Source organism: Pseudomonas sp. 14P5.3.2 (genome assembly GCF_057799175.1).
This window is the reverse complement of record NZ_JBYOKU010000020.1, coordinates 1-57671: the sequence shown is the minus strand read 5'-3', so window position 1 is coordinate 57671 and position 57671 is coordinate 1. Positions and strand designations below refer to the sequence as shown.

Annotated in this window: 50 protein-coding genes and 2 pseudogenes (1 of these 52 running past the window's edge); 31 read left to right on the top strand and 21 right to left on the bottom strand. The window is 62.2% G+C overall.

Annotated elements, in window-relative coordinates; all coding sequences use genetic code 11:
- Window positions 1-418, top strand: partial view of an acyl-CoA dehydrogenase gene (locus AC27VU_RS17415; protein WP_488724533.1) — the 3' portion only. Its footprint begins 1385 nt before the window's first position; only the last 418 of its 1803 coding nucleotides appear in the window; its start codon lies off the left edge, out of view; its stop codon occupies window positions 416-418.
- A 142-nt stretch (window positions 419-560) separates the two neighbouring features.
- Here the strand turns inward: AC27VU_RS17415 and AC27VU_RS17410 are convergent, their stop codons facing one another.
- The 4 genes and pseudogenes from AC27VU_RS17410 to AC27VU_RS17395 all read right to left on the bottom strand — a co-directional run bounded on the left by AC27VU_RS17410 (window position 561) and on the right by AC27VU_RS17395 (window position 3127).
- A complete protein-coding gene (locus tag AC27VU_RS17410; protein ID WP_420066382.1) occupies window positions 561-1292 on the bottom strand; it encodes a methyl-accepting chemotaxis protein in 732 nt (243 codons plus the stop codon).
- A gap of 135 nt (window positions 1293-1427) precedes the next feature.
- Window positions 1428-2453 (bottom strand): annotated as a pseudogene (locus tag AC27VU_RS17405) (cache domain-containing protein); the annotation flags it as partial.
- 144 nt (window positions 2454-2597) lie between these two features.
- Window positions 2598-2900, bottom strand: coding sequence for a cell division protein ZapA (locus AC27VU_RS17400; protein ID WP_003220971.1), 303 nt, complete (start codon window positions 2898-2900; stop codon window positions 2598-2600).
- On the bottom strand, window positions 2897-3127 hold the full coding sequence (locus AC27VU_RS17395) for a hypothetical protein (protein WP_003220969.1): 231 nt from the start codon (window positions 3125-3127) through the stop codon (window positions 2897-2899). The genes AC27VU_RS17400 and AC27VU_RS17395 overlap by 4 nt, the downstream gene beginning before the upstream one ends.
- Window positions 3128-3375: 248 nt before the next feature.
- Between AC27VU_RS17395 and AC27VU_RS17390 the strand changes: the two are divergent.
- The 5 genes and pseudogenes from AC27VU_RS17390 to selO all read left to right on the top strand — a co-directional run.
- Window positions 3376-4128, top strand: a pseudogene (locus tag AC27VU_RS17390) (MCP four helix bundle domain-containing protein); the annotation flags it as partial.
- Between the two features lie 30 nt (window positions 4129-4158).
- Complete coding sequence (locus tag AC27VU_RS17385) at window positions 4159-5031, top strand: methyl-accepting chemotaxis protein (RefSeq protein WP_371917813.1); 873 nt, start codon at window positions 4159-4161, stop codon at window positions 5029-5031.
- Between the two features lie 322 nt (window positions 5032-5353).
- A complete protein-coding gene (locus AC27VU_RS17380) occupies window positions 5354-7096 on the top strand; it encodes a potassium/proton antiporter (protein ID WP_003220963.1) in 1743 nt (580 codons plus the stop codon).
- Window positions 7097-7130: 34 nt separating this feature from the next.
- Window positions 7131-10484, top strand: coding sequence for a mechanosensitive channel MscK (gene mscK / locus AC27VU_RS17375; protein WP_103485565.1), 3354 nt, complete (start codon window positions 7131-7133; stop codon window positions 10482-10484).
- A 48-nt stretch (window positions 10485-10532) separates the two neighbouring features.
- Complete coding sequence (selO, locus tag AC27VU_RS17370) at window positions 10533-11996, top strand: protein adenylyltransferase SelO (protein WP_262141287.1); 1464 nt, start codon at window positions 10533-10535, stop codon at window positions 11994-11996.
- 6 nt (window positions 11997-12002) lie between these two features.
- Here the strand turns inward: selO and AC27VU_RS17365 are convergent, their stop codons facing one another.
- Complete coding sequence (locus AC27VU_RS17365) at window positions 12003-12395, bottom strand: helix-turn-helix domain-containing protein (RefSeq protein ID WP_488724548.1); 393 nt, start codon at window positions 12393-12395, stop codon at window positions 12003-12005.
- 329 nt (window positions 12396-12724) lie between these two features.
- Here AC27VU_RS17365 and trxC point away from each other — a divergent pair, with 329 nt between their 5' ends.
- Window positions 12725-13159: a thioredoxin TrxC gene (gene trxC, locus AC27VU_RS17360; protein ID WP_166495976.1), complete on the top strand. Its 435-nt coding sequence runs from the start codon at window positions 12725-12727 to the stop codon at window positions 13157-13159.
- A gap of 113 nt (window positions 13160-13272) precedes the next feature.
- On the opposite strand, the gene AC27VU_RS17355 is transcribed toward trxC, so the two are convergent.
- Entirely contained in the window at window positions 13273-14043 is a 771-nt protein-coding gene (locus AC27VU_RS17355) for a ParA family protein (RefSeq protein ID WP_003220955.1), read from the bottom strand.
- 351 nt (window positions 14044-14394) lie between these two features.
- On the opposite strand from AC27VU_RS17355, the gene AC27VU_RS17350 reads away from it, so the two are divergent.
- From AC27VU_RS17350 to AC27VU_RS17245, 22 genes are all read left to right on the top strand, one after another.
- Window positions 14395-15123, top strand: coding sequence for a beta-ketoacyl synthase chain length factor (locus AC27VU_RS17350; RefSeq protein ID WP_488724532.1), 729 nt, complete (start codon window positions 14395-14397; stop codon window positions 15121-15123).
- Window positions 15099-15905: a lysophospholipid acyltransferase family protein gene (locus AC27VU_RS17345; RefSeq protein WP_103521131.1), complete on the top strand. Its 807-nt coding sequence runs from the start codon at window positions 15099-15101 to the stop codon at window positions 15903-15905. The genes AC27VU_RS17350 and AC27VU_RS17345 overlap by 25 nt, the downstream gene beginning before the upstream one ends.
- Window positions 15889-16164 (top strand): phosphopantetheine-binding protein, encoded by a 276-nt coding sequence (locus AC27VU_RS17340; protein ID WP_003220949.1) that lies wholly within the window; start codon window positions 15889-15891, stop codon window positions 16162-16164. Before AC27VU_RS17345 ends, AC27VU_RS17340 begins: the two co-directional genes overlap by 17 nt.
- Before the next feature lie 9 nt (window positions 16165-16173).
- Complete coding sequence (locus tag AC27VU_RS17335) at window positions 16174-16428, top strand: acyl carrier protein (protein ID WP_003220947.1); 255 nt, start codon at window positions 16174-16176, stop codon at window positions 16426-16428.
- Window positions 16425-16970, top strand: a complete 546-nt coding sequence (locus AC27VU_RS17330; protein ID WP_007967286.1) for a COG4648 family protein — start codon at window positions 16425-16427, stop codon at window positions 16968-16970. The genes AC27VU_RS17335 and AC27VU_RS17330 overlap by 4 nt, the downstream gene beginning before the upstream one ends.
- Entirely contained in the window at window positions 16967-18646 is a 1680-nt protein-coding gene (locus AC27VU_RS17325; protein ID WP_488724531.1) for an ApeI family dehydratase, read from the top strand. The genes AC27VU_RS17330 and AC27VU_RS17325 overlap by 4 nt, the downstream gene beginning before the upstream one ends.
- Before the next feature lie 128 nt (window positions 18647-18774).
- Window positions 18775-19509: a glycosyltransferase family 2 protein gene (locus tag AC27VU_RS17320; protein ID WP_488724530.1), complete on the top strand. Its 735-nt coding sequence runs from the start codon at window positions 18775-18777 to the stop codon at window positions 19507-19509.
- The gene (locus AC27VU_RS17315; RefSeq protein ID WP_488724529.1) at window positions 19506-20453 is read left to right on the top strand and encodes a lysophospholipid acyltransferase family protein; all 948 of its coding nucleotides are present in this window, start codon (window positions 19506-19508) and stop codon (window positions 20451-20453) included. Before AC27VU_RS17320 ends, AC27VU_RS17315 begins: the two co-directional genes overlap by 4 nt.
- Complete coding sequence (locus tag AC27VU_RS17310) at window positions 20434-21984, top strand: HAL/PAL/TAL family ammonia-lyase (protein ID WP_488724528.1); 1551 nt, start codon at window positions 20434-20436, stop codon at window positions 21982-21984. The genes AC27VU_RS17315 and AC27VU_RS17310 overlap by 20 nt, the downstream gene beginning before the upstream one ends.
- Window positions 21977-22402 carry an acyl-CoA thioesterase gene (locus tag AC27VU_RS17305; protein ID WP_027611337.1) on the top strand — a complete coding sequence of 142 codons (426 nt, stop codon included), beginning with the start codon at window positions 21977-21979 and terminating at the stop codon, window positions 22400-22402. Before AC27VU_RS17310 ends, AC27VU_RS17305 begins: the two co-directional genes overlap by 8 nt.
- A complete protein-coding gene (locus AC27VU_RS17300; protein WP_488724527.1) occupies window positions 22399-23001 on the top strand; it encodes an outer membrane lipoprotein carrier protein LolA in 603 nt (200 codons plus the stop codon). Before AC27VU_RS17305 ends, AC27VU_RS17300 begins: the two co-directional genes overlap by 4 nt.
- A complete protein-coding gene (locus AC27VU_RS17295) occupies window positions 22985-25324 on the top strand; it encodes an MMPL family transporter (protein WP_488724526.1) in 2340 nt (779 codons plus the stop codon). The genes AC27VU_RS17300 and AC27VU_RS17295 overlap by 17 nt, the downstream gene beginning before the upstream one ends.
- Complete coding sequence (locus AC27VU_RS17290; protein ID WP_488724525.1) at window positions 25321-26484, top strand: cation:proton antiporter; 1164 nt, start codon at window positions 25321-25323, stop codon at window positions 26482-26484. The genes AC27VU_RS17295 and AC27VU_RS17290 overlap by 4 nt, the downstream gene beginning before the upstream one ends.
- A complete protein-coding gene (locus AC27VU_RS17285; RefSeq protein ID WP_488724524.1) occupies window positions 26471-27718 on the top strand; it encodes an NAD(P)/FAD-dependent oxidoreductase in 1248 nt (415 codons plus the stop codon). The genes AC27VU_RS17290 and AC27VU_RS17285 overlap by 14 nt, the downstream gene beginning before the upstream one ends.
- Entirely contained in the window at window positions 27715-28440 is a 726-nt protein-coding gene (locus tag AC27VU_RS17280; RefSeq protein ID WP_103485580.1) for a class I SAM-dependent methyltransferase, read from the top strand. Before AC27VU_RS17285 ends, AC27VU_RS17280 begins: the two co-directional genes overlap by 4 nt.
- On the top strand, window positions 28440-29030 hold the full coding sequence (locus tag AC27VU_RS17275) for a hypothetical protein (protein ID WP_488724523.1): 591 nt from the start codon (window positions 28440-28442) through the stop codon (window positions 29028-29030). The genes AC27VU_RS17280 and AC27VU_RS17275 overlap by 1 nt, the downstream gene beginning before the upstream one ends.
- The gene (locus tag AC27VU_RS17270; RefSeq protein WP_488724522.1) at window positions 29027-30223 is read left to right on the top strand and encodes a beta-ketoacyl-[acyl-carrier-protein] synthase family protein; all 1197 of its coding nucleotides are present in this window, start codon (window positions 29027-29029) and stop codon (window positions 30221-30223) included. Before AC27VU_RS17275 ends, AC27VU_RS17270 begins: the two co-directional genes overlap by 4 nt.
- Complete coding sequence (locus AC27VU_RS17265; RefSeq protein ID WP_338800604.1) at window positions 30220-30684, top strand: hotdog family protein; 465 nt, start codon at window positions 30220-30222, stop codon at window positions 30682-30684. Before AC27VU_RS17270 ends, AC27VU_RS17265 begins: the two co-directional genes overlap by 4 nt.
- Complete coding sequence (gene fabG, locus AC27VU_RS17260) at window positions 30677-31405, top strand: 3-oxoacyl-ACP reductase FabG (protein ID WP_003220919.1); 729 nt, start codon at window positions 30677-30679, stop codon at window positions 31403-31405. Before AC27VU_RS17265 ends, fabG begins: the two co-directional genes overlap by 8 nt.
- The gene (locus tag AC27VU_RS17255; RefSeq protein ID WP_473018639.1) at window positions 31405-32631 is read left to right on the top strand and encodes a beta-ketoacyl-ACP synthase; all 1227 of its coding nucleotides are present in this window, start codon (window positions 31405-31407) and stop codon (window positions 32629-32631) included. Before fabG ends, AC27VU_RS17255 begins: the two co-directional genes overlap by 1 nt.
- A gap of 29 nt (window positions 32632-32660) precedes the next feature.
- Window positions 32661-33104, top strand: coding sequence for an excinuclease (locus AC27VU_RS17250; RefSeq protein WP_103485585.1), 444 nt, complete (start codon window positions 32661-32663; stop codon window positions 33102-33104).
- A 149-nt stretch (window positions 33105-33253) separates the two neighbouring features.
- The gene (locus AC27VU_RS17245) at window positions 33254-33691 is read left to right on the top strand and encodes an excinuclease (protein ID WP_210556773.1); all 438 of its coding nucleotides are present in this window, start codon (window positions 33254-33256) and stop codon (window positions 33689-33691) included.
- Between the two features lie 104 nt (window positions 33692-33795).
- On the opposite strand, the gene AC27VU_RS17240 is transcribed toward AC27VU_RS17245, so the two are convergent.
- Window positions 33796-34698, bottom strand: coding sequence for a LysR family transcriptional regulator (locus AC27VU_RS17240; protein ID WP_488724521.1), 903 nt, complete (start codon window positions 34696-34698; stop codon window positions 33796-33798).
- 139 nt (window positions 34699-34837) lie between these two features.
- Here AC27VU_RS17240 and AC27VU_RS17235 point away from each other — a divergent pair, with 139 nt between their 5' ends.
- The gene (locus AC27VU_RS17235) at window positions 34838-36091 is read left to right on the top strand and encodes an MFS transporter (protein WP_473020103.1); all 1254 of its coding nucleotides are present in this window, start codon (window positions 34838-34840) and stop codon (window positions 36089-36091) included.
- A 176-nt stretch (window positions 36092-36267) separates the two neighbouring features.
- Here the strand turns inward: AC27VU_RS17235 and hemE are convergent, their stop codons facing one another.
- From hemE to AC27VU_RS17180, 11 genes are all read right to left on the bottom strand, one after another.
- Window positions 36268-37335 (bottom strand): uroporphyrinogen decarboxylase, encoded by a 1068-nt coding sequence (gene hemE / locus AC27VU_RS17230; protein WP_103485588.1) that lies wholly within the window; start codon window positions 37333-37335, stop codon window positions 36268-36270.
- Between the two features lie 242 nt (window positions 37336-37577).
- A complete protein-coding gene (locus AC27VU_RS17225) occupies window positions 37578-38996 on the bottom strand; it encodes an FAD-dependent oxidoreductase (protein ID WP_003220910.1) in 1419 nt (472 codons plus the stop codon).
- A 33-nt stretch (window positions 38997-39029) separates the two neighbouring features.
- Window positions 39030-43475, bottom strand: coding sequence for a glutamate synthase large subunit (gene gltB / locus AC27VU_RS17220; RefSeq protein ID WP_003220908.1), 4446 nt, complete (start codon window positions 43473-43475; stop codon window positions 39030-39032).
- A gap of 349 nt (window positions 43476-43824) precedes the next feature.
- Window positions 43825-45414, bottom strand: coding sequence for an AAA family ATPase (locus AC27VU_RS17215; protein WP_488724520.1), 1590 nt, complete (start codon window positions 45412-45414; stop codon window positions 43825-43827).
- A 10-nt stretch (window positions 45415-45424) separates the two neighbouring features.
- Window positions 45425-46525: a 3-dehydroquinate synthase gene (gene aroB, locus AC27VU_RS17210; protein WP_488724519.1), complete on the bottom strand. Its 1101-nt coding sequence runs from the start codon at window positions 46523-46525 to the stop codon at window positions 45425-45427.
- A gap of 151 nt (window positions 46526-46676) precedes the next feature.
- Window positions 46677-47195 (bottom strand): shikimate kinase AroK, encoded by a 519-nt coding sequence (aroK, locus tag AC27VU_RS17205; protein ID WP_045122260.1) that lies wholly within the window; start codon window positions 47193-47195, stop codon window positions 46677-46679.
- Between the two features lie 4 nt (window positions 47196-47199).
- Window positions 47200-49272, bottom strand: a complete 2073-nt coding sequence (locus AC27VU_RS17200) for a type IV pilus secretin PilQ (RefSeq protein ID WP_488724518.1) — start codon at window positions 49270-49272, stop codon at window positions 47200-47202.
- Window positions 49273-49285: 13 nt separating this feature from the next.
- The gene (locus AC27VU_RS17195; RefSeq protein ID WP_103485590.1) at window positions 49286-49813 is read right to left on the bottom strand and encodes a pilus assembly protein PilP; all 528 of its coding nucleotides are present in this window, start codon (window positions 49811-49813) and stop codon (window positions 49286-49288) included.
- Window positions 49810-50433 (bottom strand): type 4a pilus biogenesis protein PilO, encoded by a 624-nt coding sequence (gene pilO, locus AC27VU_RS17190; RefSeq protein WP_226499849.1) that lies wholly within the window; start codon window positions 50431-50433, stop codon window positions 49810-49812. Before pilO ends, AC27VU_RS17195 begins: the two co-directional genes overlap by 4 nt.
- The gene (locus AC27VU_RS17185; RefSeq protein WP_488724517.1) at window positions 50430-50996 is read right to left on the bottom strand and encodes a PilN domain-containing protein; all 567 of its coding nucleotides are present in this window, start codon (window positions 50994-50996) and stop codon (window positions 50430-50432) included. The genes pilO and AC27VU_RS17185 overlap by 4 nt, the downstream gene beginning before the upstream one ends.
- Window positions 50996-52060, bottom strand: coding sequence for a pilus assembly protein PilM (locus AC27VU_RS17180; protein ID WP_003220893.1), 1065 nt, complete (start codon window positions 52058-52060; stop codon window positions 50996-50998). The genes AC27VU_RS17185 and AC27VU_RS17180 overlap by 1 nt, the downstream gene beginning before the upstream one ends.
- A gap of 219 nt (window positions 52061-52279) precedes the next feature.
- Here AC27VU_RS17180 and AC27VU_RS17175 point away from each other — a divergent pair, with 219 nt between their 5' ends.
- Window positions 52280-54724 carry a penicillin-binding protein 1A gene (locus AC27VU_RS17175; protein WP_410017538.1) on the top strand — a complete coding sequence of 815 codons (2445 nt, stop codon included), beginning with the start codon at window positions 52280-52282 and terminating at the stop codon, window positions 54722-54724.
- 262 nt (window positions 54725-54986) lie between these two features.
- Here AC27VU_RS17175 and AC27VU_RS17170 read toward each other — a convergent pair whose 3' ends face one another.
- The 3 genes from AC27VU_RS17170 to rpmE form a co-directional block, all read right to left on the bottom strand.
- Window positions 54987-56255, bottom strand: a complete 1269-nt coding sequence (locus AC27VU_RS17170; protein WP_003220889.1) for a malic enzyme-like NAD(P)-binding protein — start codon at window positions 56253-56255, stop codon at window positions 54987-54989.
- 183 nt (window positions 56256-56438) lie between these two features.
- A complete protein-coding gene (locus AC27VU_RS17165) occupies window positions 56439-57221 on the bottom strand; it encodes a thermonuclease family protein (RefSeq protein WP_488724516.1) in 783 nt (260 codons plus the stop codon).
- A gap of 41 nt (window positions 57222-57262) precedes the next feature.
- Window positions 57263-57481 carry a 50S ribosomal protein L31 gene (gene rpmE / locus AC27VU_RS17160; RefSeq protein ID WP_003220885.1) on the bottom strand — a complete coding sequence of 73 codons (219 nt, stop codon included), beginning with the start codon at window positions 57479-57481 and terminating at the stop codon, window positions 57263-57265.
- Window positions 57482-57671 lie beyond the last annotated feature (190 nt).

Here is a 57671-nt window from a genome sequence, read left to right as displayed (position 1 = left end):
CGCTGGGCTCAAGCAACTGATCCGCCTGATCGCCAACACTGCCGAGCGCGCGACCGCGTACGAATCGTTGACCGCACTGCGTGAGCCACTGGAGCAATTGGTGGCTCGCCTGCAAACAGTCACCATCGGCCTGCTGGCCGATCTGGCGCAGGGCAAGGTCAACAGCAGCCTGGCGAATTCGGCGCTGTACCTGAAAGTGTTCGGGCACACGGTGATTGGCTGGCGCTGGCTGGAGCAGGCGATTCGCGCGGAGGAAGGCTTGGCCAAGGGCAATGCGGCGGATGCCGACTTCTATAAGGGCAAGTTGCAGGCGGCGCGGTACTTCCTGACATGGGAAGTGCCGGGTTGTCAGCATGAGCTGGCGTTGCTGGAGGTGCGGGATGATACGTGTCTGGCGATGCAGGATGCGTGGTTCTGATCCGGATTTTTTGTCGCTGCTGATGCCGTCTTCGCGGGCAAGCCCGCTCCCACAGGGTCCTGTGGCGTTCACATATTAAGTGACCTGTCACAAGACCTGTGGGAGCGGGCTTGCCCGCGAAGAGGCCCGAACTGACAACACATCAGCTCAGCTTGAACCCACCCATCTGCCGCGCCAGATCATCCGCCAGCTTCTGCAACATCTGACAATCCTCGCGACACGCTCGAACCTCACCCGCCGTGGCCCGGGCCAGATCGGAAATCCCCTGCACATTGCGGTTGATCTCCTCGGTCACTGCCGACTGCTCTTCCGTGGCCGTGGCCACTTGATGGTTCATGTCGCTGATACGCTCGACCTGCCCGGTAATCGCGGTCAACGACGCGCCGGTACGCTGGCTCGACGCAACCCCGGTGCCGGTCGCCGCCTGCCCGGTGCGCATTGATGACACTGCGTTCTCCGCGCCTTGCTTGAGGCTGCCGATCATCTGCTGGATCTCGTCGGTGGACGCCTGCGTCCTGCGCGCCAAGGTGCGCACTTCATCCGCTACCACGGCGAACCCACGGCCCATGTCTCCAGCCCGCGCCGCTTCAATCGCCGCGTTGAGCGCCAGCAAGTTGGTCTGCTCGGACACCCCGCGAATCACCGCCAGCACCGAATCGATCGACGCCACCTGATGCGCCAGCTCACCCACCGCGCCCGCCGCCAGGCCGATCTCGTCGGACATGCTTTCGATATGGCGGATTGAGCCGCCGACCACTTCCCGCGCCTGCAGCGCTTCATCCCGCGCGGTTTGCGAGGCGAGCGCGGCGTTGCCGGCGTTCTGCGCGATTTCCTGCACGGTCAGGCCCATCTCATGCACGGCCGTGGCGACCATGTCGGTCATTTCTTGCTGTCGGCCGGAGCGTTCGGCGGTGTTCTCCACCACTTTCGCCACTTGGCCGACCGCGGTGCGCAGACGTTCGCTGGTGGTCAGCACTTCGCCGATCATCCCGCGCTGGCTGTCGAGAAAGCGGTTGAAGCCGCGCGCGAGATCACCCAGTTCATCGGCGCGGCTGGAATCTAACCGATGGGTCAAATCTCCACCGCCGCTACCGATTGCTACCAGCGCGGCTGTTACCTGACGAATCGGTCGCACCAGCCCTTGGGCCAGCCACACCACCAGCGCCAGGCACACCAGTGCCACCGCCAGACCGATGCCGCCGCTCATCCACATCGCCTTGCGGGCTGCGGCGTAGATCTGCGCCTGCGGCACTTCGGCCACCAGCGTCCAGCCCAGATCGCGCAGCGGCAGGCTGAAGGCGAGGAAGTCTTCGCCATCGCGCTGGAAGGAACTGTTAGCGGCGACTTTTTGACCCATGACCGCTTGCGCCGCCGACGCACCAATCTGCTCCGTGAGGGTGCGCTTGCCACTGAATTGCGCCTCGGGATGGACCTGGATCAAACCGTCGGAACGCACGAGATAGACCTTGCCGCGCTCGCCAAAGCTGAAGTTGTGGATCAGCTCCGACAGCTCTTTCATGCTCAGGCCCAGCCCCGCGACGCCGACCACTTTGCCGGCCTGCTCGACCTTCAAGTCGATGAACAGTGCCAATTCTCCGGTGGCGCCATCGTTGTCGATGTTCAGAGTGCGCGGCTGATTGCTGTCGAGGAAGGCATAGAACCAGGCATCGGCCGGTTTGGCCCGACTGAGGGTGCGATCCAGGCCTTTTTCGGTGATGTAGTGGTTGGAGTCGGTGCCGATGATCAACGCGGTGAAGGCTTTATGTTCGGCGCGGATGCCTTCCAGATACTGCGCGAAGGCCGCCGTTTTGCTGCTGTCTTCACCCGAGGCCAGCCAGTCGCGCACCATGCTGTTGCTGGCGATGTCTTTGGCGGCGGTCAGGGGCTGGACGAGGATGCGTTCGATGTCGTTGCGCGTCGCTTCGATGCTCGACGGCAGCGCTTGTTCGACCAGATAGCTCTGGGCGAGGCGGTTGACCACCAGGGTATAAATGCCAACCACGATCAGGATACTGACCAGCAGGGCGGTGCCCATGCTGAGAATCAGCTGCCATTGAATACTGCGTCGCCACAACTGCATGGAGCACCCCCAAAGAATAAGTGGCCGAAACAATGCAACAGCCGTGCCGATTGTATACAACCCGATCGACAATCTATTCTTTGGTTGTGCGCAACCCCATCAACCCTGATTGATGGTCTTGGCGATGGTTTCGACCGTGGCGCTGACTTGCTCTTGGTAACGGTCGAGTTCTTCCTGATGCTGCTTCTTCATTTCGATCTGCTGCGAGCACAGGTTCATCGCGGCCAGCACCAGCAAGCGGTCACCGATCAGCGTTGGGTATTTGCGTTTGGTGTCGGCCAGTGCAGCCTTGAGCATCAGTGCGGCATCCAGCAGGGTCTGTTCTTCCCCGGCCGGTGCCTTGATCGAATAGTCCTCCCCGAGAATGGAGATGACTTTTACCCCTGCGGTGCCGTGGTTCATGCGCTGACAGGACCTGCGTTGACGCGATCAACCAAGGCCTGGATGCGCGCTGCGGTGGCGCCGTGCTTCTCTTCCTGTTCCATCAGGCTCAGTTGCAGGCTTTCGTTTTCATCCTTGGCCTGGGCCAGTTCCGTGGACAGGGTCTGGTTGGTTTGCGTGAGGGTCTGGTTCTGTTGCACCAGGTCGCTGACGAGCTGTTCCAATTGGCTGAGGGATGCTTCCAACATTTTGATCTTCCAAGCGTTTTTCAAAGGGCGCGTACGATAAAGAAAAGTCACTGCGGATGCCAGGGTTATACCGGCGCAAGGCCTTGATTTTCCTGGTGGCCGACCGTTCTCGCGAGTTTAAAAGACTGTGATCTGCCGATCTGGTTCCTGCACTTCGTCGCTCAGCCCCATATGCGACAAATACGCACAGTGCCTCAAGACTTTAGTCGTATGACCGATAAGTCATCCATACAGCAGTCTCAGCCCGCATGGATGCGGCCCTTTTTGGTATCCGCGCCATGTCCCTTCGCAACATGAATATCGCCCCCCGGGCGTTTACCGGCTTCGCCCTGATCGGCGGCCTGATGCTGATTCTCGGCGTGTTCGCCCTGAACCAGATGAGCAAAATCCGCGGCGCCGCCGAGGACATCACCAACAGCAGTGTGCCGAGCATCAAGAACCTCGACGAGTTCACCCAACTGACCTTGCGCCTGCGAGTGCTGTCCTACCGCTTGCTGGTCAACCGCGAGCCGGACGTGCAACAGAAGACCATGGAACTGCTGGACACCCGCAACCAGCAGATCCGCGCCGCCCAATCGGCCTATGAACCGTTGATCAGCGGCCCGCAGGAACGCGCGGCCTACGATCAATATGTGCAGCTGCTGGGCCAGTACCGGCAGATCGAAGACCGGATGAAAACCCTGTCGCGCAACAATCAGGTGGATGAGCTGCGCAACCTGCTCAACACCGAGTTGCTGAACAACTCCGAAGCGATGAACACCGTGCTCAACCGCCTGATGCAGATCAACGGCGAGCAGATCAGCCAGACCAATCAAGAGGCGGTCGACCAGTATTCCTCGGCGTTCAATCTGGTGGTCACCCTGCTGGTCATCGCCACCGGTCTGACCTTCCTGTTCGCCTGGCTGCTGACCGTCAGCATCACCAAGCCGATCTCCAAAGCGCTGGACGCGGCGGAAACCATCGCCGAAGGCAACCTGACCCAGCCGATCCACGTCGACGGCACCGACGAAGCCGGACGTCTGTTGGCGGCCATGGCCAAGATGCAATCGAAGTTGCGCGACACCCTGCAGCGCATCTCCGGCTCGGCCACGCAACTGGCTTCCGCTGCCGAAGAGTTGAACAGCGTCACCGACGAAAGCGCCCGTGGCCTGACCCAGCAGAACAACGAAATCGAGCAGGCCGCCACCGCCGTCAACGAGATGACCAGCGCCGTGGAAGAAGTCGCGCGCAATGCGGTGAGCACTTCGGAAGCCTCGAAGAACGCCACCACCTCGGCCGGCGATGGCCGTGACCTGGTACAGGAAACCGTCAGCGCCATCGAACGCATGAGCGCCGACGTGCAGAGCACCGCGACCCTGATCGGCGATCTGGCGAATGAATCCCGCGACATCGGCAAGGTGCTGGACGTGATCCGTGGTCTGGCGGATCAGACCAACCTGCTGGCCCTGAACGCGGCGATTGAAGCGGCGCGTGCCGGTGAAGCCGGGCGTGGTTTTGCCGTGGTGGCGGACGAGGTTCGTGCCCTGGCGCATCGCACCCAGCAGTCGACCAGCGAAATCGAACGCATGATCGGCAGCATCCAGAGCGGCACCGAACACGCCGTGGACTCGATGCGCAACAGCACCGAGCGCGCCGAGTCGACGCTGAATATTGCCCGTGGTGCCGGGATGTCGCTGGACACCATCAACACCGCGATCGTCGAGATCAACGAGCGCAACCTGGTGATCGCCAGCGCCGCCGAAGAGCAGGCACAAGTGGCCCGCGAAGTGGATCGCAACCTGGTGAACATCCGCGACCTCTCGGTGCAATCGGCCACCGGCGCGAATCAGACCAGTGCGGCGAGCAACGAGCTGTCGCGCCTGGCGCTGGATCTGAACAACATGGTCGGGCGTTTCAGCCTGTAAATTTTCAGATCAAGGTCAAAAGCCCCTCACCCCAGCCCTCTCCCAGAGGGAGAGGGGGAAAGGGAGCACATTGGGGGCTTTGCAGATTTTGAGTTCGGCTCGATATTGCAGGTCGGTGTAACTTGAACAAACCCCGCGGTCGGTCCCCTCTCCCTCCGGGAGAGGGCTAGGGTGAGGGTAGCGATCCCCAGCCGAACCCATACCTCAAATCCCATAGCGTAAAAAGCTTTTTGACAGCATCACATTTCAACAGGTTAGAATCGCTGGCACGCAGACTGCATGGTCAGTTTGTGCCCGTCTTTACGCTTCTGGAGTACTGCCTTTGAATGCGACGACCATCAACAGCCTGTTCTTGATCGGCGCGTTGCTGGTAGGTGCGAGCATTCTTGTCAGCTCACTTTCCTCCCGTCTCGGCATCCCCATTCTGGTGATCATCCTCGCGGTCGGCATGACCGCCGGGGTCGATGGCGGCGGGATCATTTTCGATAACTACCCGACGGCCTATCTGGTCGGCAACCTCGCACTGGCGGTGATCCTGCTCGACGGTGGCTTGCGTACCCGGGTTTCGAGTTTCCGTGTGGCCTTGTGGCCGGCGCTGTCGCTGGCGACGGTCGGGGTGTTGATCACCACCGGGCTGACCGGCATGGCCGCCGCGTGGCTGTTCGACCTGAACCTGATTCAGGGCCTGCTGATCGGCGCCATCGTCGGCTCCACGGACGCCGCCGCGGTGTTCTCGCTGCTCGGCGGCAAGGGCCTCAACGAACGGGTGACCGCCAGCCTGGAAATCGAATCCGGCAGCAACGACCCGATGGCGGTGTTCCTCACCGTGACCCTGATCGACATGCTCGCCAGCGGCCAGACCGGCCTGCACTGGAGCCTGCTCGGGCATCTGGTGCGCGAGTTCGGCATCGGTGGCGTGATCGGGCTGGGCGGCGGCTGGCTGATGCTGCAACTGGTCAACCGGATCAACCTCGCCACCGGCCTGTACCCGATTCTGGTGATCGCCGGCGGTCTGGTGGTGTTCGCCCTGACCAACGCCCTGCACGGCAGCGGTTTCCTCGCGGTGTACCTGTGCGGTCTGGTGATCGGCAACCGCCCGGTGCGCAGCCGTCACGGCATTCTGCACATGCTCGACGGCATGGCATGGCTGGCGCAGATCGGCATGTTCCTCGTGCTGGGGCTGCTGGTCACCCCGCATGACTTGCTGCCCATCGCCCTGCCCGCGCTGGGTCTGGCGCTGTGGATGATTCTGTTCGCCCGGCCGCTGTCAGTGCTGGTCGGCCTGCTGCCGTTCAAGGCGTTCCACGGTCGCGAGAAAGCGTTTATTTCCTGGGTCGGTCTGCGCGGCGCGGTACCGATCATTCTCGCGGTGTTCCCGTTGATGGCCGGGCTGCCGAATGCGCAGCTGTACTTCAACCTCGCGTTCTTCATCGTGCTGGTGTCGCTGCTGGTGCAGGGCACGAGCCTGCCGTGGGTGGCCAAACTGCTCAAGGTGACGGTACCGCCGGAGCCTGCGCCGATCTCCCGTTCAGCGCTGGAAGTGCACATCACCAGCGAGTGGGAGCTGTTCGTTTACAAGCTCGGCGCCGAGAAATGGTGCATCGGTTCGCCCCTGCGTGAACTGAAAATGCCCGAAGGTACGCGCATCGCGGCCCTGTTTCGTGGTCAGCAACTGCTCCATCCGTCGGGTAGTACGGTGCTGGAAGTCGATGATTTGCTGTGTGTGATCGGCCATGAACACAACCTTCCGGCCCTCGGCAAACTGTTCAGCCAGGCGCCGCAACGCGGTCTGGATCTGCGCTTCTTCGGTGACTTCGTACTCGAAGGAGACGCCCAGCTTAAAGCGGTTGCAGCGCTTTACGGGTTGCCGGCCGAGGGCATCGATCCGGACATGACACTGGGTGCGTTCATTGCCCAGAAGGTCGGTGGTGCACCGATCGTTGGCGACCAGGTGGAGTGGAACAACACCCACTGGACGGTTGCGGTCATGGACGGGAACAAGATCGGCAAAGTGGGCGTCAGATTCCCCGAAGGAAGTCGCCCGGGCCCCGGTCTCTTCCTCTAAACTGCGTCCACTATCACTTGCTTGACCGGTCTCTATGCCTACCCTGCGCTCTTTCTTTTTCGCGGCCCTGCTGGGCCTGAGTCTTTCCGTCGGCCCGCTGTATGCCGCCGAACCACCGTCCAGCGAAGCCGTGCAGGCCAGCCTGGACAAACTGGCCGACAGCAAACTGCCGGATGCCGATAAAAAGACCCTGCAGACGGTTCTGCAAAACACCCTCAATCAGCTCAACAACCGGCGTGACTACGACCAGAAGCTGATCGACCTCAAGCAACAACTGGCCTCCGCCCCTCGGCAGACCATCGAGAACACCCGCGAACTGGCACGCCTCAAGGCCACGGCGGTGGTGCCGATGGCGCAGCGTTTCCCCAGGGAGTCGATCCCGCAGCTGGAGCAGATCCTCACGGATCGCTCGACCCAGCAAAGCGATCTGCAAAAAGCGCTGGCCGATGCCAACAGCCTGATCATCACCGCCCAGACCCGTCCCGAGCGCGCCCAGGCGGAAATCTCCGCCAGCCAGACGCGCATCCAGCAGATCAACACCATCCTCAAGTCCGGCAAGGACAGCGGCAAGACCGTCAGCGCCGAACAACGCGACCAGTTGAACGCCGAACTGGCCGCGCTGAACGCGCTGATCCCGCTGCGCCGTCAGGAACTGGCGGGCAACAGCCAGTTGCAGGATCTGGGCAACAGCCAGCACGATTTGCTCTCGGAGAAATCCGACCGTCTCGACCGCGAGATCCAGGAACTGCAGACCCTGATCAACCAGAAACGTCTGGCGCAGTCGCAGGAAACCGTGACCCAGCAATCGATCGAGGCGCAGAAGGCCGGCGGCAGCAGCCTGCTCGCCAGCGAAAGCGCGGCCAACCTCAAGCTTTCGGACTACTTGCTCAAAAGCACTGACCGCCTCAACGAAGTCACCCAGCAAAACCTGCAGACCAAACAGCAACTCGACAGCCTGACCCAGAGCGACTCGGCCCTCGACGAGCAGATCAACGTGCTCAAGGGCAGCCTGTTGCTGTCGAAGATTCTCTACAAGCAGAAACAGGCGTTGCCACGACTCAAGGTCGACCGCGATCTGGCGGACCAGATCGCCGACATTCGCCTGTATCAGTTCGAAGTCAGCCAGCAGCGCGAACTGCTGAGCAACCCGGCGACCTACGTCGACAATCTGCTCTCCACCCAGCCGCCGGAGCAAGTCACCCCGCAGCTGCGCAGGAGCCTGCTGGATCTGGCCAATACCCGCGCCGATCTGCTGGAGCGCCTGAACCGCGAACTGAGCGCGGTGCTCAACGAATCGATCACCCTGCAGCTCAATCAGAAACAACTGCTGAGCACCGCGCAAAGCCTGCGCGCGACCCTTGACGAGCAGATGTTCTGGATTCCCAGCAACAAGCCGCTGGACGCCGAATGGCTGCGCGGCGTGCCGGAGCGTCTGCAACGTCAGGTAGACACCCTGCCGTGGGCCTCAAGCCTGAGCGAACTGACCGACGGTCTGACCCAGCGTCCACTGCTGTTCCTGCCCCTGGCCTTGCTGATCGGTGCTCTGCTGTGGCGGCGCAAACATCTGTATGCGCGGCTGAACAAGGTTCACCAGGACATCGGTCACTTCAAGCGCGACAGCCAGTGGCACACGCCGCAGGCGATCCTGATCAACATTCTGCTGGCGATGCCGGTAGCCCTGGGTCTGGGCCTGTGCGGTCTGGCCCTGCAAATCGACGCCCGCGGGCAAAACGCCAACATGGGCGCGGCGCTGCTGCAAATGGGCCAGGCGTGGCTGGTGTTCTACACCGCCTACCGGATTCTCGCGCCGGGCGGCGTGGCCGAGTTGCACTTTCGCTGGGAAAAACCGCAGGTCGAATTCCTTCAAGGCTGGGTACGTCGCCTGGGTCTGGTGGTCATGGCACTGGTGGCCGTCGTGGCCGTCGCCGAGCTGCAACCGGCGGCGCTGGCAGACGACGTACTGGGCATGCCGGTGGTGCTGACCTGCTATGCGCTGATGGCATGGCTACTCAGCCGCCTGTTGATCAGCAGTCCGGCCCATGAGAACGCTTCGCTGTTCCGCAAGGCCGTGGGCATCATGTTCACCCTGCTGCCGATCGCCCTGTTCGTCGCGGTGTGCTTCGGCTACTACTACACCGCGCTGAAACTCAGCGACCGACTGATCAACACGCTGTACTTGCTGATGTTCTGGCTGGTGATCGAAGCCACGTTCGTGCGTGGTCTGGCGGTTGCCGCACGCCGTCTGGCTTACCAGCGCGCCCTGGCCAAACGCCAGGCCGCGAAAGAGGCCGGCGACGGCGAAGCGGTGATCGAAGAGCCGACCCTGGACATCGAAAAGGTCAACGAACAGTCGCTGCGTCTGATCCGTCTGGCGCTGCTCGGCGGCTTCATCGCCGCGCTGTACTGGGTCTGGGCCGACCTGATCTCGGTGTTCTCGTACCTCGACAACATCACCCTCTACGAATACACCAGCGGCACCGGCGCCAATATGAGCATGGTGCCGATCAGCATCGGCGACATGCTCGGTGCGCTGATCATCATCGGCATCACCTTCGCGCTGGCGCGCAACTTGCCGGGTCTGCTCGAAGTATTAGTGCTGTCGAAACTCAATCTGGCGCAGGGCAGCGCCTATGCGACCACGACGCTGCTGTCTTACGTGATCGCCGGCGTCGGTTTTGTCTCCACGCTGTCGACCCTCGGCGTCAGTTGGGACAAGTTGCAGTGGCTGGTGGCGGCGCTGTCGGTCGGCCTCGGTTTCGGTATGCAGGAGATCTTCGCGAACTTCATCTCCGGCATCATGATCCTGTTCGAACGCCCGGTGCGGATCGGCGACACCATTACCATCGGCAACCTGTCCGGCACGGTGAGCAAGATCCGCATCCGCGCCACGACCATCACCGACTTCGACCGCAAGGACATCATTGTCCCGAACAAGACGTTCATCACCGGGCAACTGATCAACTGGTCGCTGACCGACACCATCACCCGGGTCACCCTGAAACTCGGCGTGGACTACGGCTCCGATCTGGATCTGGTCAAGGAACTGCTGCTCAAGGCCGCTCGGGAAAACCCGCGCGTCCTCAAGGAACCCGAGCCGCACGTGTACTTCCTCAACTTCGGCGAAAGCACCCTCGACCACGAATTGCGCATGCACGTGCGCGACCTCGGTGACCGCAACCCGGTGATCGACGAAGTGAACCGCTTCATCAACCGCGAGTTCAAGAAGCAGCACATCAACATCTCGTTCCGCCAGATGGAGGTGTACCTGAAGAACCTTCACGGCCAGGAATACAAGTTGGTGCCGGTCGAGGACGACAGCAAAACCATCGTGCCGATCAGCGGCGAGCAAAAGCCGCTGCAAGAGCCGCCGCCGGCCAAACTCGACTAACCGGTCTAATCCCAGCAGAATGCTCGGACATTCTGCTGGAGCCGGCCCTTGAAAGCCCTCGACGAACTGACCTTCGACAATCGCTTCGCTCGCCTGGGCGACGCGTTCTCCGCCCACGTGCTGCCCGAACCGATCGACAACCCGCGTCTGGTCGTCGCCAGCCCGGCGGCCCTGGCCTTGCTCGATCTCGAGCCGACGACGGCTGACACTCAGGAATTCGCCGAACTGTTCGGCGGCCACAAGTTATGGGCGGATGCCGAGCCACGAGCGATGGTCTATTCCGGGCACCAGTTCGGTGGCTACACGCCGCAACTGGGCGATGGTCGCGGCTTACTGCTGGGCGAGGTTTACAACAACGCTGGCGAGCACTGGGACCTGCATTTGAAGGGCGCCGGGCAGACGCCGTTTTCGCGCATGGGCGATGGCCGCGCGGTATTGCGTTCGTCGATCCGCGAATTCCTTGCCTCCGAGGCGCTGCACGCGCTGAACATACCGTCTTCGCGTGCGGCCTGCGTGATTGGCTCCGATACTCCGGTGTGGCGTGAAAAGCAGGAGCGCGCGGCGATGGTGCTGCGTCTCGCGCCGAGCCATGTGCGCTTCGGCCACTTCGAATACTTCTACTACACCAAGCGTCCCGAGCAGCAGAAACAGCTCGGTGAGCACGTACTGGCGATGCACTATCCCGAATGCCTGGAGCAGCCGGAGCCGTATCTGGCGATGTTCCGCGAGATCGTCGAGCGCAATGCCGAACTGATCGCCAAGTGGCAGGCCTACGGCTTCTGTCACGGCGTGATGAACACCGACAACATGTCGATCCTCGGCATCACCTTCGACTTCGGCCCGTTCGCCTTCCTCGACGATTTCGACGCCAACTTCATCTGCAACCACTCCGATGATCAGGGCCGCTACTCGTTCAGCAATCAGGTGCCGATCGGCCAGTGGAACCTCAGCGCCCTGGCCCAGGCCCTGACGCCGTTCATCAGCGTCGAAGCCCTGCGCGAAACCCTCGGTTTGTACCTGCCGTTGTTCCAGGCGCACTACCTCGACCTGATGCGCCGTCGCCTCGGCTTCACCAGCGCCGAGGACGACGACCAGAAACTGCTCGAAGACCTGTTGCAACTGATGCAGAACAGCGGCGTCGACTACACCTTGTTTTTCCGCCGCCTCGGCGACCAGTCCGCAGAGCAAGCCGTCGCCCGCCTGCGCGATGACTTCGTCGACATCAAAGGCTTCGATGCCTGGGGCGAGCGCTACGTGGCCCGGGTTGCCCGCGATGGCGACAGCAATCAGGAGCAACGCCGCACACGGATGCACGCGGTCAATCCGCTGTACATCCTGCGCAACTATCTGGCACAAAAAGCCATCGACGCCGCCGAACAAGGCGACTACTCCGAGGTGCGCCGGCTGCATGCGGTGCTGAGCAAACCGTTCGACGAACAGCCGGGGATGGAGGGTTATGCCGAGCGGCCGCCGGAGTGGGGCAAGCATCTGGAGATCAGTTGTTCTTCCTGAGACGTCTTAGACAAATACGTCTACAGGAAGCTTGAAAAACTCGGCCAGCCAGCGAACCTGCCGCAAGTTTAACTGCCGCTTGCCGCTCAGGACTTCCGAGACAACTGACTGAGTACCGACCCCGGGCAAATCGCTCTGGGTCAAACCATGTTCACGCATCAAATATCCCAACACTTCATGACCTGGTGGTTTGGGCGCCGGATGATGCGTGCGATCCCACTCCTCAATCCAGTCACTGATGATGTCCAGCAGGCTCGCGAGTGGGTGCGAGCCATCATCACCGGTTATCTGAAGGATCTCGTCGACGGCCTGAACCAAGGCGTCGTAATCCTCTTCATTTTCTGGCCGACGCAGCGGACGAGGAAAGAAATCCGGATTTTGGTCAGCACCGGAATCCAGCCAAACATTCTCGAAACCAACAAAGTCCCCGGCAAGCGAGTAAATCGCGCGGGCATTTAAGTCTTTAACAAACTCAGATCCTTCTAAAAGCTGTGAGAGCGAAAGACGTTTACCCGTTGTGAAGGCCATAGGGATGGGAGTCCAAGCGTTATTTGGTTCAGGTCTGCTCAAGATTACCAATTGGATCAAATACAGATAATCAGATTCAGCACCGACGCGCGTAGGTCCTTTCCTTAAGTGACGATGGTAATGACCTACAGACCGATTCCTTGATAATCGCGACTTTGCCTCCAGATCAGTCTTATAGACTTCCTGCCCGAGAGCCCATCATGTCTGAACCACTCCTTATCCCCTGCCCCGCCTGCAACGGCCTCAACCGCATCCCCGCCGAACGCCTGGGCGATCAGCCGAAGTGCGGGCGCTGCAAATCCGCGGTGCTGCTGAGCAAGCCGTTCGAACTCAAGCAAGGCGACTACGCCAGCCAGATCAAAGGTGATCTGCCGTTGTTGGTGGATGTGTGGGCGGACTGGTGTGGGCCGTGCAAGTCGTTTGCACCGGTGTTCGAGCAGGCGGCGGCGCAGTTGGCGGGCAAGTGCCGGTTGGCCAAGCTCGACAGCGAGGCCAATCAACAGTTGTCGGCGCAGTTGGGGATTCGTTCGATTCCGAGCCTGATTCTGTTCAAGAACGGTCGGGAAGTGGCACGCCAGAGCGGTGCATTTCCGTTGCCGCAGTTGATGGCGTGGCTGCGTAGCCAGGGCATCTGACCCTCCAGAGGACCCAATGTGGGAGCGAGCCTGCTCGCGAATGCGCCCGTTCAGTCAACAGAGATGTTGAATGTGCTGGCCTCTTCGCGAGCAGGCTCGCTCTCACAGGAAAATCAGTGGTCTTCGAGCAGATTGTGCAGTTCAACGAACTGCTGCGTCAGTTTGTGCCGTGGGTCGAGGTGGATCAGCGGGGTGCTGGCCTGGTGCGACTCGCGCATGCGCACCGAGCTGTTCAGGTACACCGGCAGCACCGGCAAGCCCTCGGCAATCAATTCATCAAGAATCTGCTGCGGCAGGCTGGCCCGGGCCTGGAACTGATTGACCACGATGCCTTCGACTTCCAGCCCTTCGTTGTGGTCTTCCTTCAACTCTTCGATTTCCGCCAGCAGGCCGTACAGCGCCTGACGCGAGAAGCTGTCGCAATCGAAGGGAATCAGCACACGATCAGCGGCAATCAGTGCCGATACCGCGTAAAAGTTCAGCGCGGGAGGGGTGTCGAGATAAATCCGGTCGTATTCGCCATCCAGTTCATCCAGCAACTTACGCAGCTTGTTGATCTTGTGCTTGGCCTCAAGCTTGGGCTGCAGATCGGCCAGTTCAGCGGTGGCGGTGATGATGTGCAGGTTGTCGAACGGGGTTTCGTAGATGTCGGCCTGGTTTTTCTTCGAGAACGGCCCGGAAGACAGGGTCTGCTTGAAGAAGTCGGCAATGCCCATCGGTATGTCATTCCCGGTGAGCCCCGTCAGATACTGAGTGGAGTTGGCCTGGGCATCGAGGTCGACCAATAGCGTGCGATAGCCCTCGCTGGCACTCACCGCCGCCAGATTGCAGGCAATGCTGGATTTGCCCACGCCACCTTTCTGATTGAACACCACGCGCCGCATGACAAAACCTCCGTGTATCAAAGAATGACCGAGTGTAGTTGCCTGTGCGTGCGCTTCGCTACCTTCAACGACGCGGACTACAGAGTCAGGCGCAAAAATCAGCGGGAACAGAGGGCAAAAACCTCCCCTGTGCGCTGATTTGCCCGACAGACAAATCGCTCACGATCTGGATAATGGCCAAGTGACAGTTTTTCCGCGAACCACTCAGTACATTTCGTTGAGCAAAACGTAACCAACATTTGCTACACACTCGTCGCACCGGGATAATGCGCGCCACCCGGCGCCAAGCGCCACGTCAGGTCAGCCGCGGCTTTGGCGACTCAAAGCGTCATAAAAGCCCGCAGGGGCGGGATGAACTCCGTGATCAACTTCAACATCGCCCAATGGCGCGCGTGGGCCCCGGGGCTCGACAGCGTGGACGCGTGGCAGGCCTGGAGCCGACAACCGGTCGTGCTCCCGGGCAGCGATGTCGCGCCCGATGTGTCGTTTCTGCCGGCGATGCAGCGCCGTCGGCTCAGCCGCCTGGCGCGCATGGCGTTCAGTGTCGGCTGGCCGCTGGCCGACGGACGGGCGAACCTGCCACTGGTGTTTGTTTCGCGACACGGCGAAACCCCGCGTACCTTCGAGATCCTCAGTGATCTGGCCAAGGACGAGCCGTTGTCGCCGACCCAGTTCAGCCTGTCGGTGCACAACGCAATCATCGGTCTGTGGTCGATCATGCGCGGCGAAACCAGCGAAATGACCGCCCTCGCGGCGGCGGGCGATGGCCTGGAACACGGCATCCTCGAAGCCGCTGCCCTGCTCGACGAAGGCGCTCCGGCGGTGCTGCTGATCATCACCGAAGAGCAGCCGCCCCAGGCCTATTCGCAGTGGATCGACGACGTCCCGTTCCCTTATGCGCTGGGCCTGCTGCTCACTCCCGGTACCGACTGGCGGCTGACCCTGAACAGCGGCCCGGAGGCACTGTCCAAAGCGCAATGGCCCCACGCGCTCAATCTGTTGCGCACCCTGCTCGGCCAGCAATCCCATTGCCAACATGCCTGGAAAAATCGTGTATGGACCTGGCAACGCAACCCGTGACCGCGAAGAACCGCGACGCCTATTACTGGCGCTTGCTGGCCACCGCCGCCAGTTTCGCTCTGTTCGGGCTGGGCGGGCTGTGCCTGCGCCTGCTGGTGTTCCCGTTGCTCGGCTATTTGCCGGGAGACGCGCTCAAGCATCGCCAGCGCGCGCGGCAAACCGTCAGTCGGCTGTTCTGGTTTTTCGTGCGGTTCATGGCCCGCACCGGGGTCCTGACCTACGACATTCAAGGGGCGGAACGCCTCGGCCGGCCAGGGCAGATGATCATCGCCAACCACCCGTCGCTGATCGACGTGGTGTTCCTGATCGGCCTGGTGCGTCAGGCCAATTGCGTGGTGAAGAAAAGCCTGTGGGAAAACCCCTTCACCCGCGGCCCGCTGCGCAGCACCGAATACATCAGCAATGACGGCAGCATGGACATGCTCGATGCCGCGGCCGAATCCCTGCAAAACGGCCAGACCCTGATCATTTTCCCCGAGGGCACGCGCACTCAGCCGGGGCAGGCACCGGCCTTTCATCGGGGGGCGGCGGCGATTGCCCTGCGCGGTGCGAAAATCCTTACGCCAGTGGTCATCAAGGTCAATCCGACCACCCTGACCAAGGCCGAACCGTGGTATCGCATCCCTCACCGCCGCGTGCACTTCAGTTTTCGTATCGGGGCCGATATAGATCCACAGACTTTCGCCACGCAAGGCCCTGCACCGCAGGCCTCGCGCAAGCTCAATGATTATTTGCACTCTTACTACATTAAGGAGCTCGCCGAAGATGAGCGATCTGAATAACCCTGGCCTGGTGCGCGACATCAAACTGCTGATCATCGATGCCCTGGGCCTCGAAGACATCAGCGTCGACGACATCGGTGACGAACAGACGCTGTTCGGCGAAGGCTTGGGCCTGGATTCCGTCGACGCACTGGAACTGGGTCTGGCGATCCAGAAAAAGTACGGCATCAAGATCGACGCCGACGCCAAAGACACCCGTAACCACTTCACCAACGTGGCGAGCCTTGCGGCATTCGTCACGGCAAAAAAGGCAGCTTGAGACCGGACCATGCAAACTCGTGACGACATTTTCAACACCCTGCGCGATGCCTTGGTCGAGCTGTTCGAACTGGATCCGGCGCGGATCAGCCTGGAGTCCAACCTGTATCAGGATCTGGAAATCGACAGCATCGACGCGGTCGACCTGATCGATCACATCAAACGCCAGACCGGCAAGAAAATCGCCGCCGAAGAATTCAAATCGGTGCGCACTGTCGGTGACGTGGTCGAGGCGGTCTACCGTCTGGTTCAACCGGCCGCATGAGCCGATTGATCGGCCTCGGCCTGCTGTTGGCGGGGCTGCTGTACCCCTTTGCGGTGTATTTCGGCATGGAGCACTTCGCCCCGTGGCAGTTCGGACTGCTGCTGGGCGGCCTGTGGCTGGCGCGCGCGCTGACCGGCGAGCGCAAGCCCGGCAGCCGCTGGATGGCCTGCGTGGCGATCGTGTTCTGCCTGCTGCTGGCGCTGTTCGACAGTCCGCTGTTACTGCGCTGGTATCCGGTGCTGATCAGCGGCTTCATGCTGGTGCTGTTCAGCCTGAGCCTGAAATACGGGCCGCCGATGGTCGAGCGTCTGGCGCGACTGCGCGAGCCACACCTGCCGCCCGAGGCGATCCGCTACACCCGCCAGGTCACCGTGGCCTGGAGCGTGTTTTTCTTCTGCAACGGTTTGTGCGCCGCGCTCCTGACCCTGTGGGCGCCGCTGCATTGGTGGATGTTGTACACCGGCCTGATCTCCTACGGATTGATCGGCCTGATGTTTGCCATTGAATGGCTGATACGACAACGGGTAAGAGGCCGTAAATGAACTGGATAAAACTTGAGCAACTGTTGCTCAAGGCCCTGCCGGAGCGCGCGATCAGCGCCGCCCCGGCGCTCGACCACACACAACTGCGCGAGCAGGCGCTGAGCGTTGCCGCCGGCCTGCAGGCACGCGGCGTGCAGCGCATGGCGGTACATCTGGAAGATGCCGCCGACCTCGCCATCGCCCTGCTCGGAGCCTGGCGCGCCGGCGTCAGCGTCCTGCTGCCCTCCGATCTGCAAGCGCAGACCCGCCAGCGCTGGTCGAGTGAAGTCGATCTGTGGCTGAGCGATCATGCCGATGACGCTCACTTGAACGATCTGCTGCAGCCTGCCTTGCCCGGCGCCGAACTCGATCTCGAGCAGTGCCGCCTGAGCCTGTGCACCTCCGGCTCCAGCGGTGAACCCAAGCGCATCGACAAGACCCTGCGCCAACTGGCCAACGAGGTCGAGGCACTGGAGCAACTGTGGGGCGCGGATCTCGGTGAAGCCTGGGTCATCGGCAGCGTCGCCACCCAGCACATCTACGGTTTGTTGTTCCGGGTGCTGTGGCCGCTGTGCGCCGGACGTCCGTTCGGGCGCAAGCAACTGGCATTCTCGGAAGACCTGCAGCGCGCCAGCCGCGAACACCCGGCCTTCGCCTGGGTCGCCAGCCCGGCGCTGCTCAAGCGCATGGGCGACAACCTCGACTGGCCGGCCCTGAGTGCCGTGCGCCGGGTGTTTTCCTCCGGCGGTGCGTTACCGGCAGACGCAGCACAGAGCCTGCAACAACGCCTGCAAAAATGGCCGACGGAAATCCTCGGCAGCTCGGAAACCGGTGGCATCGCCTGGCGTCAGGGCGCCAGCCTGTGGCGGCCCTTCGCCGGGGTTGAACTGAGTCAGGACAGCGACGGCGCCCTGCTGATCGCCTCGCCCTATCTGCCGGCCGGGCATGTCGAGCACACCGCCGATGCCGCGCGCATCGCTGCAGACGGGCGTTTCGAACTGCTCGGACGGCTGGACCGCATCGTCAAACTCGAAGAGAAGCGTATCTCCCTGCCGATGCTGGAACAGGCGCTGATCGCCCACGACTGGGTCGCCGAAGCACGCCTGGGCGTGGTTCAGGAAAACCGTGCGGTGCTGGGGGCCTTGCTGGTGCTCAGCGACGCGGGCCTGTTTGCCTTGCGTGAACAGGGCCGTCGCAGCCTGACCGAAGCCCTGCGCAAACACCTGAGCCAGCATTGCGAAGCCTTGGCCTTGCCCCGGCGCTGGCGTCTGGTGCGGCAACTGCCGCTGAACAGCCAGGGCAAGCTGCCGCAGGCCGACATCGAAGCGCTGCTGCTGGCGCCACGGCCGAAAGCTCCGGAAGTGCTGGAACAGCTCGAGACCGACGGCGAGTGGAGCCTGCAATTGAGTGTTCCGCCGGACCTGGCCTACTTCAGCGGTCACTTCCCCAAGGCCCCGGTGCTGCCCGGCGTGGTGCAAGTCGAATGGGCTCTGAAACTCGGTCAGCAACTGCTGAACCTGCCCGGCAAATTTGCCGGCATGGAAGTGCTGAAATTCCAGCAACTGGTGCGCCCGGGCGATGAAATCCAGCTACACCTGCGTTTCGATCCCGAACGCGGCAAGCTGTATTTCGCCTACCGCAACGACACCGCGACCTGCTCCAGCGGGCGAATCCTGCTAGGAGCCGCCGATGCATAACCTGTGGCGAGGGAGCTTGCTCCCGCTGGGCTGCGAAGCGGCCCCAAACTCGGTTCACGCAAAACTGCGAGCGAGTGCTGCGCACTCGAGCGGGAGCAAGCTCCCTCGCCACAGTGGGGATGTGGTCAATGCATAACCCTTGCGCCGTGATTCCGGTCTACAACCATGAAACCGCGATCGGCACCGTGGTCGATGCCCTGCTCGCCCAAGGCCTGCCGTGCATTCTGGTGGATGACGCCAGCACCCCGTCCTGCGCGCGAGTGCTGGATGCGCTGGCCGAACGCGACCACGTGCATCTGGTGCGCCTGACCCTCAATCAGGGCAAAGGCGGCGCGGTGATGACCGGCCTGCGCGAAGCGGCGCGGCTGGGCTTCACTCATGCCCTGCAGGTTGATGCCGATGGCCAGCACGACCTGCACGACGTCGCCCGTTTCGTCGCGGAATCCCGCGCCCACCCGGACGCGATGATCTGCGGTTATCCGCTGTTTGACGAGAGCGTGCCCAAGGGCCGTTTGTACGCGCGTTATCTGACCCACGTGATGGTCTGGATCAACACGCTGTCGCTGCAGATTCGCGATTCGATGTGCGGCTTTCGCGTCTATCCGCTGGCCCCGACGCTGGCGCTGATCGACTCGGCGCGAGTCGGCAAGCGCATGGATTTCGACTCCGACATCCTCGTGCGCCTGTCGTGGCGCAACCAGCCGATGCGCTGGTTGCAGACCAGCGTGCATTACCCGCTGGACGGCGTCTCGCACTTCCGCCTGTTCCACGACAACGCGCTGATTTCCAGCATGCACACCCGGTTGTTCTTCGGCATGCTGCTGCGCCTGCCCGTCATCCTCTGGCGCCGGTGGCGAGCATGAGCGTCGAGACCGACAAGAAGCACTGGGCCGACCGCGAAGAGCGCGGCAGCTTCCTGCTGATGAAATTCACCGCGTTCGCCGCCAAAGTGCTTGGCCGGCGCCTGCTCAGTCCGCTGCTGTACGGCATCGTCCTGTACTTCTTCCTGTTCGGCCGCACCGCGCGCCACAGTGCCTGGCAATACCAGCAACGGCTGGCTGACTGGAGCAACCGCGCCGAATTGCGCCCGAGTTACTGGAGCGTGTTCCGCCAGTTCATGGCGTTCGCCGATTCGCTGCTCGACAAGCTCGACGTGTGGAACGGCAAGATCCGTATCGAGCAGATCGAAATCATCGACCCGGCACTGCTGCGCAATCAGTTGCGCGGCAGTCGCGGGCAACTGCTGGTCGGCGCGCATCTGGGTAACCTCGAAGTGTGCCGGGCGCTGGCGGAGATCGGCGAAAAGGTCACCATGAACGTGCTGGTGCACACCAAGCACGCCGAGCAGTTCAACCGCTTGCTGGGCGAGGCCGGAGCGACCAATCTGCGCCTGATTCAGGTCAGCGAACTGGACCCGGTGATCATGCTGCAACTGCACGAACGCCTGGAGCGCGGCGAATGGCTGGCGATTGCCGGCGACCGCGTGCCGTTGCACGGCGGGCGCAGCGTCAGCGTGGACTTTCTCGGCCACCCGGCAGCGTTTCCGCAAGGCCCGTGGCTGCTGGCCGGCTTGCTCAAATGCCCGGTCAATCTGTTGATGTGCCTGAAACAGCCGGACGGCCACTATCGCCTGACTCTTGAACCGTTCGCCGACAGCGTGACGTGGACGCGCCGCGAGCGCGAGCAGGTCATTCATCAGTGGGCCACCCGCTACGCGCAGCGCCTGAGTCACTATTGCCTCGAAGCCCCGCACCAATGGTTCAACTTTTACCCTTTCTGGAAGACCGATGACGACGCCAACCCATGAGCCGGTAACCTTCGGCGAACGCCCTTTGCGCATCGAAGACGTGCTGGCCCTGGCCAACCGTCAGGCGCCCGTGCAGTTGCAGAGCGACGCCGCCTACCGCGAGCGTATCGCCAAAGGCGCGCGGTTTCTCGATTCGCTGCTGGACAAGGAAGGCGTGATCTATGGCGTGACCACCGGTTACGGCGACTCCTGCGTGGTCGCGGTGCCGCTGCATCATGTCGAGGCACTGCCGCGTCATCTCTACACCTTCCACGGCTGCGGCCTCGGCAAACTGCTCGACCCGCAAGCCACCCGCGCGGTGCTGGCGGCGCGCTTGCAGTCGCTGTGCCACGGCGTGTCCGGGGTGCGCATCGAACTGCTGGAGCGCCTGCACGCCTTCCTTGAACACGACATCCTGCCGCTGATCCCCGAAGAAGGTTCGGTCGGGGCCAGCGGCGATCTGACGCCGCTGTCCTACGTCGCCGCCACCCTGTCCGGCGAGCGCGAAGTGTTGTTCCGTGGCGAACGCCGGCAAGCGGCCGACGTGCATCGCGAACTGGGCTGGACGCCATTGGTGCTGCGTCCGAAAGAAGCGCTGGCCTTGATGAACGGCACGGCGGTGATGACCGGTCTCGCCTGCCTCGCCTTCGCCCGCGCCGACTATCTGCTGCAACTGGCCACGCGCATCACCGCGCTCAACGTGGTCGCGCTGCAAGGCAATCCGGAACACTTCGACGAGCGTCTGTTCGCCGCCAAGCCGCATCCGGGGCAGATGCAAGTCGCCGCGTGGCTGCGCAAGGATCTGGCGATCGACGCGCCGACCGCACCGCTGCATCGCCTACAGGATCGCTACTCGCTGCGCTGCGCCCCACACGTGCTCGGGGTGCTGGCCGACAGCCTGAACTGGCTGCGTGCGTTCATCGAGACCGAACTCAACAGCGCCAACGACAACCCGATCATCGACGCCGACGCCGAGCGCGTGCTGCACGGCGGGCACTTCTACGGCGGGCACATCGCGTTCGCCATGGACAGCCTGAAAAATCTGGTGGCCAACGTTGCCGACCTGCTCGACCGGCAGCTCGCGTTGCTGGTCGACGAGCGCTACAACCATGGTTTGCCAAGCAACCTGTCCGGCGCCCCGGCGGATCGCGCCATGATCAATCACGGCTTCAAGGCCGTGCAGATCGGCACCAGTGCCTGGACCGCTGAAGCGCTGAAAAACACCATGCCGGCCAGCGTGTTCTCACGCTCCACCGAGTGCCATAACCAGGACAAGGTGAGCATGGGCACCATCGCCGCCCGCGACGCGATCCGCGTACTGGAACTGACCGAACAGGTCGCCGCCGCCACGTTGCTCGCGGCCAATCAGGGCGTCTGGTTGCGCGGTCGCGATGCAGGCGCAGGCGCACGCGCGCTGCCACCTTCGCTGGCCGCCATGCACGAAGAGCTGGCCAAGGACTTCCCGCCAGTCATCGAAGACCGCGCGCTGGAAGGCGAACTGCGCCTGTGCCTGCAACGCATCGCCGAACAACACTGGAGGCTGCATGCGTAGCGCCGGAGTGCTGCACGCCGACACGGAAATCCTCGTGCCGTTCTTTGACGTCGACACGATGCACGTGGTCTGGCACGGGCACTACGTCAAATACCTGGAAGTGGCGCGCTGCGCGCTGCTCGACCAGATCGGCCACAACTACACGCAGATGTCCGAGTCCGGCTACGCGTGGCCGATCATCGACCTGCAACTGCGTTATGTACGTGGCGCGGTGTTCGGTCAGCGCTTGAACGTACGCGCCAGTCTGGTGGAGTGGGAGAACCGCTTGAAGATCAACTATCTGATCACCGACCTGCAGACCGGTGAGCGCCTGACCCGTGCCAGCTCGGTGCAGGTGGCGGTCGAGATCAGCAGTCGCGAGATGCAACTGGCCTCACCCAAAGTGTTCACCGATGCGGTGGAAAGGATGCTGCGATGAACCTGTTCTGCAAATGCCTTGGCGCGATGGCGCTGCTCGCCGTGTCGACGCTGGCCAACGCCTTCGACCTGCAACAGCTCAGCGAACAACTGGCGAAACCGGAAGTGATCCACGGCCAGTTCATTCAGGAAAAACATCTGCGCGCCCTGCCTCAACCGTTGATCAGCAAGGGCAACTTCGTCCTGGCGAAAAATCACGGCCTGCTCTGGCTGCTCAAGACCCCGCTGCAACAGGATTACCGCATCACCGCCAACGGCATCGCCCGTCGTGACGGCAACGCTTGGCAGTTGCTGCCGAACAAGAGCGCCGGGGCCGAGCAGAACCGCTTGTTCCTCGCCGTGCTGCAAGGTGACAGCAGCGGCCTGCAACGGGATTTCGAGCTGGCCCTGAGCGGCGACGCACAGCAGTGGAAACTCACTCTGACCCCGCGTTCGCTGCTGCTCAAGCAAGTGTTCAAGCAGATCAATATCGACGGCGGTGAACTGGTGCAGACCATCGAACTGCTGGAAACCCAGGGCGACAGCACCGTGCTGCGCATGAAAGACAGCAGCGCCGATCAACCGTTGAGCGACACGGAGCAACATGACTTTGCCGAGTGAACGCAGGCTGCCGTGGCTGTTCCTGATCCTGCTGTTGGCGGTCGTCGCGCTGGCCGGGTGGCAGTGGCGCGACGGTGCGCCGCTGTCGGCAAACCTCATGGAACTGGTGCCCGGCACCAACCCTGATGCCCTCGAACTGCGCGCCGAACAACGTATGCAGGAACCGCTCAATCGGGAAATGCTGGTGCTGGTCGGCCACGCCGATCGCCAGCAAGCGGTGGCCATGGCGCAGACCCTCGGCGAGCAATGGCAGGCCAGCGGTCTGTTCGAAAAGGTCCAGTGGAACCTGCAGGCGGATCTGCCAGCGCTGCGCACGCAATTGCTGCTGGGGCGGCTGGCGATGCTTTCGGCGGATGATCGGCAACTGCTGACCGAGCATCCCGATGCGTTCATTCAGCAACGGGTGCAGGCACTGTTCGACCCGTTCAACGGTTTCACCCTGGTGCCGAGCCAGGACGACTGGCTGGGTCTCACCGGGCGTATCCAGAACAGCCAGCCGAAGCACGGCGCGGTGCAACTGGACATCGGCAGCGGCGCCCTGGTCGCCGATGCCGATGGCAAGAGCTGGGTGCTGCTGCGCGCGCGCACCACCGGCAATACCTTTGACATGAACCTGCCGCTGAAAGTCGCCGATCTGCTGCAGCACAGTCGCGAGCAGGCGGCGAAATCCGACGTGCAACTGTTGGCCGCCAGCGGTCTGCTGTACGCCGCCAACGGTCAGCAACAAGCCACCCGCGAAATGACCTGGGTCGGCGGCGGCGCCACCCTCGGTATTCTGCTGTTGCTGCTGCTGGTGTTTCGCCGCTGGCGAGTGCTGCTGGCGTTCGTGCCGGTGCTGGTGGGCATGCTGTTCGGCGCGGTGGCTTGCGTGGCGCTATTCGGCCACATGCATGTGATGACGCTGGTGCTCGGCTCCAGCCTGATCGGCGTGGCCGTGGATTACCCGCTGCACTATCTGTCGAAAAGCTGGAGCCTCAAGCCGTGGCGCAGCTGGCCAGCCCTGCGCCTGACACTCTCCGGGCTGACGCTGAGCCTGATCACCAGCGCCATCGGTTATCTGGCGCTGGCCTGGACGCCCTTCCCGGCGCTGACGCAAATCGCGGTGTTCTCCGCCGCCGGTTTGCTCGGTGCGTATCTGTCGGCGGTGTGCCTGCTGCCGGCCCTGCTGAAAAATGTTGAACTGGTCCCGGCGCAATGGCCGCTGCGTCTGGCCGAGCGTCTGGTGCAACTGCGCGACACTCTGCTCGAACACGTGCGCACCCCGGTGCTGCTGGCGCTGTTGGTCGCGTTCTGCGTTGGCGGTCTGGTGCAGCTGCAAAGCAAGAACGACATCCGCCAGTGGGTCGGTGCGCCACAACGCCTGACCGATGAAGCGCAGACCATCGCACGCATCACCGGCTATCAGCCGACCAGCCAGTTCTTCCTCGTGCGCGCCGCCAATCAGCAGCAACTGCTGGAGCGTCAGGCCGCACTGAGCGAGCGCCTGCAGCAACTGGTCAACCTCGACAAACTGCAAGGCTATCTGGCCCTCGATCAACTGCTCAGTCCGCCGAGCCAGCAACAGCAGGTTCGCGAAGCACTGAGCAAACTGCCGCAATACTGGCAGCCACTGCTCGACCTCGGCGTACCGCTCGCGGCGTTGCAAACCGAACTGCAACAGTTGCAGAGCCTGCCCGCCGAGGACATCGATGCGGCACTCGCCGGGCCGCTGGGCGAGCCTTACCGCACGCTGTGGCTCGGCCCGACCGCTGACGGCGTGGCGGCGATGACCAGTCTGCAAGGCCTGAACAATCCGTCACTGCTGCGGGTGCAGGCCCTGGACTTGCCGGGCGTGATGCTGGTGGATCGTCTCGGCGAATTGAACAACGTATTCGCCGCGACCCAGATCAGCGCTGCCGAACTGAAACTCGCCTCCTGTGTGTTGATCGTGCTGGTGCTGATCGTGCCGTTCGGCTTCGGCGGCGCCTTGCGCATCGTCGCCCTGCCGCTGCTGGCAGCGCTGTGCAGCCTTGCCAGCCTCGGTTGGCTCGGTCAGCCGCTGACCCTGTTCAGCCTGTTCGGCCTGCTGCTGGTGACGGCGATCAGCGTCGATTACGCGATTCTCATGCGTGAGCAGGTCGGCGGTGCGGCTGTCAGCTTGCTGGGCACCTTGCTGGCGGCGCTGACGACCTGGTTGTCGTTCGGTCTGCTGGCGGTGTCGAGCACGCCGGCGGTGAGCAATTTCGGCCTGGCGGTGAGCCTCGGGCTGGCGTTCAGTTTCATTCTGGCGCCGTGGGCCGGACGTCACGTCCACAGCGCCAGCGTCGTGGAGCCGGCAGCATGATGGTCGTCGGTTTCTGGCTGCTGGCCCTGGCCCTGTTCGCTGTGGCGATCCGTGTCGGTCGGCATTTCGGCCTGATCCCGATCGTCAGCCAGTTGCTGCTGGCCAGCTTCGGATTGCCGCTGCTGATGTACTTCTGGATCGAACCGGGCTGGCAACTCAGCGGTGCCGAACTGATTGCGCCGGGGTGGCTGAAAGACCTCTACAGCCTGAGTTTCGCGCTGTTGCTCGGGCACATTCTCAGTGATGTGATCGACCTGCGACTGGACCGCCAGAGCGTGAAAATCGCCGTGCCGAGTTTTGTCGTGCCGTTCGCCTGCGGTCTGGCCGCCGCCTGTTGGCTGCTGCCGGCGCAACCGTGGCTGAACTCGCTGGCGATCGGTCTGGTGTTTGCGATTACCGCGATACCGGTGCTGTACCTGTACCTGCGCCACATCAATTACCCGCCCGCCGCCACCCGGCGTCTGGTGCAGACCGCAATCCTCATCGATCTGACCTGCTGGACGCTGTTCGGCCTGGCTCAGGGCAGTCTGCATCTGAGCAGCCTGTTGCTGCCGCTGGGTCTGGCCTGCGTGCCGGCGCTGTTGCATCTGTTGCGCGTGCGTCGCCCGCTGACCTACAGCCTCGGCTTCTTTGCGCTGCTGGTGCTGGCCGAGCACTACAAACTCAACGCGCTGATTTTCGGCATCGGTTATCTGCTGTGCATGGCCTTGCTGAAGGTGCCGTTGGTGCTGCCATTGCCGGCGCGGTGGATGAGCCGTTTGCAGACATGGATCGCGATCCCGCTGATCCTCACCTTCGGCATCGTGCAGATCGACGTGCACAGCGCCCTCGCCAGCCTCGGCGCGGTGCAATGGGCGGCGCTGCTGCTGTTGCCGATTGCCAGTAAACTGCTCGGCAACTGGCTCGGCCTGGGCTGGGCCGGCGCTTCCTTCCAAGGCGCGAGCCGCTGGCGCGAAAGCGTACTGCTGAACATTCGCGGCCTGAGCGAAATCGTCTTTCTCAACCTGTTGCTGCAACAACAGCTCATCAGTCCGGCGCTGTACTTCGCGCTGATGCTGATGGGCCTGATCGCGACGCTGTTGCCGGCCCTGATCGGCCTGCATCGCGCGCCCCTGAATCTGCAACACCCATTGCCCCGGAGCTCACGTGCCAATCGTTGAAATGGAATCCCGTCAGGTCGTGATTATCGGTGCCGGACCGTCCGGCGCCATCGCCGCCGCGCTGCTCAAGCGCAAGGGCCACGATGTGCTGGTGATCGAGCGCCAGCACTTTCCGCGTTTTTCCATCGGCGAGAGCCTGCTCAGCCATTGCCTGGATTTCGTCGAAGAGGCCGGCATGCTCGACGCCGTCAACGCCGCCGGGTTCCAGCGCAAGACCGGTGCCGCCTTCGCCTGGGGCGAGCGCTACAGTGCCTTCGATTTCAGCGACACCTTCACCGCAGGCAAGCCAACCACATTCCAGGTGCAACGTGCCGACTTCGACAAGCTGTTGGCCGATCAGGCTGAATTGCAGGGTGCCGAAATCCGCTATGGCGATGCCATCGTCCGCGTCGATTTCGACCGGGCCCGACCGCAGCTCGACGTGCTGCGCGAGGACGGCAGCGAGTACCGCGTCGAAGCGGATTTTGTGTTGGACGCCAGCGGTTACGGGCGCGTGCTGTCGCGTATGCTCGATCTGGAAGCACCCTCGAATTTCCCGGTGCGCCAGGCGGTGTTCACCCACGTTGAAGATCACATCGACAACCCGGCCTTCGACCGCGAGAAGATCCTCGTCACCACCCACCCTGAACACCGCGACATCTGGTTCTGGACGATCCCGTTCAGCAACGGTCGCTGCTCGGTGGGCGTGGTCGCTGCCGCCGAACATTTCCAGGGGCGCGACAGCGATCTGGATGCCTGCCTGCGCGGCTTCATCGCCGAAACCCCAAGCCTCGCCGGCGTACTGAACAACGCGGTGTGGGACACACCGGCGCGCACCCTCGGCGGTTATGCGGCGAATGTGAAAACCCTGCACGGCCCGGGCTTCGCCCTGCTCGGCAACGCCGCAGAATTTCTCGACCCGGTGTTCTCTTCCGGCGTGACCATCGCCATGCGTTCGGCGAGCATGGCCGCGGCGGTCTTGCACCGGCAGTTGCAGGGCGAAACCGTCGACTGGCAGCGCGAGTTCGCCGAACCGCTCAAGCGCGGAGTCGACACTTTCCGCTGCTACGTCGAGGGCTGGTACGCCGGCACCTTTCAGGACGTGATCTTTTACCAAGACAGTCAGGCGGAGATTCGCCGGATGATCTGCTCGATCCTCGCCGGTTATGCCTGGGATGAACGCAACCCGTTCGTCAGCGAAGCACGCCGCCGGTTGAAGATGATTTCCGAACTCTGTGCAAAGGACGCCCCATGAATTACTTGAGCGACAGCTACGTCGAGGAAACCCGCTTCGGTTTCTGGTTCCTGCGCAGTCACACCTGGCAGCACCATGTGCTGCGCGTGGCGATCAACGATTTGCGCGGCTTGTTCAGCGAGTCGCTGCCGGCCCATCCGGTGCTGCTGGATGCTGGCTGCGGTCAGGGCAAATCGTTCCGCCATCTGCGCCAGACCTTCGCCCCACAGCGTCTGATCGGCATCGACGCCGATCCGCACAGCCTGCAATTGAGCGCCGAAGAAGCGGCGCGGCAGGGCTTCGACGTGGAGCTGATCGGTAGCGATTGCGCGACGCTCAACGTCGCCGATGCCAGTGTCGACCTGCTGTTCTGCCACCAGACCTTTCATCATCTGGTCGAACAGGAAAAAGCCCTCGCCGAGTTCTACCGCGTACTGAAGCCGGGCGGTTATCTGCTGTTCGCCGAGTCCACCGAGGCTTACATTGATACCTGGGTGATCCGCTGGCTGTTCCGCCATCCGATGCATGTGCAGAAGAGCGCGGCGCAGTACCTGGAGATGATTCGCCAACAGGGTTTCGAGTTTGGCGAGCGCAATGTCTCGTACCCGTACCTGTGGTGGAGCCGTTCGAAGGACTTTGGCTTGCTGGAGCGCTTCGGATTGCGCCGGCCGAAGCCGTTTGGCGAGCGTGAGGAAACCTTGGTGAATGTCGTCGCCCGAAAACCACTGGCAGAGGCTTCCTGATGCAACACTTAACCTGTGGGAGCGGGCTTGCTCGCGAAAGCGGTGGGTCAGTTGGCATTGATGTCGGATGTGCCGACGCCTTCGCGAGCAAGCCCGCTCCCACAGGGGTTGTGGTGTGGCTGGTATTGTTGCTAACGGCCCTGCTAAGTGGATGCGCCAACCAGGCCCCGCTGCCCGCGAACAACCCGACGCTGCCATTACCGCTGCAACTGCACATCGAGCGCCAGCAAGCCGATCAGCGTCAGGACTGGCTGTTGGTGATCCAGCGCGAAGGCCCCGGCATCCGCTGGTCGATGATGGACCCGCTGGGCATCCCCCAGGCGCGTCAGCAACTGATCGACGGTCGCTGGCAGGCCGACGGGCTGCTGCCGCCCAATCCGGAAGCCCGGGAGCTGTTTGCCGCGTTGCTGTTCGCCCTGACCCCCTCCGGCGAACTGGCGCGCAATTACCCCGCCGCGCAGCAGCAGGGCGAGCAACGTACGCTGGCGCCGCGCTGGGCGATCCGTTATGCACAACCGTTGAGCTTCGAATTGAATCTGCCCCAAGGCCCGCACTATCGGGTTTCTCCCCTCGGTGAACCGACGCCATGACTGCCTACCTCAATGCCCTCGGCGTGATCTGCGCACTGGGCCGCGACAAGCACCAGGTCGCGCAAAACCTGTTTGCCGGTGACTGCTCGGGCATGCGCCACGAGTCAGGCTGGGTGGCCGGACGTGAGTTGCCGGTGGCGGCGGTGCACGCTGAGCTGGCGGCGATTCCGGCCGAACTGGCCGACCAGAGCAGCCGCAACAATCAACTGCTGCTGGAAGCCGCGCTGCAGATTCGCGAGGACATCGATCGGGCGATCCAGTCCTATGGTCGCGCGCGCATCGGCGTGGTGCTCGGCACCAGTACCTCGGGGATCGACGAGGCCAGCCGCGGTCTGGCGCACTATCTTCGCGAGCAGCAGTTCCCTGCCGAGTACGACTATCGGCAACAGGAACTCGGCGCCCCGGCGAACTTTCTCGCCGACTGGCTGCAACTCAGCGGCCCGGCCTATGTGATTTCCACCGCCTGCACGTCCAGTGCGCGGGCGTTGATGAGCGCGCAGCGTCTGCTCGATCTGGGCCTGTGCGACGCAGTGCTGTGCGGCGGGGTCGACAGCCTGTGCAAACTCACGCTCAACGGTTTCTGCGCGCTGGAAGCGGTGTCCGACGAGCGCTGCAATCCGTTCTCGGCCAACCGCAACGGCATCAACATCGGCGAAGCGGCGGTGCTGTTCCTGATGAGCAAGCAGCGCAGCGACGGCCCGGCCATTGCCCTGCTCGGCAGCGGCGCCAGCTCCGACGCGCACCATATTTCCGCGCCGGAACCGAGCGGTCGCGGCGCCCTGCAAGCGATGCAGAAAGCCTTGAGCCGCGCACAGCTGCAAGCGACGCAAATCAGCTACCTGAACCTGCATGGCACGGCGACCCAGCACAACGATGCGATGGAAAGTCTGGCCGTCGCCACGCTGTTCCCCGACGGCGTGGCTTGCTCGTCGACCAAGCCGATGACCGGCCACACCCTCGGCGCGGCCGGCGCCCTCGAAGCGGCGTTCTGCTGGCTGAGCCTGAGCGCCGACAACCCGCAGCAAGCCTTGCCGCCACACGTCTGGGATGCCCAGCCCGACCCCGACTTGCCGGCGCTGAAGTGGGTGACCGCGAGCGAGCGCCTGTCGTCCATTGCACCCCGCTACCTGATGAGCAACTCGTTTGCCTTCGGCGGCAACAACGTCAGCCTGATTATCGGAGACGCCCCATGAACGACTGGCCGCTCGCCGAACTGCTGCCCCACGCTGGCGACATGATTCTGATCGACCGCATCCTCAGCTTCGACGAGGAGCAGATCCACACCCGCCTCACGGTCAAGCCCGACGGCCTGTTCAACCTGCCCGACGGCAGCCTGCCGGCGTGGGTCGGCATCGAGTTGATGGCGCAGAGCGTCGCCGCGTTCGCCGGTTGTCATGCTCGCTTGAAGGGCAAACCGGTCGAGCTCGGCTTCCTCCTCGGCAGCCGCAAGTTCGAGTGCAACGTCGAGGCGTTTCCGGCCGGCAGCGAACTGACCATCCACGGCATCCGTTCGCTGGAAGACGACAACGGCATGGGTGTTTTCGAATGCCACATCAACGCCCCCGGCATCGAGGCCAGCGCCCGCTTGAACGTGTTCCGCCCGCCGCAGCCCAGCCAATACCTTGAACAAAACAGAGAGTCGAACGATGACTGAATCCGTACTGGTCACCGGCTCCAGCCGTGGCATCGGCCGCGCCATTGCCTTGCGTCTGGCGCAGGCCGGGCACGACATCGTCCTGCATTGCCGCAGCGGCGTGGCCGAAGCCCAAGCGGTGAAAGCCGAAGTCGAAGCGCTGGGCCGCAACGCGCGCATCCTGCAATTCGACGTCGCCGACCGCGAAACCTGCAAGACCATTCTCGAAGCCGACGTCGAAACCCACGGCGCCTATTACGGCGTGGTGCTCAACGCCGGTCTGACCCGTGATGGCGCTTTTCCGGCGCTGAGCGACGACGATTGGGACGTGGTGCTGCGCACCAACCTCGACGGTTTCTACAACGTCCTGCACCCGGTGATGATGCCGATGATCCGTCGTCGCGCCGCTGGTCGGATCGTCTGCATCACCTCAGTGTCGGGATTGATCGGCAACCGAGGTCAGGTCAACTACAGCGCCTCCAAGGCCGGGGTGATCGGTGCGGCGAAAGCGTTGGCGATCGAACTGGGCAAGCGCAAAATCACCGTTAACTGCGTCGCACCGGGCCTGATCGACACGGCGATGCTCGACGAAAACGTGCCGGTGGAAGAGCTGATGAAAATGATCCCCGCACAACGCATGGGCACCCCGCAAGAGGTGGCCGCTGCGGTTAATTTCCTGATGTCGGCGGAAGCCTCGTACATCACCCGCCAGGTCCTGGCGGTCAACGGAGGCTTGTGCTGATGAAGCGCGTCGTCGTCACCGGCATGGCCGGCATCACCTCGCTGGGCAGCGACTGGCAGACCATCGCCGGCAACTTCGCGGCCAACCGCAGCGGCATCCGCCGCATGGACGAGTGGGACCGCTTCAGCGAACTCAACACCCGTCTGGCCGGGCCGATCGATGATTTTGTCGTACCGCCGCACTGGACCCGCAAGCAACTGCGCAGCATGGGCCGGGTGTCACGGCTGGCGGTGGGCGCGGCGGAACAGGCGCTGGCCGACGCCGGCCTGCTCGGCGACGAATCGATCAAGGACGGGCGCATGGGTGTGGCCTGCGGTTCGTCCACCGGCAGCACCGACGAGATCAAGGCCTTCGGCAACATGCTGCTGAACTCGGTGGCCGAAGGCCTCAACGCCAACTCCTACGTGCGGATGATGCCGCACACCACCGCGGCCAACATCAGCATCTTCTTCGGCCTCACAGGGCGGCTGATCCCGACGTCCAGCGCTTGCACCAGCGGCAGCCAGGGGATCGGCTACGCCTATGAAGCGATCAAGTTCGGACGGCTGCCGTTGATGCTCGCCGGCGGTGCCGAAGAGCTGTGCCCGACTGAAGCCATGGTCTTCGACGCGCTGTACGCTACCAGCCTGAAAAACGATGCGCCACAGACCAGCCCACGCCCGTATGACAAGGGCCGCGACGGTCTGGTGATCGGCGAAGGCGGCGGCATGCTGGTGCTCGAAGAGCTGGAGCATGCCCTCGCCCGGGGTGCGCGGATCCACGCGGAAATCGTCGGTTTCGGCAGCAACGCCGACGGCCAGCACACCACCCGCCCCGAGCAGATCACCATGCGCCGGGCAATGGAACTGGCGCTGGAAGACGCCGGACTGACGCCGGATGCCATCGGTTACGTCAACGGTCACGGTACTGCTACTGAACAGGGCGACATTGCCGAAACACTGGCGACCAGCAGTCTGTTCGGCGAACACATGCCGATCAGCTCGCAGAAGAGTTTCCTCGGCCACACGCTGGGGGCCTGCGGCGCGCTGGAGTCGTGGTTCAGCATCGAAATGCTCAATCGCGACCTGTACGTGCACACGCTCAACCTCGACGAGGTCGACCCGCACTGCGGCAAGCTTGATTACCTGCGCGGCGAATTCCGCCAGATGCATCACGAGTACGTGATGAACAACAATTTCGCTTTTGGTGGCGTCAACACCTCGTTGATTTTCCGTCGCTGGCCTTAACCGAATCAATCCAGGTCAAGGAGACCTCCATGCGTTTCAACAAACTCGCCATCACCGCCCTGCTGCTTTGCGCCCTGCCGGCAGTCAGCCAGGCCCGGGATACACAGGTCATGCTGCCGTTCGACAAAGCGGTTGCCGAAGCCACCCGCAGCGGCAAGATCGACGGCAGCGTAAAGTTCTACCTGGCCGGCACCACCCCGCCCGGTAAAGTCACCGTTCTGAGCAGCGGCGCCGTGACCAACAAAAAGACCAACGCCTTCAACAAGACCGATCAGGAAGCCTGCGAATGGGTCGTGCAATCGGCCATCATCAGCCTGCACCAGGCCGCCAAAAGCGCCGGCGCCAACGCCGTGACCAACATCGTCAGCTTCTACAAGAGCAACGAGCACAAAGACGCGAAGAACTACGAATGCCACGCCGGCGCGATCATGGCCGGTGTTGCGTTGAAGGGTGATCTGGCGACGGTTCAGTAATTGCCAGAAACGACGAAGGGCGCCTTTCGGCGCCCTCTTCGTTTTCAGCATCTACACTCGCTCTGGCAGGTTGCCGCGTCATGCCTGCCGGAACGGCGAGCCCATCGTTCGAACACTCGCGGTTCTCTTTCACCGTCAAGGAGATGACCATGCAAGTGAAAGCCCTGATCGCCGCCACGCTCCTCGGGCTATTGCCCAGCGCCAGCCACGCCACCAATTTGATGTACATGCCGTTCGAAACCGTGCTCTCGGATGCGATTCGCGCCGGGCGGCTGGATGGCAGTGTGAAGTTCTACCTGATCGGCAACGGGCCGCAGGGCACCCAGCAGTTGTTGCGCCGCGATGTGATCAGTGATTTACGCACCAACGGCTTCAACAAGAGCGATCACGATTCCTGCGAGTGGGTGCTGCAGTCGAACCTGATCAAGTTGCAGGCCGATGCCAAGCGGGTCGGGGCGAATGCGGTGGTCAATATCGTCAGTTATTACGACCAGCATGTGCGCAAGGATTTGAATACCTATGAGTGCCGGGCCGGGGTGTTTGTGACGCGGGTGGCGTTGAAGGGGGATTTGGTGCGGTTGCCCTGAGAAATGTGGTGTTTGGGCGGGCGACTTCGCGAGCAAGCCCGCTCCCACAGGGGACCGCATTCCAGTGGTGGGAGCGGGCTTGCTCGCGAAGAGGCCGGCAGCAATCAAGCTTTTGAAGGCTCAACCTTGCGCGTCAGCAATTCGATGAACGCCTTGGCCATCGGCGATTTCTGATCCTTGCGCTGCACCAGCCACACCGCCGACACCGCCTCCGGATCGAGCAATGGCCGGTAGACCACGCCGTCGATACGCATCCGCTGATACGACGCCGGCAACACCGATACCCCCAGCCCCGCGGCGACCAGACCAATGATGGTCATCGCCTCCCCGGCCTCTTGGGCGAAGTGCGGGCTGAACCCGGCATCACGGGCCAGACTGAGCAGTTGCGCATACAGCCCGCTGCCGTAGCTGCGCGGAAAGAACACGAACGGCTCCAGCGCCAGCGCCGAGAGGAACAGCCCTTCCTCGCTGCCCTGCGCCAGCGGATGTTTGGAACCGAGCACCGCCACCAGCGGCTCACGCATCAGCTCCACCACATTCAGCGAATCCGGCAGACCCAGTGGACGCATGATCCCGACCTCGATCGACTCATCCACCAGCCCTTCGGCGACTTGCGTGCTGCTCATCTCCCGCAGGTTCAGGTGCACCGCCGGGAAACGCTGGCGAAAGGCAAAAATTGCCTGGGGAATGGTCGAGTTGAACGGCGCCGACGAGGTGAAGCCAATCTTCAATTCGCCGAGTTCGCCGAGTTGCGCACGCCGGGCAACGTCCGCCGCTTTGTCGACCTGCGCCAGCACCAGCCGCGCCTCTTCCAGAAACAATCGGCCAGCCTCGCTCAGCTCGACCCGACGATTGGTGCGTTCGAACAACCGCGCGCCGACCTCTTGCTCCAGCGCCTGAATCTGCTGACTCAGCGGCGGCTGGGAGATCCCCAGCACCTGTGCGGCGCGGCCGAAATGCAGTTCTTCGGCGACAGCGATGAAGTAGCGCAGATGACGCAATTCCATGGAAACCCCATTAGGTCGTTAAAGCTATCAAACAGGTCGAACAATATATTGGATAGAAACATTAGCCAGCTATATGATTTTTTCATTGCCTGCCCGGCCGTGCCCTCCGAGGTCTGAAGTGAAAACAGTTGTCGCCCCCCTGGCCCATGAAGTCCCGCCTGCCGCAGCCGACGATGTGATCGCCGAGCTGCAGGAGATCTACATCGAAAAAGGCACGCCGATGTTCATGCGCACGGTGCTGGCGCTGTTCAGCGGCGGCTTCGCGACCTTCGCCCTGTTGTACTGCGTGCAGCCGATGATGCCGCTGCTGTCCCACGAGTATTCGATCAATGCCGCGCAAAGCAGCCTGATTCTGTCGGTGGCGACCGGCATGCTGGCCTTCGGTCTATTGATCACCGGACCGATTTCCGACCGGATCGGGCGTAAACCGGTGATGGTCGCAGCGCTGTTCGCCGCAGCGCTGTGCACCATCGCCAGTTCGATGATGCCGAGCTGGCACGGCGTGCTGATCATGCGCGCGCTGATCGGGCTGTCGCTGAGCGGCCTGGCGGCCGTGGCGATGACTTACCTGAGCGAGGAAATCCACCCGCAGCACATCGGCCTGGCGATGGGCCTGTACATCGGCGGCAACGCGATTGGCGGGATGAGCGGGCGGTTGATAACCGGGGTGCTGATCGACTTTGTCAGCTGGCACACCGCAATGCTGGTGATCGGCGGTCTGGCGCTGATTGCGGCGGCAGTGTTCTGGAAAATCCTTCCCGAATCACGCAACTTCCGCTCGCGCTCGCTGCACCCGCGCAGCCTGCTCGACGGCTTCACCATGCACTTTCGCGATGCCGGTCTGCCGCTGCTGTTTCTTGAAGCGTTCGTGCTGATGGGGGCGTTCGTCACCCTGTTCAACTACATCGGCTATCGCCTGCTGGCCGCGCCGTACAACCTCGATCAGGTGTTCGTCGGCTTGCTGTCGGTGGTGTATCTGTCGGGCATCTACAGTTCGGCAAAGATCGGTTCGTTGGCGGACAAACTGGGGCGGCGCAAGGTGCTGTGGGCGACCATTGCCCTGATGTTCGCCGGCCTCGCGCTGACGATGTTCACCCCGCTGCTGCTGGTGATCGTCGGCATGCTGATCTTCACCTTCGGCTTCTTCGGCGCGCACTCGGTGGCGAGCAGTTGGATCGGCCGGCGGGCGCTGAAAGCCAAGGGCCAGGCGTCGTCGTTGTACCTGTTCAGTTATTACGCAGGCTCCAGCATTGCCGGCACGGCGGGCGGGGTGTTCTGGCATTTGGGCGGCTGGAACGGGATTGGGTTGTTCATTGGCGCGTTGTTGCTGGTGGCGCTGGGGGTGGCGTTGAAGCTGGCGAAGTTGCCGCCGCTCGGCGGAGTCAAAGCCTGACGCAAAACCCTGTAGGAGTGAGCCTGCTCGCGATAGCGGTGTGTCAGCCAACACATCTGGCGACTGACTTACCGCTATCGCGAGCAGGCTCACTCCTACAATTGATCCGCGTCCGACGTTGGATCGCGGAAACAAAAACGCCCGGCATAAGCCGGGCGTTTTCTATTGCGCGTCGATCACTCGTGATACTGCGCCGACAACTCATGCACCGCGCGCAGGAACGCGCCCGCATGTTCCGGATCGACCTCAGGGGTGATGCCGTGGCCGAGGTTGAACACGTGACCGCTGCCCTTGCCGTAGCTGGCCAGAATGCGCCCGACTTCGGTGCGGATCGCTTCCGGTTTGGCGTAGAGCACGGTCGGGTCCATGTTGCCTTGCAGGGCTACCTTGTCGCCGACGCGGGCGCGGGCGTTGCCGATGTCGCAGGTCCAATCCAGACCCAATGCGTCGGCGCCGGCTTCGGCGATGCTTTCCAGCCACAGGCCGCCGTTCTTGGTGAAGAGGATCACCGGCACCTTGCGACCGTCGTGCTCGCGGATCAGGCCGCTGACGATTTTCTTCATGTAGGCCAGGGAGAACTCCTGGTACGCCGCGGCCGACAGGTTGCCGCCCCAGGTATCGAAGATCTGCACCGCTTGCGCGCCGGCCATGATCTGGCCGTTGAGGTACGACGTCACCGACTGCGCCAGCTTGTCCAGCAGCAGGTGCATGGCTTGCGGGTTGTCGTAGAGCATCGCCTTGGTCTTGCGGAAGTCTTTCGACGAGCCGCCTTCAACCATGTAGGTCGCCAGGGTCCAGGGGCTGCCGGAGAAACCGATCAGCGGCACTCGGCCGTTCAGCTCGCGGCGGATGGTGCTGACCGCGTCCATCACGTAGCCGAGGTCTTTGTGTGGATCAGGGATCGGCAACGCTTCGATGTCGGCCAGGGTGCTGACGACTTTCTTGAAGCGTGGACCTTCACCGGTCTCGAAGTACAGGCCCTGGCCCATGGCATCGGGGATGGTGAGGATGTCGGAAAACAGGATCGCCGCGTCCAGTTGCGGGTAGCGGTCGAGCGGTTGCAACGTGACTTCGCAAGCGAATTCCGGATTCATGCACAGGCTCATGAAATCACCGGCCTGGGCACGGCTGGCGCGGTATTCAGGCAGGTAGCGGCCGGCCTGGCGCATCATCCACACCGGGGTGACGTCTACAGGTTGCTTGAGCAGGGCGCGGAGGAAACGGTCGTTCTTCAGGGCAGTCATGTCGGCATCCGGAAAAAAAGTGCGGGCATTTTCTCAGAGCGCGACGCAAAAGGCACGGATGCAGGTCAGCCTTTTGTCTATCGGGTCAATTTATTGCGCTGTATTGAGCGCACAGAAACCAATGTGGGAGCGGGCTTGCTCGCGAAAGCGGTGGGTCAGGCAACAAATCTGTCGACTGACACTCCCTCTTCGCGAGCAAGCCCGCTCCCACATTTTTGAGCGCATTTCAGGCTGAAATGTAATCAGACGCCCAGGTAATCAAGGATCCCTTCGGCGGCATTGCGGCCTTCGAAGATCGCCGTCACCACCAGGTCGGAACCGCGCACCATGTCGCCACCGGCGAAGATTTTCGGGTTGCTGGTCTGGTGCTTGTACTGACCCTGCTCAGGCGCGACGACGCGGCCCTGGCTGTCGGTCTGGATTTCGAACTGTTCGAACCACGGCGCCGGGCTTGGACGGAAACCGAACGCGATGACCACGGCGTCGGCCGGGATGATCTCTTCGGAGCCCGGGATCGGCTCGGGGCTGCGGCGGCCACGGGCGTCCGGTTCGCCGAGACGGGTCTCGACCACTTTCACGCCTTCGACCTTGTCTTCACCGACGATCGCGATTGGCTGGCGGTTGTAGAGGAATTTCACGCCTTCTTCCTTGGCGTTCTTCACCTCTTTGCGCGAGCCGGGCATGTTCGCTTCGTCACGACGATAGGCGCAGGTCACCGACTTGGCGCCCTGACGGATCGAGGTGCGGTTGCAGTCCATCGCCGTGTCGCCACCACCGAGTACCACGACCTTCTTGCCTTTCATGTCGACGAAATCTTCCGGCGACTTTTCAAAGCCCAGGTTGCGGTTGACGTTGGCAATCAGGAAGTCCAGCGCGTCGTAGACGCCCGGCAGGTCCTCACCGGCAAAACCGCCCTTCATGTAGGTGTAGGTGCCCATGCCCATGAATACCGCATCGTATTCGGCGAGCAGTTGTTCCATGGTCACGTCCTTGCCGACCTCGGTGTTGAGGCGGAACTCGATGCCCATGCCGGTGAAGACTTCGCGACGATTGCTCAGCACGCTCTTCTCAAGCTTGAACTCAGGGATACCGAAGGTCAGCAGACCGCCGATTTCCGGGTTCTTGTCGAACACCACCGGGGTCACGCCGCCACGCACCAGCACGTCGGCACAGCCCAGGCCCGCCGGGCCGGCACCGATGATCGCGACACGCTTGCCGGTCGGCTTGACCTTGGACATGTCCGGGCGCCAGCCCATGGCGAACGCGGTGTCGGTGATGTACTTCTCGACCGAACCGATGGTCACCGCGCCGAAACCGTCGTTGAGGGTGCAGGCACCCTCGCACAGCCGATCCTGCGGGCACACCCGACCGCAGACTTCCGGCAGGGTGTTGGTCTGGTGCGACAGCTCGGCGGCCTGGAGGATGTTGCCCTCGGCCACCAGCTTCAGCCAGTTGGGAATGAAGTTGTGCACCGGGCACTTCCATTCGCAATACGGGTTGCCGCAACCCAGGCAGCGGTGGGCCTGGTCGGCCGACTGCTGGGGTTTGAACGGTTCGTAGATCTCGACGAACTCTTTCTTGCGTTGACGCAACAGTTTCTTCTTCGGATCCTTGCGCCCGACATCGATGAACTGGAAGTCGTTATTCAGACGTTCAGCCATTGTTAAAACCTCATCAAACTCTTCAGGCGCATATCACTGCGGGTTGGCACGAGTGCTGGAAAGCAACGATTTCAGGTTGGCAGCCTTAGGCTTCACCAGCCAGAAACGGCGCAGGTAGTCATCAAGGTTTTCGGCGAGTTCACGACCCCACTCGCTCTCGGTTTCCTTGACGTACTCGTTCAGCACGTTCTGCAAGTGGCTGCGGTAGGCTTCCATCGCCTCGCCGCTGATCCGCTGGATTTCCACCAGTTCGTGGTTGACCCGGTCAACGAAGGTGTTGTCCTGGTCGAGCACGTAGGCGAAACCACCGGTCATGCCAGAGCCGAAGTTGTAACCGGTCTTGCCCAGGACGCAGACGAAACCACCGGTCATGTACTCGCAGCAGTGATCGCCAGTGCCTTCCACGACCGTGTGGGCACCGGAGTTACGCACAGCGAAACGCTCGCCCGCGGTGCCGGCGGCGAACAACTTGCCGCCGGTGGCGCCGTACAGGCAGGTGTTGCCGATGATGGCGCTGTTCTGAGTCTGATAGACGCTGCCCTTCGGCGGGACGATGACCAGTTTGCCGCCAGTCATGCCTTTGCCGACGTAGTCATTGGCGTCGCCTTCCAGGTACATGTGCAGACCGCCGGCGTTCCACACGCCGAAGCTCTGACCGGCCGTGCCTTTGAAGCGGAAGGTGATCGGCGCGTTGGCCATGCCCTGATTGCCGTGCTTGCGCGCGATTTCGCCGGAGATCCGCGCGCCGATCGAACGGTCGCAGTTGCAGATGTCCAGTTCGAACTCGGCACCGCTGAGGTCGTTGATCGCCGAGGTCGCCATGTCGACCATTTTCTCGGCCAGCAGGCCCTGGTCGAACGGCGGGTTGCGCTCAACGCCGCAGAATTGCGGTTTGTCCGCCGGGATGTGATCGCTGCCCAGCAGCGGGGTCAGATCCAGGTGGTGCTGCTTGGCGGTCTGGCCTTCGAGGATTTCCAGCAGATCGGTACGGCCGATCAGCTCTTCGAGGGAACGCACGCCGAGCTTGGCCAGCCACTCACGGGTTTCTTCGGCGACGTAGGTGAAAAAGTTCACCACCATGTCGACGGTACCGATGTAGTGATCCTTGCGCAGCTTCTCGTTCTGCGTCGCAACACCAGTGGCGCAGTTGTTCAGGTGGCAGATGCGCAGGTATTTGCAACCGAGGGCGATCATCGGCGCCGTACCGAAGCCGAAGCTTTCGGCGCCGAGGATCGCTGCCTTGATCACGTCGAGACCGGTTTTCAGGCCACCGTCGGTCTGCACCCGGACTTTGCCGCGCAAGTCGTTGCCGCGCAGGGTCTGGTGGGTTTCAGCCAGGCCGAGTTCCCACGGCGCGCCCGCGTATTTGATCGAGGTCAGCGGCGAAGCACCGGTACCACCGTCGTAGCCGGAGATGGTGATCAAGTCCGCATAGGCCTTGGCCACACCGGCGGCGATGGTGCCGACGCCGGCTTCTGCTACCAGCTTCACCGAAACCAGTGCCTTCGGGTTGACCTGTTTCAGGTCGAAGATCAGCTGCGACAAGTCTTCGATCGAGTAGATGTCGTGGTGCGGCGGCGGCGAAATCAGGGTCACGCCCGGCACTGCGTAACGCAGCTTGGCGATCAGCCCGTTGACCTTACCGCCTGGCAGTTGCCCGCCCTCGCCCGGCTTGGCGCCCTGAGCAACCTTGATCTGCAGCACTTCGGCGTTGACCAGGTATTCCGGGGTTACACCGAAACGGCCGGTCGCGACCTGCTTGATTTTCGAGCTCTTGATCGTGCCGTAACGTGCCGGGTCTTCGCCGCCTTCGCCGGAGTTGGAACGCGCACCGAGGCGGTTCATGGCTTCGGCCAGGGCTTCGTGAGCTTCCGGCGACAGTGCGCCCAGCGAGATACCGGCGGAGTCGAAGCGCTTGAGCACCGATTCCAGCGGCTCGATTTCACTGATGTCCAGCGGCTTGTCGAGCGTCTTGACCTTGAACAGGTCGCGAATCATCGACACCGGACGGTTGTCCACCAGCGAGGTGTATTCCTTGAACTTGGCGTAATCGCCCTGCTGCACGGCGGCTTGCAAGGTGTTGACCACGTCCGGGTTGTACGCGTGATATTCGCCGCCGTGGACGAACTTCAGCAGACCGCCCTGCTGGATCGGCTTGCGCGGACTCCAGGCTTCGGTGGCGAGTGCTTTCTGCTCGGCTTCGATGTCGACGAAACGCGCACCCTTGATGCGGCTCGGCACGCCCCGGAAGCTCAGTTCGCACACTTCTTCGGACAGGCCGATGGCTTCGAACAGCTGCGCACCGCGGTACGAGGCGATGGTCGAGATGCCCATCTTCGACAGGATCTTCAGCAGACCTTTGGTGATGCCTTTGCGGTAGTTCTTGAACACCTCATAGAGGTCGCCCAGCACTTCACCGGTGCGGATCAGGTCGCCCAGCACTTCGTAGGCCAGGAACGGATAGACCGCCGAGGCGCCGAAACCGATCAGCACCGCGAAGTGATGCGGATCGCGTGCGGTCGCGGTTTCCACGAGGATGTTGGAATCGCAGCGCAGGCCTTTTTCGGTCAGGCGATGGTGCACCGCGCCGGTCGCCAGTGAAGCGTGGATCGGCAGTTTGCCCGGCGCGATATGACGGTCGCTCAGAACGATCTGGGTACGCCCGGCACGCACGGCTTCTTCAGCCTGATCGGCGACGTTGCGGATCGCCGCTTCGAGGCCGACGCTTTCGTCGTAGTTGAGGTCGATGATCTGCCGCTCGAAACCCGGGCGGTCGAGGTTCATCAGCGAGCGCCACTTGGCCGGCGAGATCACCGGCGAGCTGAGGATCACCCGCGAGGCGTGTTCCGGCGATTCCTGGAAGATGTTGCGCTCGGCACCGAGGCAGATTTCCAGCGACATCACGATCGCTTCACGCAGCGGGTCGATCGGCGGGTTGGTGACCTGCGCGAACTGCTGGCGGAAATAGTCGTACGGCGTGCGCACACGCTGCGACAGCACGGCCATCGGCGTGTCGTCGCCCATCGAACCGACGGCTTCGTAGCCCTGTTCGCCGAGCGGACGCAGCACCTGATCACGCTCTTCGAACGTGACCTGATACATCTTCATGTATTGCTTGAGCTGATCGACGTCGTAGAACGCCGAACCGTGGTCGTTGTCTTCCATGGTCGCCTGGATGCGCAGGGCGTTCTTGCGCAGCCATTGCTTGTACGGATGACGGGATTTCAGACGGTTGTCGATCGCGTCGGTGTCGAGGATCTGCCCGGTTTCGGTGTCCACGGCGAGGATCTGGCCCGGGCCGACACGGCCCTTGGCGATCACGTCTTCTGGCTGGTAGTTCCAGACGCCGATTTCCGAAGCAACGGTGATGAAACCGTTGGTGGTGGTGACCCAGCGCGCCGGACGCAGACCGTTACGGTCGAGCAGGCACACCGCGTAACGACCATCGGTCATCACCACGCCGGCCGGGCCGTCCCACGGTTCCATGTGCATCGAGTTGTACTCGTAGAACGCACGCAGATCCGGGTCCATGGTTTCAACGTTCTGCCACGCAGGCGGAATGATCATCCGCACGCCACGGAACAGGTCGATGCCACCGGTGACCATCAGTTCGAGCATGTTGTCCATGCTCGAGGAGTCGGAACCGACACGGTTGACCAGCGGGCCGAGCTCTTCCAGATCCATCAGATCGTTGGTGAACTTGGTCCGACGGGCCTGCGCCCAGTTACGGTTACCGGTAATGGTGTTGATCTCGCCGTTGTGGGCGAGGAAGCGGAATGGCTGAGCCAGCGGCCATTTCGGCAGGGTGTTGGTGGAAAAGCGCTGGTGGAACACGCAGATCGCGGTTTGCAGGCGCTGGTCACCGAGGTCCGGATAGAACGCGGCCAGGTCGGCCGGCATCATCAGGCCTTTATAGATGATGGTCTTGTGCGAAAAGCTGCAGATGTAGTGGTCGGTATCGGCGGCGTTGGCCACCGACGAGCGACGACGGGCGCTGAACAGCTTGACCGCCATGTCCTGATCGCTCAGGCCTTCACCGCCGATGTACACCTGCTCGATCTGCGGCAGGCGCTCAAGGGCCAGGCGGCCGAGGACGCTGGTGTCGATCGGCACTTTGCGCCAGCCGATCAGTTGCAGGCCTTCAGCGAGGATCTCGCGGTTCATGTTCTCGCGAGCGGCTTCGGCCTTGGCCGGATCCTGGTTGAAGAAGACCATGCCCACGGCATATTGCTTGGGCAGCTCGACGCTGAAGTTTTCCTGGGCGATCGCCCGCAGGAACGCGTCAGGCTTTTGAATCAGCAGACCGCAACCGTCACCGGTCTTGCCGTCGGCATTAATCCCACCGCGGTGGGTCATGCAGGTCAGGGCCTCGATGGCCGTTTGCAAAAGGGTATGACTGGGCTCGCCCTGCATATGGGCTATCAGGCCGAAACCGCAGTTATCCTTGAATTCATCTGGTTGGTACAGACCTGCTTTCATAGACACTTTCTCACCAGGCTGCCTCTTTTCGAGGCAAATTTCTTTTCAATTCAACCACTTGCTGACCGCGCCGAACGTACGCCGGCTTTGCGGGGGCAAAAGGGTGGTCATTGTACACAGCGACACAGACGCTCACAAATTTGACGACGAAATGTCGCAAATCTATGTCGCATTTGTGAAAGGTTTAAAGCGATCTGCTGTGCTAGTCAAAACTTTTTTAATTCTGACTGCAACGACTCAAAGACTACTGTGACGCAGACACCACAAGGCACGCGACCTGGAAGGAAGCGCGCACTCGTAGAAATTTTGAGGTGCTTGGAGAGGCGGCCTGGGTAAGGCCGCCGAATCTTCAGCGAGTTGTTGCCAGTTCCTGTTGGACGCTGGCGACAGTGCGAGGCCAAGGTTTACCAGCCTGAACCTTCGCTGGCAAGGCCTTGATGGCAGAAACGGCTGCATCACGATTGGCGAAGTTGCCGTAGGTGATCACGTAGAGAGGCTTGCCGTTGAGGACTTTCTTGAAATAACGGTACTCGCCGCCCTGCTCCTTGACGAAGTTCTGCGCGGTCGCTTCGGAGCTGGTGCCGAGGATCTGCACCACGTAATTGCTGGTCGGCTGACCGGCGTACCAGCTGCCACCGGCAGCCTTGGCCACGGCAACCGGCTTCTCGGCCGGTTTGGCGGCAGCAACAGGCTTGGCCGGAGCCGGAGTCGGCTTGGCCGCTGGCGCTGCCGGAGCAGGCTTGGCGGTGGCGACCTGAGTCGGTGCCGGGGTCGGCTTGGCGGCTGGCACCGGAACCGGGGTCGGCGCCGGGCCGGCCGGAACACCTGCCGGTGGTGCGGAAGTCGTTACGGTCGGCGGCGTCGCGCTGGAACCTTCGACAGGCACGCCGTCGTCGCCTTCGGTGATGCCGCCAGCAGCCTCAGCCAGCGGGCCGCGCATCACCGGCTGCGAGTTGCCGACCAGCGGCAGCGGCATCGGCTGGGTATTGCCGGCGAACTCGACGTTCGGCGCGCCACCCTTGGCGCCCTGGCCCAATGGCAGTTGTGCCTGTTCGTTGGCGGGTGCGCCAGTGGTTGGCGCCTTGTTGCGACCCGGCATCAGCCAGGCGGCGGCGACCGCGACCACAACGACGGCGGAAATCGCCAATACGTGTTTCTTCGGCATGTTGAACCCCATACTTGGACGCTTGACCGCAGAGCGGCTGGCAATCATGACTTCGATCAGTGCATCGCGAGCGACCTGGTTGATGTTGCCAGGCCAACCCTCGGCGCTTTCGTGAATCTCAGAGATCTGATCCGCGGTGAAAAGTTCGACACCCCGGCCCGCACCTTCGAGCCGTTGGTCGAGATATTCGCGGGTCTCTTCTTCGGTGTACGGCTGCAGTTCGATGACGTGGAAGCGCTCTTCCTCGAGGTGCAAGGCCTCCAGTTGCGCGATCAGCGACGATTCACCGAAGAGGAACACGTGTGGACGACCTTCCGGCGCACCGGCACCCAGCGCCATCAGCGCTTCGAGCGCAGATTCGTCAAGCTGCTCGGCATCATCCACCAGCAGATAGACTTCCTGCCCGGTCAGTGCCAGCTGCACCACTTGCGCCAGAATCGCGCCGACCTCGGCCTGCGCCACGTCCAGCGCCTGAGCAACCTGACGCAGCACGCCGGCGGCATCGCCAGCCCCACGAGCCGACACCACGACACTTTGCACCGATTGCTTGTTGGTGCTGGCCACCAGCGCCTGGCGCAGCAGGGTCTTGCCGCTGCCTTGCGGACCGGTGACCACCAGCAGCAACTGGCTGTAACGCGCCAGGTGGTGCAGTTGCCCCAGCACCGGCTTGCGCTGGGCCGGGAAGAATTTGAAGCCCGGCACCCGCGGCGCGAAAGGGTCGTGACTTAACTGGAAATGGCCGAGGAACGCCTCGTCGGCATGCAAACTAGTCATCGGAATCTTATTAACCTTTAAGCTGAGCCAGAGCGCGGTAATCCGCTCCCAGCGTGGCCTGTAGAACCTCTTTCGGATAATCGGCGGTCACCACCGCTTCGCCCATCCGGCGCAGCAGCACCAAGCGCAGACGACCGTCGATCACTTTTTTATCAATTGCCATATGTTCGAGAAAATCGGCTTCGGTCATTTCTTCCGGCGGGATCACCGGCAGACCGGCACGCTGGAACAGCCGAATGCCGCGATCACGTTCCTGCTCGCTGATCCAGCCCAGACGCGCGGACATTTCCAGCGCCATCACCGTACCTGCGGCGACCGCCTCACCATGCAACCAGACACCATAGCCCATGTGGGTCTCGATGGCGTGGCCGAAGGTGTGGCCGAGATTGAGCGTGGCGCGCACGCCGGTTTCCTTCTCATCGGCACCGACCACTGCAGCCTTGGCCGCGCAGGAGCGCTCGATGGCGTAGGTCAGGGCCTTCTGGTCCAGCGCGCGCAGGGCGTCGACGTTTTCTTCGAGCCAGGTCAGGAACGGCTCGTCGCAGATCAGACCGTACTTGATGACCTCGGCCAGACCGGCGGACAGCTCACGCTCTGGCAGGGTTTTCAGGGACGCGGTATCGATCAGCACCACGTTCGGCTGATAGAACGCGCCGACCATGTTCTTGCCCAACGGATGGTTGATGCCGGTCTTGCCGCCCACCGACGAATCGACCTGGGACAGCAGCGTGGTAGGAATCTGAATGAAGTCGACGCCGCGCTGGTAGCAAGCGGCGGCGAAACCGGCCATGTCACCGATGACACCGCCGCCGAGGGCGATGATCGTGGTGCGGCGGTCATGACGGGCGGTCAGCAAGCCGTCGAAGATCAGCTGCAGGGTTTCCCAGTTCTTGAAGGCTTCGCCGTCCGGCAGCACCACCGAGATCACCGAGAACTGCGCCAGGCTGCGGGTCAGACGTTCGAGATAGAGCGGCGCAACGGTCTCGTTGGAGATGATTGCCACCTGCCGCCCGTGGATATGCGGCGCCAGCAACTCAGGCTGATCCAACAAACCTTCGCCAATATGAATCGGGTAGCTGCGCTCGCCTAGATCGACCTTGAGTGTCTGCATGTGTCCCCACAGTGAAGATGGAAGCAGGCGTCCTGCCCTGAATTATTGGTTGTCTGCAGCCTATAGCGGGTTTGACGCCGCTCGCACGCCATCCGCCACAACCTCGGCGGCTCTGACAGGACGCCGAGGATAGCGCATTTCGGGCGATGCTTTAACGGGGTGGAAGCTGCGCCAGACGGTCGAGAATGTCGAGCACCACCATACGCGGTGGCCGCTCGTCGGTTTCCACCACCAGATCGGCGATTTCCCGATAGAGCGGATCACGGATCGCCAGCAGGTCACGCAGGGTTTTCGCCGGATCGGCGGTGCGCAGCAAAGGACGATTGCGGTCGCGCGACGTGCGGCCGACCTGCTGCTCGACGGAGGCGTGCAGATACACCACCCGCCCGCCCTCGTGCAGGGCCTTGCGGTTGGCATCGCGCATCACCGCGCCGCCGCCAGTCGCCAGCACCACGCCGTCGAAAGCGCACAGCTCGGCGATCATCGCCTGCTCACGGTCGCGAAAGCCGGGTTCGCCTTCCTTGTCGAAGATCCACGGGATATTGGCGCCCGTGCGCAGTTCAATTTCCTTGTCGGAATCTTTGAACGGCAGGCGCAGCTCTTTGGCCAGCAACCGGCCGATGGTGCTTTTTCCAGCGCCCATCGGTCCTACAAGAATCAAATTTCGCACAGAATCAACGACTCACAGCAATCGCCTGGTTATTCATGATACGCGGAGTGAGAAATACCAGCAGCTCGGATTTTTTCTCCGAAACCACATCACGCCGGAAAAGGCGGCCAAGATACGGCACATCGCCAAGAAATGGCACCTTATCTACGACCTTGCTTTGAGTATTTGAGAAAACACCGCCAATCACGATGGTCTCGCCGTCGTTCACCAGCACCTTGGCGTTGACCTCGTTCTTCTTGATCGGCGGGACATCCTGCACTTTGTTCAGGTAGTCCGGTTCGTCCTTGGTGACCTTGACCTCCATGATGATGCGGTTGTCGGGGGTGATCTGTGGCGTCACTTCCAGCGACAGCGAAGCCTCCTTGAACGACACCGACGTCGCGCCGCTGGAGCTGGCTTCCTGATACGGAATCTCGGTGCCCTTGAGGATCTTTGCGGTCTCCTTGTCGGAGGTGACCACTTTCGGCTGGGAGACGATTTCACCGTTGCCGGTTTTCTCCATGGCCGTCAGCTCAAGATCGAGCAGCACATTGTCGGTGATGAAGGCGATGCCGATCCCCGAGGTGTTACCGATCGTGCCCATGTCGACGAACGGCGAATTGGTGCTGGTGCTGCCCGGTGTGCCGATGGTGGTCGACGTGCCATTGCTGACCCCGGAGGTGTTCCAGTTGCCCTTGTTCTGGATCGAACCGCCCCAGCGCACGCCCAGACTCTTGTCGTAATCGACGTTGGCCTCGACGATCCGCGCCTCGATCATCACCTGACGCACCGGAATATCCAGTTGCGCCACGATCCGCCGCAGTTCATCGAGGCGATCCTGAGTCTGGTAGGCAATGATGTTGTTGGTGCGCTCATCGACGGTGATCGAGCCGCGCTCGTCGATTTTCGCCTCGGCGCTGGTCACCGATTGGAACAGCTTGGCGATGTCCGCCGCCTTGGCGTAGTTCACCTGCAGCAGCTCGCGGCGCAGCGGTGCCAGTTCGGCGATCTGTTTCTGCGACTCCAGCTCCTGGCGCTCGCGGGCAGCGATTTCGTCGGCCGGCGCCACCAGCAACACGTTGCCGATCTTGCGTTTATCCAGCCCTTTGGTTTTCAGCACCAGGTCCAGCGCCTGATCCCATGGCACGTTTTGCAGACGCAGGGTAATACCGCCCTGCACCGTATCGCTGGCCACCAGGTTGAGGTTGGTGAAATCGGCGATCAGTTGCAGCACCGAGCGCACATCGATGTCCTGAAAATTCAGCGAGAGCTTTTCGCCGCTGTAGGCCTGGCGCTCGGCATTGCGTTTTTGCAGGTCATCGACCGTCATCGGGCGAATGCTGACGGTCAGTTTGTTATCGGTCTGGTAGGTGGAATAGTCGAAGGTGCCGCTGGGTTCGACGGTAATGACCGCACGATCACCGCTGGCGGTGGCGTTGACGAACTGCACAGGCGTGGCGAAGTCCTTGACGTCGAGGCGCACCCGCAGCCTGTCGGGCAACTGGGTGCGGGCAAAACTGAGGATGATCTTGCCGTCATGCTCCTGGATATCCGGGGCGATGGTCGGGTCCGACAGATCAATGACCACGTTGCCCTCGCCCGCGGTGCCACGCTGGAAGTCGACGCCACGAATGGTCTTGGCAACGGGGGCGTAAGCCTTCGCCGGAGCCGCGACCGGTCGTGGCGCAGCAGTAGCTGGCCGCGGTGCAGCAGGCTTGGCGCCCTGCCCGACCACCACGAACAGATTCTTACCCTCGACCCGCGAGGTGTAGGGCGTCAGTTGCGTCAGATTGATGATCAGGCGCGTACGGTCGTTGGCCTCGACCACCGTCGCCGTTCGCGCATTGCCGCTGCCCAGATCGCGGGTCTTGCTCGTCAGCTGGCTGGCGACACCCGGCAGATCCAGAGCGATTCGCGCCGGAGATTCGGTGGTGTAGCCCTTGGGCTGCGGTGGTGGGCCGTCGAACGACAGCTTCAACTCGATGCGGTCACCCGGTAACGCCGCCACATCCAGCGCCTTGAGACTGGCCGCCTGAACCATCGGTGACAGCAGCGCTATCCATAGCGAAAAACCGAGGGTGGAAAAAATCCTGTTCATTGTTCGACTTCCACTATGAGTGCTCTTTCAAAGGAATGGTGCGCGGACGTTCCAGCCAGGCGCCTTCGCCATCGGGCACGATTTCGACCACATCGACCTGCGTGGCGCTGATCGCCACGATGCGCCCGTCGTTGCGCCCCAGGTAGTCGCCGACCTTCAGCCGATGCACACCGCCGGCCCCACGCAGCAGGGCAAAGGAGCCGGAGGCATTGGAGATGGTGCCGACCATTTCAAACTGCTCGATGTTGAAACCTTCGAGGTATTGCTTGACGCGGTTGGGGTCGGGTTTGACATTGCGCGAGCCGCGCTGCTGCCCGGCCAGATCGACCCGCACCTGACGCGAGAACGGGCTGCGCAGGTTGGCCGCGCTGTAGGTAAACGTGGGGTAGGAATGGAACGTCGGCGTCGGCTCGATCTTGCCCGCCGGGCGCAGACGCACTTCGTTCATGTAAGCGTCGAGGTCGCTGAATTCGTCACTGCTGCCGCAACCACTGAGGCCGAGCACCAGCACTGACAGGGCGAAATAACGGATCGGGGTCATTTGTCCAACCCCTTGTCGTTATAGCGGTAAGTCTTGGCGAGGATGCTCATGCGCAGCTTGGTCCCGCCTTCGGGGTTGGCCGGCGCCAGTTCGAAATCGTGCAACGTGACGATCCGTGGCAACCCGGCGACGCCACTGACGAAAGTGGCGAGGTCGTGGTAAGCCCCGGTGACGGTGATCTGGATCGGCAACTCGATGTAGAACGGCTGGGTCACCTCCGGCAGCAGCTTGATCTCTTCGAATTCGAGGCCACTGCCCAACCCGGTGCGGGTGATGTCTTCCAGCAACCCCGGGACTTCAGTGTCGCTGGGCAACTGCCGCAGGAGCACGCCGAAGGAGTTTTCCATCTCCTTCATCTGCTGGGTGTACAGCTCCAGGTTGGCGGCCATGTGCGCCTTGCTGGCGAACTGCTCCTTCAAGGTGTCTTCTTCCTGATGCTTGGCTTCCAGCTGGTTTTCCATGTCGCTGATGAAAAAGTTATAGCCAAGCGCCAACACCAGCACCGCCAGCAACGCTCCCGCGATGGTTTTCACCGCGGCCGGCCAGGAACCGATGTTGCTGGTATCCAGATCGTTGAAGTCGATATTGCGCAGACTTTGCAGCCATTCGGACGGCTTCATTTGTCGCCCTCCGTCACGGCTGGCTGGGTCTGACGAACGGTCAGCTGAAAGACGTTGGCCTGATCCACCTGACCGGCGGTCGTCGCCTTCACCTCGTTGAGGCTCGGCGCATCAAACCAGTCGGAGGCATCCAGATTGCGCATCAGCTCCGAAACCCGATTATTGGACTCGGCCGCGCCATTGATGGTCAGCGTCTTGCCCACCAGTTTCACGCTGGTGAAATACACGCCGTCCGGCAGCGTGCGTGCCAGTTGATCGAAGATCCGTCCACTGATCTGCCGGTTGCCCTGCAAGTCCTGGATGATGCGCATGCGCTCGACCAGTTGCTGGCGCCGGGCCTTGAGTTCGCTGATCTGCTTGATCCGTTCGTCGACCACCGCTATCTGCTTGCCGATGTAGGCATTGCGCGCGGCCTGCCGCTCGATGGCGGCATCGAAGATCTGAACGGCAATGAACACTGCACCCACCGAACCGACGAAGACCCCGATCAGGATCAGCAGGAAGCGCTTGCGCCGCTCTTCGCGACGCTCCTCGCGCCAGGGGAGAAGGTTGATCCGCGCCATCAGTCGAAACTCCTGAGCGCGAGCCCGCAGGCAATCATCAGGGCCGGCGCGTCACTGGCCAGGGCCCCGGCGTTGACCTTGCTGCTCAAGGCCATGTCGGCGAACGGGTTGGCGACCTGGGTCGGGGTGCCCAGGCGCTGCTCGATCAGGCGATCCAGCCCTGGCACCGACGCCGTGCCACCGGCCAGCAGAATGTGATCGACTGCGTTGTACTGCCCGGAGGCAAAGAAAAACTGCAACGAGCGCGACACCTGCTGTACCAGCGCATCCCGAAACGGCTGCAAGACCTCGCTGATATAGTCATCCGGCAGACCGCCCTGCTTTTTCGCCAGCCCGGCCTGCTCGACGGTCAGGCCGTAGCGGCGCTGAATCTCCTCGGTCAGTTGGCGGCCACCGAACAGTTGCTCGCGGGTATAGATGATGCGGCCATTGTGCAGGACGCTGAGAGTGGTCATGGTCGCGCCGATGTCCACCACTGCCACCGTCAGGCGTTCCTGCGAGGCGGCCAGTTGAGTGGCGAGCAGGCCGAACGAGCGCTCCAGCGCATAGGCCTCGACATCGACCACTCGCGCCGTCAGCCCGGCCAGCGCCAGCGCCGCCTCGCGCACTTCGACGTTTTCCTTGCGACAGGCGGCCAGCAGCACGTTGACCCGCTCCGGGTTGCGCGGCGAAACGCCCTGGACTTCGAAATCGATAGCGACTTCGTCCAGTGGATAGGGAATATATTGGTCGGCTTCGATCTTGAGCTGGTTTTCCAGCTCGTCATCGGTCAGCCCGGCGTCCATCTCGATGATCTTGGTGATCACCGCAGAGCCGGCCACCGCCACCGCCACGCTCTTGAGCCCGGTGCGCGCCTTGACCAGTACCCGAGACAAGGCATTGCCCACGCCTTCGAGCTCGGCGATATTCTTTTCGACCACGGCGTTGGGCGGCAGAGGCTCCACCGCGTAGGCCTCGACCCGGTAGCGGTCGCCCTGGCGGCTAAGCTCCAGCAGCTTCACCGAAGTGGAGCTGATGTCGATCCCCAGTAACGTATTGGTCTTTTTATTGAAGAGTCCCAGCACTACCAATTCCCTATGACTTTCCGTGAGTTACGGACTCTGTAATACACATTGCGTTCCTTCACCGCGCCTTGACAGAAGCGCAAATGACGCCCCCAGCAGAAAAGTGCTTATAATGCCCAGCGTTTTTTTCCGCTTTTTACTGCCGGCGCGGGTTGTTCTGTGTGTTCCCGGAACCCTGTCGCCAAATTCATTCTTTGCCCTGGATGTCCAAAAGCCTTGATTCGTCTGCTGAAATTTTTCGGTTGGTCCATCGTCGCCGTTTTCTGCGGACTGCTTTTAGGTCTCAGCGGCGCGTTTCTTTACCTTAGTCCGGGTTTGCCCTCTGTGGAGGCGCTGCGAAGCATTCAGTTGCAGATTCCATTGCGGGTCTACAGCAGCGATAACAAATTGATCGCAGAATTTGGCGAAATGCGCCGGACTCCGATCCGTTTCGCCGACATTCCCCCCAATTTCATTAATGCGTTACTAAGTGCTGAAGACGACAATTTCGCCAACCACTATGGCGTCGATCCAAGCAGCCTGATGCGTGCCGCGACCCAATTGGTCAAAAGCGGACACATTCAGTCCGGCGGCAGCACCATCACCATGCAGGTGGCGAAGAACTTCTTCCTGACCAGCGAGCGCAGCTTCTCGCGCAAAACCACAGAAATTCTTCTGGCCCTGCAGATCGAGCGACAGTTGACCAAGGACGAGATCCTTGAGCTGTACGTGAACAAGATCTACCTGGGTAACCGCGCCTATGGCATCGAGGCGGCGGCGCAGGTGTATTACGGCAAGTCGATCCGCGACGTCAGCCTGGCGCAGATGGCGATGATCGCCGGCCTGCCAAAAGCCCCGTCGCGCTTCAACCCGCTGGCCAACCCGGCGCGCAGCAAGGAGCGTCGCGACTGGATCCTCGGCCGCATGTACAAGCTCGGGAAGATTTCCGAAGCTGATTACACCGCCGCGATCAACGAGCCACTGAACGCCAGCTATCACGTGCCGACCCCGGAAGTGAACGCACCGTACATTGCCGAAATGGCCCGTGCCGAAATGGTCGGCCGCTATGGCAGCGACGCCTATACCGAAGGTTTCCGCGTCACCACCACGGTGCCGAGCAACCTGCAGGAAATGGCCAACACCGCGCTGCACGAAGGCTTGATGACTTACGACCAGCGTCACGGCTACCGTGGCCCCGAGTCGCGCCTGCCGGGCAAGACCCACGAAGCCTGGGCCACCGAGCTGACCAAGCAGCGCACCATCAGCAGTCTTGAACCGGCGATCGTCACCCAGGTCGACAAGAACGGCCTGCAAGTGCTGACCCGTAGCGGCGAAGAACACGTTGCCTGGGACACCATGAAATGGGCGCGTCCGTTCCTCAATACCAACAGCATGGGCGCCGCACCGCGCCAGCCGTCGGATGTGGCACAGGTCGGCGATCTGATTCGCGTGCAGCGTCAGCCGAACAATTCGCTGAAATTCAGCCAGATTCCGCAGGCGCAAGGCGCGCTGGTGTCGCTGGATCCGCAGAACGGCGCGATCCGCTCGCTGGTCGGTGGTTTCGCGTTCGAGCAGAGCAACTACAACCGCGCCCTGCAGGCCAAGCGTCAGCCGGGTTCGAGCTTCAAGCCGTTCGTCTACAGCGCTGCGCTGGACAGCGGTTACACCGCCGCGACCCTGGTCAACGACGCGCCGATCGTGTTCGTCGACGAGTACCTGGATAAAGTCTGGCGGCCGAAGAACGACACCAACACCTTCCTCGGCCCGATCCGTCTGCGCGAGGCGCTGTACAAGTCGCGTAACCTGGTGTCGATCCGCCTGTTGCAGGCGATGGGCGTCGGCAAGACCATCGACTACATCACCCGCTTCGGCTTCAACAAGCAGGACCTGCCGCCGAACCTGTCGCTGGCGCTGGGCACCGCAACCCTGACGCCGATGGAGATCGCTACCGGCTGGAGCACCTTCGCCAACGGCGGCTACAAGATCACCCCGTACATCATCGACAAGATCGAAAGCCGCAACGGCGACACGCTGTTCGTCGCCAACCCGCCGACCGTGCCACAGGGTGGCTCGGCGACCGATGGCTTTGCCGCCCCGGCGTCTCAGCCGATCACCGTCAACGCCGCACCGGTTCCGGGTGAAGCCCCGGGCGCCGCAGCAGCGCCACAAGCACCGGCAGTAGCCGAGCGGATCGTCGATGGTCGCACCACGTACATCCTCAACAGCATGCTGCAGGACGTGATCAAGCTCGGCACCGGGCGCCGTGCACTGGCCATGGGCCGCAGCGACATCGCGGGCAAGACCGGTACCACCAACGACTCCAAGGATGCATGGTTCTCCGGCTACAACGGCGATTATGTGACCACCGTGTGGACCGGTTTCGACCAGCCGGAAAGCCTCGGTCGCCGTGAGTTCGGCGGCACCGTGGCGCTGCCGATCTGGATGAACTACATGTCGGCTGCGCTGAAGGACAAGCCGCCGCACGTGCAGCCTGAGCCGGAAGGCATCCTAAGCCTGCGGGTAGACCCGGTCAGCGGTCGCGCGGCCACGCCGAGCACGCCGGGTGCCTACTTCGAGCTGTTCAAGTCGGAAGACACGCCGCCATCCGTGAATGAGCTGGGCAATGGCGCGGCGCCAGGCAGTCCGCTGCCGGCGGATGAGCAGGCGCCGATCGACCTGTTCTGATCCAGCGTCATTGAAAAGCCCCGCCTTCGAGAGAAGAGCGGGGCTTTTTTATGGCTGCGATTTTATGTTGTCTGGGCCGGCCTCTTCGCGAGCAAGCCCGCTCCCACAGTGCCCGGGTTGTAGCCAGCATTTGCGCACACCACAAAACCTGTGGGAGCGGGCTTGCTCGCGAAGAGGCACTGAAGAACACCACAAATCACACAGGCACAAAAAAGCCCCGACTCTCACGAGCCGGGGCTTCTGGTTGAAGCGCTACAACGACTTAGCCGTTGAACACGTCATCCACGCTTTTCAGCGGGTAGTTCTTCGGATACGGCAGGGTGGCCACACCGGTCTCGATGGCGGCTTTGGCCACAGCGTCGGAGATCAGGGTGATCAGGCGCTTGTCCATTGGCTTCGGAATGATGTACTCACGGCCGAATTCCAGCGGCGCACCACCGTAGGCGTCGCACACGTCCTGTGGCACTGGCAGTTTGGCCAGTTCACGCAGAGCGTTGGCCGCTGCCACTTTCATTTCTTCGTTGATGCGCTTGGCGCGAACGTCCAGGGCACCGCGGAAGATGAACGGGAAGCCCAGCACGTTGTTGACCTGGTTCGGGTAGTCGGAACGACCAGTGGCCATGATCACGTCGCTGCGGGTGGCGTGCGCCAGTTCCGGGGAGATTTCCGGATCCGGGTTCGAGCAGGCGAAGACGATCGGGTTGGCCGCCATCGACAGCAGACCTTCAGCGCTCAGCAGGTTCGGGCCGGACAGACCGACGAACACGTCAGCGCCTTTCAGAGCGTCAGCCAGGCTGCGCTTGTCGGTGGCGTGAGCGAATACCGCTTTGTACTGGTTCAGGTCGTCACGGCCGGAGTGGATCACACCGGTACGGTCAACCATGAAGATGTTTTCGATTTTCGCGCCCATGCTCACCAGCAACTTCATGCAGGAGATGGCCGCAGCGCCGGCGCCGAGGCAGACGATCTTGGCTTCCGGCAGGGTTTTGCCGGCGATTTCCAGGGCGTTGATCATGCCCGCAGCGGTCACGATCGCGGTGCCGTGCTGGTCATCGTGGAATACCGGAATGTCGCACTGCTCGATCAGAGCACGTTCGATCTCGAAGCACTCAGGTGCCTTGATGTCTTCCAGGTTGATGCCACCAAAGGTGATGGAAATGCGTTTAACGGTGTCGATGAAGGCTTGCGGGCTTTCGGAGTCGACTTCGATGTCGAACACGTCGATACCGGCGAAGCGCTTGAACAGTACGCCTTTACCTTCCATGACCGGCTTGGAAGCCAGTGGACCGAGATTACCCAGACCCAGAATCGCGGTGCCATCGGAAATGACTGCAACCAGGTTGCCCTTGCCGGTGTATTTGTAGGCCAGTTCAGGATCGCGGGCGATCTCACGCACTGGTTCAGCTACGCCGGGGCTGTAGGCCAGCGACAGGTCGCGGGCGGTAGCAGTGGCCTTGGTGAGCTCGACACTCAGCTTCCCTGGACGAGGATTGGCATGATATTCGAGAGCGGCAGTTTTCAGATCAGACATTTTGGCATTCCGCTTTTTACTGTTGGACAGACTGGTCAGCGAGGATACGCGCCTCGCAAAGTCCCCACAAGACTGAGCAGTCACCCCTGTCAAGCGCCCTGTCCTACGACTTTGGGCCAAGAGCCACGGCGCACAAGGGCTTGACTGTTCACAATCGACAGAAAAAATGTCTACAATTTTTCTTCAGCGGGCGCCTTGCAGCATCGATGGATCAGTCAGCGGCAGCAGCCAACGCGGTTGACCCGGTTGCAAGCCGCCACGGCGCGAGCGATCGACGACCCAGCCGCGAGCCTCGACCTGCCTGCCTTTCAGCGCCTGCAATCGGGGACTGTCGAATTGGCCAACCAGATTGGGCGCAACGCGCAATACAACCGAGTCCTGCAACTCGATCCAGATTCCGCCGCGATTGCGCTGAACCTTGCTCACACGCCCACTGACCACTGCGAAACCCGAGTGCTCAATCTGCTCCGCTTTCAGTACAGGCGACTGGCGCCAGACGCCGCGCCCAGCGGTGCGCGCGCTCTGCTCAGCGGCTTGCTGACAGGCAACAAGATCGACGTTCGGTGCAACGGCCACCTGAAAACCCAGGCCGTCGGCGAGCATTTGCGCTTCAAGATTGTTACCGCTGGCACTGTAAACATGCGCGAGGGTACGGCCGTATTGGTCTTTGGCCTGCTTGCCGGTGAGCAGACCGACCCGACCGCCGCTGTCCGCCACCAGGGTTTCGAGGCGTTTACGCGCCGCCACCGCGAATGGCTCGTCGCTGCGACCGTGCCTGCCCAGTTCGGGCGTGTTGAGACCGATCATCCGCACACTGCGCCCGTCGCTCAGGCGCAGGGTATCGCCATCGACCACGCGTTGGACCGCAACGCTGCTCAGCCCCTTCGGAGCGGGACAGAAGGCCTGGGCGCCGGACAGCCAAATCGCGGACACAAAAAAGGCGCCCGCAAGGGACGCCTTTTTCATCAGCCCGGAAAAGCCATTGAGGTTTTCCAGAATGATTGGCCTTAGGCCTTTTTCGCGCCGAAAGCACCGAAACGGTCGGCAAAGCGCTGAACGCGGCCGCCAGTATCCAGAGTCTTCTGCTTACCGGTGTAGAACGGGTGGCATTCGTTGCAAACGTCGATCGGCAGAGCTTTGCCATGAGTCGAACGAGTTACGAATTTGTTACCGCAGCTGCAGGTAACATCGATTTCTACGTAGTTTGGATGAATATCGGCTTTCATGGTGTATTCCTCAGGCTAGCGTGCCGCCACCCAACACTATTGTTGAATACCGCACGTAATTAGGCCGCGGATTCTACCAGACAATGTCAATCGCGCAAGCTGTCCCTCAGACCGACCGTCTGCTAGGCTCCCGGCCTTGAACACATTCTCCTGTGGGAGCGGGCTTTGTGGGTGGTTTGCGTTTTTTTTG

Bases quoted from the DNA above. Each gene is read 5' to 3' on its own strand.
- AC27VU_RS17275 (WP_488724523.1), top strand. From the start codon at position 28,440: ATGCAACACTTAACCTGTGGGAGCGGGCTTGCTCGCGAAAGCGGTGGG.
- fabG (WP_003220919.1), top strand. From the start codon at position 30,677: ATGACTGAATCCGTACTGGTCACCGGCTCCAGCCGTGGCATCGGCCGC.
- aroB (WP_488724519.1), bottom strand. From the start codon at position 46,525: ATGCAGACACTCAAGGTCGATCTAGGCGAGCGCAGCTACCCGATTCAT.
- AC27VU_RS17300 (WP_488724527.1), top strand. From the start codon at position 22,399: ATGAACCTGTTCTGCAAATGCCTTGGCGCGATGGCGCTGCTCGCCGTG.
- AC27VU_RS17385 (WP_371917813.1), top strand. From the start codon at position 4,159: ATGGCCAAGATGCAATCGAAGTTGCGCGACACCCTGCAGCGCATCTCC.
- AC27VU_RS17295 (WP_488724526.1), top strand. From the start codon at position 22,985: ATGACTTTGCCGAGTGAACGCAGGCTGCCGTGGCTGTTCCTGATCCTG.
- hemE (WP_103485588.1), bottom strand. From the start codon at position 37,335: ATGACTGCCCTGAAGAACGACCGTTTCCTCCGCGCCCTGCTCAAGCAA.
- AC27VU_RS17245 (WP_210556773.1), top strand. From the start codon at position 33,254: ATGCAAGTGAAAGCCCTGATCGCCGCCACGCTCCTCGGGCTATTGCCC.
- AC27VU_RS17170 (WP_003220889.1), bottom strand. From the start codon at position 56,255: ATGTCTGATCTGAAAACTGCCGCTCTCGAATATCATGCCAATCCTCGT.
- mscK (WP_103485565.1), top strand. From the start codon at position 7,131: ATGCCTACCCTGCGCTCTTTCTTTTTCGCGGCCCTGCTGGGCCTGAGT.
- gltB (WP_003220908.1), bottom strand. From the start codon at position 43,475: ATGAAAGCAGGTCTGTACCAACCAGATGAATTCAAGGATAACTGCGGT.
- AC27VU_RS17355 (WP_003220955.1), bottom strand. From the start codon at position 14,043: ATGCGGCGCGTGGTGTTCAATCAGAAAGGTGGCGTGGGCAAATCCAGC.
- AC27VU_RS17240 (WP_488724521.1), bottom strand. From the start codon at position 34,698: ATGGAATTGCGTCATCTGCGCTACTTCATCGCTGTCGCCGAAGAACTG.
- AC27VU_RS17310 (WP_488724528.1), top strand. From the start codon at position 20,434: ATGACGACGCCAACCCATGAGCCGGTAACCTTCGGCGAACGCCCTTTG.
- AC27VU_RS17340 (WP_003220949.1), top strand. From the start codon at position 15,889: ATGAGCGATCTGAATAACCCTGGCCTGGTGCGCGACATCAAACTGCTG.
- trxC (WP_166495976.1), top strand. From the start codon at position 12,725: ATGTCTGAACCACTCCTTATCCCCTGCCCCGCCTGCAACGGCCTCAAC.
- AC27VU_RS17395 (WP_003220969.1), bottom strand. From the start codon at position 3,127: ATGTTGGAAGCATCCCTCAGCCAATTGGAACAGCTCGTCAGCGACCTG.
- AC27VU_RS17325 (WP_488724531.1), top strand. From the start codon at position 16,967: ATGAACTGGATAAAACTTGAGCAACTGTTGCTCAAGGCCCTGCCGGAG.
- AC27VU_RS17305 (WP_027611337.1), top strand. From the start codon at position 21,977: ATGCGTAGCGCCGGAGTGCTGCACGCCGACACGGAAATCCTCGTGCCG.
- AC27VU_RS17225 (WP_003220910.1), bottom strand. From the start codon at position 38,996: ATGGCTGAACGTCTGAATAACGACTTCCAGTTCATCGATGTCGGGCGC.
- AC27VU_RS17335 (WP_003220947.1), top strand. From the start codon at position 16,174: ATGCAAACTCGTGACGACATTTTCAACACCCTGCGCGATGCCTTGGTC.
- AC27VU_RS17290 (WP_488724525.1), top strand. From the start codon at position 25,321: ATGATGGTCGTCGGTTTCTGGCTGCTGGCCCTGGCCCTGTTCGCTGTG.
- AC27VU_RS17195 (WP_103485590.1), bottom strand. From the start codon at position 49,813: ATGACCCCGATCCGTTATTTCGCCCTGTCAGTGCTGGTGCTCGGCCTC.
- rpmE (WP_003220885.1), bottom strand. From the start codon at position 57,481: ATGAAAGCCGATATTCATCCAAACTACGTAGAAATCGATGTTACCTGC.
- AC27VU_RS17350 (WP_488724532.1), top strand. From the start codon at position 14,395: ATGAACTCCGTGATCAACTTCAACATCGCCCAATGGCGCGCGTGGGCC.
- AC27VU_RS17270 (WP_488724522.1), top strand. From the start codon at position 29,027: ATGACTGCCTACCTCAATGCCCTCGGCGTGATCTGCGCACTGGGCCGC.
- AC27VU_RS17200 (WP_488724518.1), bottom strand. From the start codon at position 49,272: ATGAACAGGATTTTTTCCACCCTCGGTTTTTCGCTATGGATAGCGCTG.
- AC27VU_RS17265 (WP_338800604.1), top strand. From the start codon at position 30,220: ATGAACGACTGGCCGCTCGCCGAACTGCTGCCCCACGCTGGCGACATG.
- AC27VU_RS17410 (WP_420066382.1), bottom strand. From the start codon at position 1,292: ATGGTCGCCACGGCCGTGCATGAGATGGGCCTGACCGTGCAGGAAATC.
- AC27VU_RS17165 (WP_488724516.1), bottom strand. From the start codon at position 57,221: ATGAAAAAGGCGTCCCTTGCGGGCGCCTTTTTTGTGTCCGCGATTTGG.
- AC27VU_RS17280 (WP_103485580.1), top strand. From the start codon at position 27,715: ATGAATTACTTGAGCGACAGCTACGTCGAGGAAACCCGCTTCGGTTTC.
- AC27VU_RS17255 (WP_473018639.1), top strand. From the start codon at position 31,405: ATGAAGCGCGTCGTCGTCACCGGCATGGCCGGCATCACCTCGCTGGGC.
- AC27VU_RS17315 (WP_488724529.1), top strand. From the start codon at position 19,506: ATGAGCGTCGAGACCGACAAGAAGCACTGGGCCGACCGCGAAGAGCGC.
- AC27VU_RS17215 (WP_488724520.1), bottom strand. From the start codon at position 45,414: ATGACTAGTTTGCATGCCGACGAGGCGTTCCTCGGCCATTTCCAGTTA.
- AC27VU_RS17320 (WP_488724530.1), top strand. From the start codon at position 18,775: ATGCATAACCCTTGCGCCGTGATTCCGGTCTACAACCATGAAACCGCG.
- AC27VU_RS17185 (WP_488724517.1), bottom strand. From the start codon at position 50,996: ATGGCGCGGATCAACCTTCTCCCCTGGCGCGAGGAGCGTCGCGAAGAG.
- AC27VU_RS17330 (WP_007967286.1), top strand. From the start codon at position 16,425: ATGAGCCGATTGATCGGCCTCGGCCTGCTGTTGGCGGGGCTGCTGTAC.
- pilO (WP_226499849.1), bottom strand. From the start codon at position 50,433: ATGAAGCCGTCCGAATGGCTGCAAAGTCTGCGCAATATCGACTTCAAC.
- AC27VU_RS17250 (WP_103485585.1), top strand. From the start codon at position 32,661: ATGCGTTTCAACAAACTCGCCATCACCGCCCTGCTGCTTTGCGCCCTG.
- AC27VU_RS17345 (WP_103521131.1), top strand. From the start codon at position 15,099: ATGGACCTGGCAACGCAACCCGTGACCGCGAAGAACCGCGACGCCTAT.
- AC27VU_RS17400 (WP_003220971.1), bottom strand. From the start codon at position 2,900: ATGAACCACGGCACCGCAGGGGTAAAAGTCATCTCCATTCTCGGGGAG.